48 protein-coding genes and 3 pseudogenes (1 of these 51 only partly in view) are annotated in these 46,077 nt (G+C 66.8%); 32 read left to right on the top strand and 19 right to left on the bottom strand.

The genetic code is table 11. The features are described from left to right. The 3 genes and pseudogenes from ABIA65_RS16640 to pdxT all read left to right on the top strand — a co-directional run. A pseudogene (locus tag ABIA65_RS16640) lies at positions 1-97 on the top strand (pyridoxal 5'-phosphate synthase lyase subunit PdxS); the annotation flags it as partial. 8 nt (positions 98-105) lie between these two features. Continuing rightward, a complete protein-coding gene (tesB, locus tag ABIA65_RS16635; RefSeq protein ID WP_241399364.1) occupies positions 106-951 on the top strand; it encodes an acyl-CoA thioesterase II in 846 nt (281 codons plus the stop codon). Continuing rightward, entirely contained in the window at positions 948-1,532 is a 585-nt protein-coding gene (gene pdxT / locus ABIA65_RS16630; RefSeq protein WP_241399363.1) for a pyridoxal 5'-phosphate synthase glutaminase subunit PdxT, read from the top strand. The genes tesB and pdxT overlap by 4 nt, the downstream gene beginning before the upstream one ends. Before the next feature lie 67 nt (positions 1,533-1,599). Here the strand turns inward: pdxT and ABIA65_RS16625 are convergent. Continuing rightward, positions 1,600-1,839 (bottom strand): annotated as a pseudogene (locus ABIA65_RS16625) (CocE/NonD family hydrolase); the annotation flags it as partial. A gap of 62 nt (positions 1,840-1,901) precedes the next feature. Here ABIA65_RS16625 and ABIA65_RS16620 point away from each other — a divergent pair. Further along, positions 1,902-2,498: a TetR/AcrR family transcriptional regulator gene (locus tag ABIA65_RS16620; RefSeq protein WP_354524211.1), complete on the top strand. Its 597-nt coding sequence runs from the start codon at positions 1,902-1,904 to the stop codon at positions 2,496-2,498. Positions 2,499-2,602: 104 nt separating this feature from the next. Next, positions 2,603-3,358, top strand: coding sequence for a YebC/PmpR family DNA-binding transcriptional regulator (locus tag ABIA65_RS16615; protein WP_241399361.1), 756 nt, complete (start codon positions 2,603-2,605; stop codon positions 3,356-3,358). 15 nt (positions 3,359-3,373) lie between these two features. Here the strand turns inward: ABIA65_RS16615 and ABIA65_RS16610 are convergent, their stop codons facing one another. Next, the gene (locus ABIA65_RS16610) at positions 3,374-4,231 is read right to left on the bottom strand and encodes an alpha/beta fold hydrolase (RefSeq protein ID WP_354524210.1); all 858 of its coding nucleotides are present in this window, start codon (positions 4,229-4,231) and stop codon (positions 3,374-3,376) included. Between the two features lie 62 nt (positions 4,232-4,293). On the opposite strand from ABIA65_RS16610, the gene ABIA65_RS16605 reads away from it, so the two are divergent. Then, positions 4,294-4,896: a TetR/AcrR family transcriptional regulator gene (locus tag ABIA65_RS16605; RefSeq protein ID WP_354524209.1), complete on the top strand. Its 603-nt coding sequence runs from the start codon at positions 4,294-4,296 to the stop codon at positions 4,894-4,896. Positions 4,897-4,898: 2 nt separating this feature from the next. Here ABIA65_RS16605 and ABIA65_RS16600 read toward each other — a convergent pair whose 3' ends face one another. Further along, positions 4,899-6,131: a mechanosensitive ion channel family protein gene (locus tag ABIA65_RS16600; RefSeq protein ID WP_354524208.1), complete on the bottom strand. Its 1,233-nt coding sequence runs from the start codon at positions 6,129-6,131 to the stop codon at positions 4,899-4,901. Positions 6,132-6,293: 162 nt separating this feature from the next. Here ABIA65_RS16600 and ruvC point away from each other — a divergent pair, with 162 nt between their 5' ends. The 4 genes from ruvC to ABIA65_RS16580 all read left to right on the top strand — a co-directional run bounded on the left by ruvC (position 6,294) and on the right by ABIA65_RS16580 (position 8,975). Beyond that, positions 6,294-6,872 (top strand): crossover junction endodeoxyribonuclease RuvC, encoded by a 579-nt coding sequence (gene ruvC, locus ABIA65_RS16595; RefSeq protein WP_241399357.1) that lies wholly within the window; start codon positions 6,294-6,296, stop codon positions 6,870-6,872. After that, positions 6,869-7,456 carry a Holliday junction branch migration protein RuvA gene (gene ruvA / locus ABIA65_RS16590; RefSeq protein ID WP_354524207.1) on the top strand — a complete coding sequence of 196 codons (588 nt, stop codon included), beginning with the start codon at positions 6,869-6,871 and terminating at the stop codon, positions 7,454-7,456. The genes ruvC and ruvA overlap by 4 nt, the downstream gene beginning before the upstream one ends. Beyond that, complete coding sequence (gene ruvB, locus ABIA65_RS16585) at positions 7,453-8,526, top strand: Holliday junction branch migration DNA helicase RuvB (protein ID WP_354524206.1); 1,074 nt, start codon at positions 7,453-7,455, stop codon at positions 8,524-8,526. The genes ruvA and ruvB overlap by 4 nt, the downstream gene beginning before the upstream one ends. 62 nt (positions 8,527-8,588) lie before the next feature. Continuing rightward, positions 8,589-8,975, top strand: coding sequence for a DUF1304 domain-containing protein (locus ABIA65_RS16580; RefSeq protein WP_241405700.1), 387 nt, complete (start codon positions 8,589-8,591; stop codon positions 8,973-8,975). A gap of 47 nt (positions 8,976-9,022) precedes the next feature. Here the strand turns inward: ABIA65_RS16580 and ABIA65_RS16575 are convergent. Both ABIA65_RS16575 and ABIA65_RS16570 read right to left on the bottom strand, forming a co-directional pair. Beyond that, a pseudogene (locus ABIA65_RS16575) lies at positions 9,023-9,853 on the bottom strand (GGDEF domain-containing protein); the annotation flags it as partial. A 372-nt stretch (positions 9,854-10,225) separates the two neighbouring features. Continuing rightward, complete coding sequence (locus ABIA65_RS16570) at positions 10,226-10,852, bottom strand: maleylpyruvate isomerase N-terminal domain-containing protein (RefSeq protein ID WP_354524205.1); 627 nt, start codon at positions 10,850-10,852, stop codon at positions 10,226-10,228. 95 nt (positions 10,853-10,947) lie between these two features. On the opposite strand from ABIA65_RS16570, the gene ABIA65_RS16565 reads away from it, so the two are divergent. Both ABIA65_RS16565 and ABIA65_RS16560 read left to right on the top strand, forming a co-directional pair. Beyond that, the gene (locus ABIA65_RS16565; RefSeq protein WP_354524204.1) at positions 10,948-11,622 is read left to right on the top strand and encodes a hypothetical protein; all 675 of its coding nucleotides are present in this window, start codon (positions 10,948-10,950) and stop codon (positions 11,620-11,622) included. Between the two features lie 13 nt (positions 11,623-11,635). Beyond that, the gene (locus ABIA65_RS16560; protein WP_354524203.1) at positions 11,636-11,791 is read left to right on the top strand and encodes a hypothetical protein; all 156 of its coding nucleotides are present in this window, start codon (positions 11,636-11,638) and stop codon (positions 11,789-11,791) included. 24 nt (positions 11,792-11,815) lie between these two features. On the opposite strand, the gene ABIA65_RS16555 is transcribed toward ABIA65_RS16560, so the two are convergent. Together ABIA65_RS16555 and gabT are read right to left on the bottom strand one after the other, a co-directional pair. Continuing rightward, complete coding sequence (locus ABIA65_RS16555) at positions 11,816-13,249, bottom strand: aminobutyraldehyde dehydrogenase (RefSeq protein ID WP_241399351.1); 1,434 nt, start codon at positions 13,247-13,249, stop codon at positions 11,816-11,818. A 30-nt stretch (positions 13,250-13,279) separates the two neighbouring features. Next, positions 13,280-14,629 (bottom strand): 4-aminobutyrate--2-oxoglutarate transaminase, encoded by a 1,350-nt coding sequence (gene gabT / locus ABIA65_RS16550; protein ID WP_354524202.1) that lies wholly within the window; start codon positions 14,627-14,629, stop codon positions 13,280-13,282. A 363-nt stretch (positions 14,630-14,992) separates the two neighbouring features. On the opposite strand from gabT, the gene yajC reads away from it, so the two are divergent. From yajC to ABIA65_RS16520, 6 genes are all read left to right on the top strand, one after another. Then, positions 14,993-15,361 carry a preprotein translocase subunit YajC gene (gene yajC, locus ABIA65_RS16545; protein WP_241405699.1) on the top strand — a complete coding sequence of 123 codons (369 nt, stop codon included), beginning with the start codon at positions 14,993-14,995 and terminating at the stop codon, positions 15,359-15,361. Positions 15,362-15,431: 70 nt separating this feature from the next. Beyond that, on the top strand, positions 15,432-17,285 hold the full coding sequence (gene secD, locus ABIA65_RS16540; protein ID WP_241399349.1) for a protein translocase subunit SecD: 1,854 nt from the start codon (positions 15,432-15,434) through the stop codon (positions 17,283-17,285). Between the two features lie 4 nt (positions 17,286-17,289). Next, positions 17,290-18,537 carry a protein translocase subunit SecF gene (gene secF / locus ABIA65_RS16535; RefSeq protein ID WP_354524201.1) on the top strand — a complete coding sequence of 416 codons (1,248 nt, stop codon included), beginning with the start codon at positions 17,290-17,292 and terminating at the stop codon, positions 18,535-18,537. A 6-nt stretch (positions 18,538-18,543) separates the two neighbouring features. Further along, positions 18,544-20,199 (top strand): ABC transporter substrate-binding protein, encoded by a 1,656-nt coding sequence (locus ABIA65_RS16530; RefSeq protein WP_241399348.1) that lies wholly within the window; start codon positions 18,544-18,546, stop codon positions 20,197-20,199. Further along, positions 20,196-20,738, top strand: coding sequence for an adenine phosphoribosyltransferase (locus tag ABIA65_RS16525; protein ID WP_502919577.1), 543 nt, complete (start codon positions 20,196-20,198; stop codon positions 20,736-20,738). Before ABIA65_RS16530 ends, ABIA65_RS16525 begins: the two co-directional genes overlap by 4 nt. 42 nt (positions 20,739-20,780) lie before the next feature. Further along, complete coding sequence (locus ABIA65_RS16520) at positions 20,781-23,144, top strand: RelA/SpoT family protein (RefSeq protein ID WP_241399346.1); 2,364 nt, start codon at positions 20,781-20,783, stop codon at positions 23,142-23,144. 12 nt (positions 23,145-23,156) lie between these two features. Here ABIA65_RS16520 and ABIA65_RS16515 read toward each other — a convergent pair whose 3' ends face one another. Next, on the bottom strand, positions 23,157-24,365 hold the full coding sequence (locus tag ABIA65_RS16515; protein ID WP_241405697.1) for an MFS transporter: 1,209 nt from the start codon (positions 24,363-24,365) through the stop codon (positions 23,157-23,159). A gap of 112 nt (positions 24,366-24,477) precedes the next feature. Here ABIA65_RS16515 and ABIA65_RS16510 point away from each other — a divergent pair, with 112 nt between their 5' ends. After that, on the top strand, positions 24,478-24,819 hold the full coding sequence (locus ABIA65_RS16510) for an ArsR/SmtB family transcription factor (RefSeq protein ID WP_354524236.1): 342 nt from the start codon (positions 24,478-24,480) through the stop codon (positions 24,817-24,819). A 10-nt stretch (positions 24,820-24,829) separates the two neighbouring features. Here ABIA65_RS16510 and ABIA65_RS16505 read toward each other — a convergent pair whose 3' ends face one another. Both ABIA65_RS16505 and ABIA65_RS16500 read right to left on the bottom strand, forming a co-directional pair. Continuing rightward, a complete protein-coding gene (locus tag ABIA65_RS16505; RefSeq protein WP_241399345.1) occupies positions 24,830-25,879 on the bottom strand; it encodes a peptidylprolyl isomerase in 1,050 nt (349 codons plus the stop codon). 36 nt (positions 25,880-25,915) lie between these two features. Continuing rightward, positions 25,916-26,794 (bottom strand): peptidylprolyl isomerase, encoded by an 879-nt coding sequence (locus ABIA65_RS16500; RefSeq protein WP_354524199.1) that lies wholly within the window; start codon positions 26,792-26,794, stop codon positions 25,916-25,918. Between the two features lie 174 nt (positions 26,795-26,968). Here ABIA65_RS16500 and ABIA65_RS16495 point away from each other — a divergent pair, with 174 nt between their 5' ends. The 3 genes from ABIA65_RS16495 to ABIA65_RS16485 all read left to right on the top strand — a co-directional run bounded on the left by ABIA65_RS16495 (position 26,969) and on the right by ABIA65_RS16485 (position 30,499). Beyond that, the gene (locus ABIA65_RS16495) at positions 26,969-27,631 is read left to right on the top strand and encodes an MBL fold metallo-hydrolase (RefSeq protein ID WP_241399343.1); all 663 of its coding nucleotides are present in this window, start codon (positions 26,969-26,971) and stop codon (positions 27,629-27,631) included. Further along, complete coding sequence (gene hisS, locus ABIA65_RS16490) at positions 27,632-28,906, top strand: histidine--tRNA ligase (RefSeq protein WP_241399342.1); 1,275 nt, start codon at positions 27,632-27,634, stop codon at positions 28,904-28,906. It begins immediately after the preceding gene. 180 nt (positions 28,907-29,086) lie between these two features. Next, on the top strand, positions 29,087-30,499 hold the full coding sequence (locus ABIA65_RS16485) for an HNH endonuclease signature motif containing protein (protein WP_354524198.1): 1,413 nt from the start codon (positions 29,087-29,089) through the stop codon (positions 30,497-30,499). Here ABIA65_RS16485 and ABIA65_RS16480 read toward each other — a convergent pair. Beyond that, the gene (locus ABIA65_RS16480; protein ID WP_354524197.1) at positions 30,496-31,047 is read right to left on the bottom strand and encodes a hypothetical protein; all 552 of its coding nucleotides are present in this window, start codon (positions 31,045-31,047) and stop codon (positions 30,496-30,498) included. The two genes, ABIA65_RS16485 and ABIA65_RS16480, sit on opposite strands and share 4 nt — an antisense overlap. 27 nt (positions 31,048-31,074) lie before the next feature. On the opposite strand from ABIA65_RS16480, the gene dtd reads away from it, so the two are divergent. Continuing rightward, complete coding sequence (dtd, locus tag ABIA65_RS16475; protein ID WP_354524196.1) at positions 31,075-31,506, top strand: D-aminoacyl-tRNA deacylase; 432 nt, start codon at positions 31,075-31,077, stop codon at positions 31,504-31,506. 17 nt (positions 31,507-31,523) lie between these two features. Then, on the top strand, positions 31,524-31,859 hold the full coding sequence (locus ABIA65_RS16470) for a hypothetical protein (RefSeq protein ID WP_354524195.1): 336 nt from the start codon (positions 31,524-31,526) through the stop codon (positions 31,857-31,859). 26 nt (positions 31,860-31,885) lie between these two features. Here the strand turns inward: ABIA65_RS16470 and urtE are convergent, their stop codons facing one another. The 5 genes from urtE to urtA are packed head-to-tail and all read right to left on the bottom strand — an operon-like array spanning position 31,886 to position 36,691. Further along, positions 31,886-32,578, bottom strand: a complete 693-nt coding sequence (gene urtE, locus ABIA65_RS16465; protein WP_241399338.1) for an urea ABC transporter ATP-binding subunit UrtE — start codon at positions 32,576-32,578, stop codon at positions 31,886-31,888. Beyond that, positions 32,578-33,408 (bottom strand): urea ABC transporter ATP-binding protein UrtD, encoded by an 831-nt coding sequence (urtD, locus tag ABIA65_RS16460; RefSeq protein ID WP_241399337.1) that lies wholly within the window; start codon positions 33,406-33,408, stop codon positions 32,578-32,580. Before urtD ends, urtE begins: the two co-directional genes overlap by 1 nt. Continuing rightward, on the bottom strand, positions 33,405-34,529 hold the full coding sequence (urtC, locus tag ABIA65_RS16455) for an urea ABC transporter permease subunit UrtC (RefSeq protein WP_354524194.1): 1,125 nt from the start codon (positions 34,527-34,529) through the stop codon (positions 33,405-33,407). The genes urtD and urtC overlap by 4 nt, the downstream gene beginning before the upstream one ends. Then, positions 34,526-35,410 (bottom strand): urea ABC transporter permease subunit UrtB, encoded by an 885-nt coding sequence (urtB, locus tag ABIA65_RS16450; RefSeq protein WP_241399335.1) that lies wholly within the window; start codon positions 35,408-35,410, stop codon positions 34,526-34,528. Before urtB ends, urtC begins: the two co-directional genes overlap by 4 nt. A 3-nt stretch (positions 35,411-35,413) precedes the next feature. Beyond that, positions 35,414-36,691 (bottom strand): urea ABC transporter substrate-binding protein, encoded by a 1,278-nt coding sequence (urtA, locus tag ABIA65_RS16445; RefSeq protein WP_241399334.1) that lies wholly within the window; start codon positions 36,689-36,691, stop codon positions 35,414-35,416. A gap of 278 nt (positions 36,692-36,969) precedes the next feature. Between urtA and ABIA65_RS16440 the strand changes: the two genes are divergently transcribed. The 8 genes from ABIA65_RS16440 to ABIA65_RS16405 all read left to right on the top strand — a co-directional run bounded on the left by ABIA65_RS16440 (position 36,970) and on the right by ABIA65_RS16405 (position 43,552). After that, on the top strand, positions 36,970-37,404 hold the full coding sequence (locus ABIA65_RS16440; protein ID WP_241399333.1) for an Rv2576c family protein: 435 nt from the start codon (positions 36,970-36,972) through the stop codon (positions 37,402-37,404). 76 nt (positions 37,405-37,480) lie between these two features. Further along, positions 37,481-38,161, top strand: a complete 681-nt coding sequence (locus ABIA65_RS16435) for an AzlC family ABC transporter permease (RefSeq protein WP_241399332.1) — start codon at positions 37,481-37,483, stop codon at positions 38,159-38,161. Continuing rightward, the gene (locus ABIA65_RS16430; protein WP_241399331.1) at positions 38,154-38,477 is read left to right on the top strand and encodes a branched-chain amino acid transport AzlD family protein; all 324 of its coding nucleotides are present in this window, start codon (positions 38,154-38,156) and stop codon (positions 38,475-38,477) included. Before ABIA65_RS16435 ends, ABIA65_RS16430 begins: the two co-directional genes overlap by 8 nt. A gap of 42 nt (positions 38,478-38,519) precedes the next feature. Continuing rightward, positions 38,520-39,533, top strand: a complete 1,014-nt coding sequence (locus tag ABIA65_RS16425) for an Rv2578c family radical SAM protein (protein WP_354524235.1) — start codon at positions 38,520-38,522, stop codon at positions 39,531-39,533. 48 nt (positions 39,534-39,581) lie between these two features. Continuing rightward, positions 39,582-40,340, top strand: coding sequence for an alpha/beta fold hydrolase (locus ABIA65_RS16420; RefSeq protein ID WP_354524193.1), 759 nt, complete (start codon positions 39,582-39,584; stop codon positions 40,338-40,340). Positions 40,341-40,413: 73 nt separating this feature from the next. After that, positions 40,414-41,775: a cytochrome P450 gene (locus ABIA65_RS16415; protein WP_354524192.1), complete on the top strand. Its 1,362-nt coding sequence runs from the start codon at positions 40,414-40,416 to the stop codon at positions 41,773-41,775. Further along, positions 41,772-42,683 carry an alpha/beta fold hydrolase gene (locus ABIA65_RS16410; RefSeq protein ID WP_241399327.1) on the top strand — a complete coding sequence of 304 codons (912 nt, stop codon included), beginning with the start codon at positions 41,772-41,774 and terminating at the stop codon, positions 42,681-42,683. The genes ABIA65_RS16415 and ABIA65_RS16410 overlap by 4 nt, the downstream gene beginning before the upstream one ends. Continuing rightward, positions 42,680-43,552 carry an SDR family NAD(P)-dependent oxidoreductase gene (locus ABIA65_RS16405; protein ID WP_241399326.1) on the top strand — a complete coding sequence of 291 codons (873 nt, stop codon included), beginning with the start codon at positions 42,680-42,682 and terminating at the stop codon, positions 43,550-43,552. Before ABIA65_RS16410 ends, ABIA65_RS16405 begins: the two co-directional genes overlap by 4 nt. A gap of 13 nt (positions 43,553-43,565) precedes the next feature. Here ABIA65_RS16405 and ABIA65_RS16400 read toward each other — a convergent pair whose 3' ends face one another. The 3 genes in view from ABIA65_RS16400 to ABIA65_RS16390 are tightly spaced (at most 25 nt apart) and all read right to left on the bottom strand, a layout consistent with a single transcriptional unit that may run on beyond the window. Next, positions 43,566-44,504, bottom strand: a complete 939-nt coding sequence (locus ABIA65_RS16400; RefSeq protein ID WP_241399325.1) for a TIM barrel protein — start codon at positions 44,502-44,504, stop codon at positions 43,566-43,568. Beyond that, a complete protein-coding gene (locus ABIA65_RS16395) occupies positions 44,501-45,553 on the bottom strand; it encodes an ABC transporter ATP-binding protein (RefSeq protein WP_241399324.1) in 1,053 nt (350 codons plus the stop codon). Before ABIA65_RS16395 ends, ABIA65_RS16400 begins: the two co-directional genes overlap by 4 nt. A 25-nt stretch (positions 45,554-45,578) precedes the next feature. Continuing rightward, positions 45,579-46,077, bottom strand: the 3' portion of a protein-coding gene (locus tag ABIA65_RS16390) for a carbohydrate ABC transporter permease (protein ID WP_241399323.1). 317 nt of this gene lie beyond the right edge of the window; only the last 499 of its 816 coding nucleotides appear in the window; its start codon lies off the right edge, out of view; its stop codon occupies positions 45,579-45,581.

The raw sequence follows: 46,077 nt of genomic DNA, 5'->3' as shown, positions 1-46,077 counted from the left end.
CCTGGCCAAGGTGTCGCGCGGGCTGGGTGAGGCCATGGTCGGCATCAACGTCGAGGACATCGCGCAGCCGCATCGGCTCGCCGAACGCGGCTGGTAGCCGCCACGGTGGCAATCGAGGAGATACTCGATCTCGAGCAACTCGAGGTCGACATCTATCGCGGTGGTGTCTTCAGCCCAGAGTCTGGCTTTCTGCAGCGCACCTTCGGTGGGCATGTAGCGGGCCAGTCTCTGGTGTCGGCCGTGCGCACCGTGGACCCGACGTTCCAGGTGCACTCGCTGCATGGCTACTTCCTGCGGCCCGGCGACGCCAAGGCGCCTGCGGTGTACACCGTCGAGCGGCTGCGTGACGGCGGATCGTTCTGCACCAGGCGGGTCAACGCCATCCAGCACGGTAAGACCATCTTCTCGATGTCGGCGTCGTTCCAGTCGGACCAAAGCGGTATCGAGCACCAGGACGCCATGCCGGCCGCACCGCCGCCGGACGACCTGCCCGGCTTCCGGTCGGGCGGTGCGTTCGACGACGCCGGGTTCGCACAGTTCGCCGAGTGGGACGTCCGCATCGTGCCGCGTGATCAGGTCGCACTGCTGCCGGGCAAGGCCAGCCAGCAGCAGGTGTGGTTCCGGCATAGCGATCCGCTGCCCGACGACCCGGTGCTGCACATCTGTGCGCTGGCCTACATGAGCGATCTGACGCTGCTCGGTTCGGCCCAGGTCAACCATCCCGACGAACGCAAGCACATGATGATCGCCTCGCTCGATCACGCCATGTGGTTCATGCGGCCGTTCCGTGCCGACGAGTGGCTGCTGTACGACCAGTCGTCGCCGTCGGCCTGCGGCGGCCGGGCCCTGACGCAGGGCAAGCTGTTCAACCAGTACGGCGAGATGGTCGCGGCCGTCATGCAGGAGGGGTTGACCCGATATGAGCGTGGCTTCACGCCTCCGCGCACGTGAGTAGCCCACACGTCGGTGTCCTTGCGCTGCAAGGCGATACCCGAGAGCATCTGGCCGCGCTGCGGGAGGCCGGCGCCGAGGCGTCGACCGTGCGGCGGCTGGCCGAGCTGGAGGCCGTCGACGCGCTGGTCATCCCCGGTGGCGAGTCCACGACGATGAGTCACCTGCTGCGAGAGCTGAATCTGCTCGAGCCGTTGCGCAGCCGGCTGGCGGACGGCATGCCGGCTTACGGATCGTGTGCCGGAATGATCCTGCTGGCCACCGAGATCAACGACGCGGGCGTGCCAGGCCGTGAGGCACTTCCGCTGGCAGGCATCGATATGACGGTGCGGCGCAACGCCTTCGGGCGTCAGATCGACTCATTCGAGCAGGATGTCGAGTTCGAGGGTCTGGACGATACGGTGCACGCCGTGTTCATCCGGGCGCCGTGGGTCGAGCGCGTCGGACCCGATGTGCAGGTGCTGGCCAGCGCGGCCGGACACCCGGTGGCGGTGCGTCAGGGTCGCGTGATTGCGACGGCGTTCCATCCCGAGGTCACCGGTGACCGTCGCGTGCACAAGCTGTTCGTCGCCTCCCTCTAGCGATTTCGGCGCGGTTTCGTTCGCTGAGCGCTCCAAAACGCGCCGAAATCGCGGTCAGGGGAGGGACGGCCTCGAGGAAGCCCATCGGGGCGCCGAGGTCCTGGATCTGGCGGGGGTAGGGCGAGGCGGCGATCAGGGCGGGGAAGCGGCCGCTCGCGTCTGGGCGGTGGACGTCGGCCATGAGCGAGACGCCGTCACGCACGGGAACCGCGACGTTGATGTCGTGTCGAATGCCGTGCTCCGGCGCGCTGAGATTGCGGTATTCGCGGCCGGTGGTCTGAGGCCCGTTCAGGGTGTTCCGCGACATGAGTCTCACGGTAGGTTGAAACTAGTCTCAACGCAACGTGAAACTCTGCTAGGGTTGTGCACATGCCGAAGAGGCCGCCTCCCGGTCCGCGTGACGAACGCGGTGTGCTGTCAGCGCGCATCCTCACCGCGGCGCGCGGCGAGTTTGCCCACCATGGCTGGGCTGGTACGACGATTCGGGCGATCGCGCGCGGTGCCGACGTTGACCCCGCGCTCGTCTACCACTACTTCGGCTCGAAGGAAGCGTTGCTCGACGCCGCGACCGAGCCACCGCAGCGATGGCTCGACAGCGTCGCTGCGACCTGGTCGACACCGCAAGATGAGTTGGGCGCGGCACTGGTACGGCTCATGTTGGGTGCCTGGGCCGATGAGGAGATCGGGCCCGTCCTGCGGGCGGTTCTGGTGACCGCGGCGCATGACGAGTCGACGCGCGGGAAGCTGCGTCGCATCGTCGAGGCCGGCCTGATGGGTGTCTCGCAGCTCGGTGTGGACGAACGGGACCGATTGGTTCGCAGCGGGCTGATCTCGTCGCAGATCATGGGCCTGGCGATGATGCGCTATGTGTGGGCCATCGAACCAATCGCGTCGATGAGCGACGACGATCTTGTCGCGGCGGTCGCGCCGAATCTGCAGCACTATGTCGATGGCGACCTCGGCTGAGCATTCCGACACTGCCGATCGCCGAGGTACTGCGGGTGCGGCGCGAACGCCCACGTAGACTCGACGCTCTGACTTCGCAGTAGACAAGAAGAGGTATCAACTGCATGAGCGGCCATTCCAAGTGGGCGACCACCAAGCACCAGAAGGCCGTCAAGGATGCGCGACGCGGCAAGGAATTCGCCCGACTGATCAAGAACATCGAGGTCGCGGCGCGTACCGGCGGCGGCGACCCGACGGGCAACCCCACGCTGTACGACGCCATTCAGAAGGCCAAGAAGACGTCGGTGCCCAACGACAACATCGAGCGCGCCCGCAAGCGCGGTGCCGGTGAAGAGGCCGGCGGCGCGGACTGGCAGACCATCACCTACGAGGGTTACGGCCCCAACGGCGTCGCGATCCTCATCGAGTGCCTGACCGATAACCGCAACCGCGCGGCCGGTGAGGTCCGCGTGGCGATGACTCGCAACGGCGGCAACATGGCCGACCCGGGATCGGTGGCCTACCTGTTCACCCGCAAGGGCATCGTGACGCTGCAGAAGAACGGCCTGACCGAGGACGACGTGCTCACGGCGGTCCTCGAGGCCGGCGCGGAGGACGTCAATGATCTCGGCGAGGCCTTCGAGATCATCTCCGAGCCCACCGATCTCGTGGCGGTGCGAACCGCGCTGCAGGACGCCGGTATCGACTACGACTCCGCCGAGGCCAGCTTCCAGCCCTCGGTCACCGTGCCCGTCGATCTCGAGGGTGCCCGCAAGGTGCTCAAGCTGATCGACGCGCTCGAGGACAGCGATGATGTGCAGGACGTCTTCTCCAACGTCGACATCCCCGACGACGTCGCCGCTGCGCTCGACGAGGACTGAACCCCGCGGGTCATCTCATGTTGCGAGAGGCCGCTTTTCGCGTGACGCGGTCAGGAACGCGCCGATCTCGCGGGCGGTCTGCTCGGGCTGATCGAGCATGATCAGCACCTTGGCGTCGTCGACATAGCGCAGCGTCCCGCCGGTGAGTTCCGCCAGCCGAGACGCGTGTGCCTGCGGCATCACCCGATTGTGGCTCCACAACATGAGCACGTCACCGTCGAAGTCCGCGAGCCTCTCGGTCGCGCGGATGAGGTCGTGCTTCACCATCTTCGTGCGTGAGTACTTCAGCAGGTCGCGCCGGATCCGCACGTCGGCGATGCCAGGTGCCGTCCACGCCTCCATCACGTCCTGGGGGATCGGCTTGGCCGCCATCATGCCCCACATGAAGAACCGGTTGCGCAGCCAGCCGATGCGCATCTGCTGCAACGCCAGTTTCACGGTGCCCGTGGTCCGGGTGCCCGCCCAGACGACCTTGCCGGGGAGGCCCGGCGGGAAGTTGTCGAATGCCTCCGATGGGCAGATCACCATTCGGCCGACGCGGTCGTCGCGGCCAAGGTCGGTGAGGAAGATCGGGCCACCCCAGTCCGTCACCACCAGAGTGACATCGGTGAGGTCGAGGGCATCGAGGAAGTCGGCCAGGATGTGAACCATGCCGGGCATCGTCAGGTCGGCGTCGTCGTTCATCGGCCTTCGATGACCGCCAATCGGCAGCACCGGGAGCACGTAGCGGAACCCCTCCGGCAACAGCGGCAGCGCTCGGCTCCACTGCGACTCATTCATCAGCAGTCCGTGCAGCAGAACCACCGGCGGGCCAGCCGGATCGCCCGCATCGAGATACTCAAGCGTGCCTGCCGCGACATCGACGGATCTCATCGGACCTCCATTAGAACTAGTATTCTAGAACGTATGCTCTAGTGTGGCTGCAGGAGGCGACGATGGCAAGGTCCACCAGGGAAGCGATCCTGACCGCGACGGCGGAACTGATGCGGCACCGTGGTTACGGGGCCGTCGGCATGAAGGACGTCGTTGCGGCGGCCGGCGCCCCGATCGGCTCGCTCTATCACCACTTTCCCGGTGGCAAGCTCCAGATCGCACGCGAAGCGCTGGTCGACGCGGGTGTGGCATACGGACTGCTGATCCCCACGCTCGTCGACCCGCACGACGATCTCGGTGAGGCGATCGACGCTGTCTTCGTCCAGGCCGCCGAGGACATGTCGACGACGGGCTACGCCAACATGTGTCCGGTGGCCAGCGTCGCGGCTGAGATTGCCGACACCGTCGAGGAACTGCGTACCGCCTCGGCGGGAATCTTCACGGCATGGCTCGACGGCGGCACCGAGTACTTCGTCGCCCGGGGGCTCGAACGTGACGTGGCCCGGCAGGTCACCGTCGCCGTGGTGAGCGGCCTAGAGGGCGCTTTCGTGCTGGCGCGCACCCTGCGCGACACCGAACCACTGCTGGCCGTCGGGCGCACGCTTGCCGCGCCATATCGCGGCGTCGCACTGGGTGTCCGTGTCTCGGCGCCGGTTGGCGGCTGACGTCAGCCGCGTCCGTTGGACCTGACGAGGTCGTCCTCGACGTCATCGGCGCGCTCATCGAACGCCTTGGCACGCTCGTCGGCCTCGGGGCTTCCGGAGAACAGGCTCGCGGCAACGCGTTTGGTCTCACCGTCGCCGTCGCGCCGGATGTGGGGCTCGGCCGCCGGTGTCGAGGGTTCGATGCGCTGCGTGGGGACGACGCCGCCCGTGCGCTGCACCCAATCGACCATGCCCTCGCGCACGGCGCATCGAAGGTCGAACAACGCGCCCGCGTTCGGGGCGCTGACCACGATCCGCACGCGCACCACACCGCCGATCGCGTCGGTCACCTGCAGCACGCCGCGCCGGCCGTCCCACTGGTCGCTCGAGGCAAGCAGGCGGTCGAGTTCGGCGCGCATATCGTGGAACGGGACCGAGAAGTCGACATCGAACTCGACGGTGCCCATGATCTCGGTGGCGCTGCGCGTCCAGTTCTCGAACGGTGTGGTGGTGAAGTAGGTGCACGGGAGTACCAGTCGCCGCTCATCCCACAGCCTGACGACGACGTAGGTGAGCGTGATCTCCTCGATGCGGCCCCACCAGCGGCCCTCCTCGAGTTCGACGACATCGCCCACCCGGATCGCGCCCGAGAACGCGATCTGCATGCCGGCGAACACCGCTCCGAGCGAGGTCTGCGCGGCAAGGCCTGCGACCACGGACAGCACACCGGCCGAGGCGAACAGTGTGGTGCCGATATCGGAGAACGCCGGGAACGTCATGAAGATCGCCGCAATGCCGAGCACCACCACGATGGCGGTGGCGAGACGTCGCAGCACCGTCACCTGGGTCCGCAGCCGTCGCCACTGGCGGTCGGCGTCGGTGATCTCGGCGTTGTCACCGCCGCCGTAGCGGGTGATGATCCGGCGCTCGGCGACCTCCACCAGGCTGATCAGCAGCCAGGTCATCGTCGCGATGAGGAGGATCAGCAGGCTGTGATCGACCCACCCGCGCCAGCCATCCACCTGGTCGGAGGTGCGCTGAACTGCAATCGTGGCGGCGAACACCATGAACGCGGCGCGCAGCGGTCTGCGCGTCAGTTCTGCGATATCGCGTACCAGCGCGCTGCGGCGCCCGAGGCGGGCGAGCACCCAGGTGAGAATCAGTCCCAGCAGGTAGGCGGCCACCACGGCACCGCAGACCCAGGCCAGCGTGACGGCGAGATTCGTTGCGGACTCGAGATCGGTCTCGGCGGGCATCGAGTGAGTTCAGCTCCCAGGGATCGGGGTCGGGTCCCCATCGACGGTAGCCGCGTCCGCAGCCGACGTCACATCGGCACGGTGGTGGCGTGTCCCTGCCCGGCAGCGTCGCCCCCGGCGGTTAGGCTATCGAACAGCTGTTCTAGAGATGGAGGAGATCGCGTGCGTGTGATGGGCGTCGACCCGGGCTTGACCCGTTGCGGGCTGTCCGTCATCGAGAGTGGGCGCGGGCGCCAGGTCACCGCCCTCGACGTCGACGTGGTCCGCACTCCCTCCGATCAACCGCTGCACAGGCGCCTGCTCACCATCAGTGACACCGTCGAGCACTGGATGGACACCCACCTGCCCGACGTCGTCGCGATCGAGCGAGTTTTCGCGAACCAGAACGCGCCCACTGCCATGGGCACCGCGCAGGCCGGGGGAGTGATCGCGCTCGCCGCCGCCAAGCGGGATATCGACGTGCACTTCCACACGCCGAGCGAGGTGAAGGCCGCGGTTACCGGCAACGGGAGGGCCGACAAGGATCAGGTCACCACGATGGTGACGAGAATCCTTGCGCTACAGAGCAAACCGACACCGGCCGACGCTGCCGACGCGCTGGCGCTGGCGATCTGTCACTGTTGGAGGGCCCCGATGATCGCGCGGATGGCGGCGGCCGAGGCCATGGCCGCCGAGCAGAAACGCAAGTACAAGGCCAAGCTCAAGGCCGCCCCCGCGCGGATGTCGGGGAGCGCGACGTGATCGCCTCGGTGCGTGGTGAGGTCGTTGACATCGCCCTCGATCACACGGTGATCGAGGCCGCGGGCGTCGGCTACAAGGTCATGGCGACACCGTCCACACTGGCCACGCTGCGGCGTGGAACCGAGGCCAGGCTCATCATCGCGATGATCGTGCGCGAGGACTCGATGACGCTGTACGGGTTCGCCGACGGTGACGCGCGGGACCTGTTCAGCACGCTTCTCGGCGTCTCCGGGGTGGGTCCGAAGATCGCGCTGGCGACGCTGGCGGTCTACGACGCGCAGGCCCTGCGGCAGGCCCTCGCCGACGGCGATGTCACCGCCCTGACGCGAGTTCCGGGGATAGGCAAGCGCGGCGCCGAGCGCATGGTGTTGGAGCTTCGCGACAAGATCGGCCCCGTGACGCCCGGTGGTGTCGCGCTGGCCGGGGGACGTGCCATTCGTGGTCCCGTTGTGGACGCGCTCGTCGGGCTCGGCTTCGCCGCCAAGCAGGCCGAGGAGGCCACCGACAAGGTGCTGGCCGGTGATCCCGATGCGACGACGCAGAGCGCGCTGCGTGCCGCCCTATCGATGCTGGGCAGGAAATGAGCCGGTTCGACGGTGACGACGACGGCGCGGCCGAGGATCTCGAGCGCGACGTCTCACCCGCGCTCACAGTGGGCGAGGGGGATATCGACGCGAGCCTGCGGCCCCGCTCGCTGAATGAGTTCATCGGCCAGCCGCGCGTCCGCGAGCAGCTGCAACTCGTCCTCGAGGGCGCCAAGAATCGTGGCGGCACACCGGATCACATCCTGCTGTCGGGGCCGCCGGGACTGGGCAAGACATCGCTGGCGATGATCATCGCCGCAGAGTTGGGCACCGCCCTTCGCGTGACGTCGGGTCCGGCGCTCGAGCGTGCAGGAGATCTCGCCGCGATGCTGTCCAACCTCGTCGAGCACGACGTTCTGTTCATCGACGAGATCCACCGCATCGCGCGCCCCGCCGAGGAAATGCTGTACCTCGCGATGGAGGACTTCCGTGTCGACGTCGTCGTCGGCAAGGGCCCGGGGGCGACGTCGATCCCGCTCGAGGTCGCCCCGTTCACACTCGTCGGCGCAACGACTCGCTCGGGCGCACTGACCGGTCCGCTGCGTGACCGGTTCGGGTTCACCGCCCACATGGACTTCTATGAGCCAGCCGAACTCGAACGCGTGCTGCTGCGGTCGGCGGGCATCCTCGGCATCGAACTGGGTGCCGAGGCCGGATCGGAGATCGCCCGACGGTCGCGGGGGACGCCGCGTATCGCCAACCGGCTGCTACGCCGTGTCCGTGACTACGCCGAGGTACGTGCCGACGGCGTCATCACAACCGATATCGCGAAGCTGGCGCTCGAGGTGTACGACGTCGACGATCTCGGCCTGGACCGCCTGGACCGCGCGGTGCTGGCCGCCCTGATCCGCAGCTTCGGTGGCGGCCCGGTGGGGGTGTCGACCCTCGCGGTCGCTGTCGGCGAAGAGGCCACGACCGTCGAGGAGGTGTGCGAACCTTTCCTGGTGCGCGCCGGGATGATCGCCCGCACACCGCGCGGAAGGGTCGCCACCAGCCAGGCCTGGCGGCACTTGGGACTGACACCGCCGAGCGGGGTCGGCGGGCTGGGGCAACCCGGTCTCTTCGAGTAGTCGGCCCTTTGCGCGGTCGGCCACTTGGAACACTAGGGAGTACCGGAATGGGTCTTGGGGCGATGGTTATCGCGGCGCTCGTGTTCGCATCGCTGGCGGCCGTGCTGCACGTCTACATCTTTGTGCTGGAGTCGTTCCGATGGACGGCGCCGAGCACCCGCGCGACGTTCGGCACCACAGTGGAGGAAGCCGAGACCACCAAACTCCTGGCGTTCAACCAGGGGTTCTACAACCTCTTCCTGGCGGTCGTCATCGGAGTGGGCGTGGGATTCATGATCTCCGGCGGTATCCCGGTCGGCGCCGCCTTGGTCTTCGCGGGTGCGGGGTCGATGTTGGCGGCAGCGCTGGTGCTGTTGGTGTCGGCGCCAGACAAGCTGCGTGCCGTGATCGTCCAGGGGACGTTTCCGTTGGTGGCCGTGGTGCTTCTGGCCATCGGGTTGTCCGCGTAGGCGTCCTCGAAGTACGCATCGCGGTCCTGTCCGGCGACGAAAACCTGGTCGCCCCCAGCACGTTTGGCGGTGTACATCGCCCGGTCGGCCGACTCGACGAGTCCCTGGATGAAGGCGCGGACCCCGCCCTCGGGAACGCGGCGCGGGGCGGCTGTCGCCACACCGACGCTCGCCGTGACATTCCAGGGTGTCTGCGCGATCTCGCGCCGCAGTCGCTCGGCGAGACCCGATGCGGTCTGCGGACCGCCGATCAGGCCCACGACGAATTCCTCGCCACCGATGCGGCCGATGACGGAGTCTCCGCGGCGGGTTCGGCGGAGGATGTCGGCGACGGCGATCAGGGTTTGGTCACCTGCCGCGTGGCCCGCGGTGTCATTCACCCGCTTGAAGGCATCCAGGTCGATCATCACGACGCCCAGAACCGACGAGCGGTTGTTCATCGACTCGCCGGCCAGCACCCTCATCGACCTGTAGAAACCACGGCGGTTGGGTAGCTCTGTCAGCGGATCGGTGTCGGATTTCAGCGCGTCGCTGCCGAGGAAATGTACGAGAACTTGCGCAGAGTAAGGCACAGCCAAAAGGCCGACGGCAAGGACCAGCAATTTGCTGATCGCTCCGAACGGGTCCCAGTCGGCACCGATCTGGACGGCGCATATCGTGGCAGTCCCCAATGCCAGGACCAACGTGAACGCCAGTGCCCGACTGGTGTGAAAGAACGCCGCGTATCCGGCGAGCGCGGCGAACGCAGTGCATATCTGCAAACCGGAACTCGGCGAGGATTGGGAGAGACTCGAAACTGCGACGCAGACACTCGCGGTGGCGATGAACACGATGGACTGGCGCCGGGTTGGCCACTGAGTCGTCCACAGCACCGCCATGATGGCGCACATCGCGGCAACGACTATGGACAGAATCCGGGTCGTCGCATTCTGCGGGCCCGACGGACTCCACAGCATCAAGGTGGGTACGGCGCCGAGTGCCAGCACGCAGCCAGCCACCAAGAACTGGGTGAAGCGTTGCAGATCGCGAGCCGCGAGATAACCGGACAGCCATTCATGGTGGTCGGGTTGCCGCCACCAACGGCTAATCCAGTCCACGTGATGTGCTCGCTCTTCGTTGATCGTCGACCCGACCGCTTTGGAGTGGCGGGCGATAAAACCTGACCCCCGCAATGACATGACGCAACGACACGAGGAGCCCCCTCCCGATAGTACAAAACGCCAAGTCTATTTGCTGGTCATCCTTGGAATTCAGCGGATGACGGGCAACGCGCAGCTGGGTGTTACGCGCCCCGCCAATATCTCCACCGCCGCGGTCGGATCGGGCACGGCGATCAGTACGGCACGCGTCGCCTCGACTGCCCCCGTCGACGGTCCGACACCTCCGACGGCATCCACCAGGTCGAGCAGGTGCACCGTTGCCTCCACCAGCGCGACATCGGCCACGGCGGCCAGGGTCGCGCTGCCGACCACGGGATAGGAGATCGTTGACCGACCGGGCAGCGTCACCGCCCGTGCGGCGCGGGCGCAGTCGTTGAATCTCGTGACGGCGTCCGCCGGGCGAAGAGTGACGGCCTCGGAGAGGGCCGTCTGCGCCAGATCGTCTGCAGTCGTGTGTGCGACTCCGCCGGGGGCGTTGAATGTCCGCAGCATCGAGGCGCCGTCGCCGACCGCTGCGTCGGTATTGAGGAGATGGTCGTCGATGTGGTCGAACAGGCTCAGTTCGGGGCAGGCGTGGGCAACGAGAGCGTGAACGTCCCACGGTGTGCATCGCGTGGGAGCAGACCACTGTTCGGATGTCAGATCCGAGCAACAGCGTGCCCAGCGTTCCCAGGTGTCGGCGAGGAGGTCCCGTGTCGTGTCGTCGATGGCGCGCACGGCGTCGAGGCTACCCAGCAGCCGCAACCGTCCAGATCGTCGCAGGTTAGAGGTGAGGCGCCCGAGGGTATGCCCTGTGCGACAAAGGAGACATCATGAACGACCTCGAGAGAACCAGCGTTGACGGACGCCGCCAAGGCGGGCGGCTTCGGATGCCCCGCAGCCGTGGTGCGGCGAGCGGACTACTGCTGATCCTGCTGGGACTGTGGGGTGCGGCAGTACCGTTCGTCGGCCCTTCATTCGACTTCTCCTACAGCCTCGGGCAGGAGTGGTCGGCAGGCCGGGGGTGGCTGCAGGTGTTGCCCGGCGCGGTCGCCGCGATCGGCGGTCTCCTCCTACTCGTATCGCGCAACAGGGCCACCGCGATGCTCGGCGGCTGGCTTGCGGTCGTGGCGGGTGCGTGGTTCGTCGTGGGGCGGGCGTTCGCGGGGCCGTTGAACCTGGGAGACGTGGGTACACCCGTCGCCACAACCGAGACCAAGCGCGTGTGGTTGGAGCTGACCCAGTTCTACGGTTTGGGCGCGCTGATCGTGTTTCTGGGCGGACTTGCCCTGGGCCGGTTGTCGATTCGGTCGGTGCGTGATGTCGAGTACGGGCATCGGCCTATCGCGACCGCCGACCGGACCGATGTGCGGACAGGCCGGACCGACGCGATGACCGATGCCTCGAACGAAGTCACAACGCCCGTCGCGCATGAGCCCGCCGAGCGCCGCTCGGGGTGGCGCGGTCGGCTGACTGGCCACCGCAGGCACCGTCCGACGGCGGTTTAGCCGAGGAGCCGCGATGGTCTGGACGTTGCCCGAGGAGTTCGCGACCGACGGCGGAACCATCCGCTGGGCCTGGATTGACAATGCAGGCCACCTCCTGCAGGAGGATGCGCCCGCACAGCTGCGAGCCCATCTCCTTGCCGGCTTCGCCTCTGCCAAGATCACCCGGTAGTCGGCACGCCGCTCGACGAGGCCGCTATCCCGTGTAGACCATGACGTGCTTGATCCGGGTGTAGTCCTCGAGCCCGTACATCGACAGGTCCTTGCCGTGGCCGGAGGACTTGAAACCGCCGTGGGGCATCTCGGCGACGAGCGGGATGTGGGTGTTGATCCACACGCAGCCGAAGTCCAGTGAGTTGGACATCCGGATCGCCCGTGACACGTCCTTGGTCCACACCGAGGACGCCAGGCCGTACTCGACACCGTTCGCCCACGTGAGTGCCTCGTCCTCATCGCTGAACGACTGCACGGTGATGACCGGGCCAAAGATCTCGTTCTGGATCATCCGGTCGTCCTGGTGCAGGCCGCTGACGACCGTCGGTTCGACGTAGAAACCCTTGTCGCCCTGACGATTTCCGCCAGCTGCCACGGTCGCATGCGCCGGTACGTCGGTGAAGAACGACAGGACGCGATCCAGCTGGTTGGCGTTGTTCACCGGCGGCACCCACGCGTCCTCGTCATCGGCCGCCCTGTCGAACGTCGTGGTCGCGCCTCTGGCCTGCTCGGCCAGCGCGGCGGTCAGGTCACCGACGATCGATGCGTGCGCCAGCACGCGGGTCGCCGCGGTGCAGTCCTGCCCGGCGTTGAAGTACCCGGCGGTCGCGATACCCTCGGCGGCCGCGGCGATATCGGCGTCGGCGAACACGACCACCGGGGCCTTGCCGCCGAGTTCCAGGTGTGTGCGCTTCAGGTGCCCGCCGGCACTGACCGCGACCGCTCGACCCGCCGCCACCGAACCGGTGATCGACACCATCTCCGGTGTGGGGTGCGCGACGACGGCCGCGCCCGTGACGCGGTCACCCGCCACGACGTTAAGCACGCCGGGCGGCAGGTGCCTCGATGCGAGTTCGGCCAGCATCACCGTGGTGACCGGCGTCGTGTCGCTGGGCTTGATCACGACGGTGTTGCCGGCGGCGATTGCGGGACAGAACTTCCAGATCGCCATCATCATCGGGTAGTTCCACGGGGCCACCTGGCCGACCACGCCGACCGGTTCGCGTCGGATCCACGAGGTGTGGTCCGTCATGTACTCGCCGGCCGACTTGCCCTCGAGAACCCTTGCGGCACCGGCGAAGAAGCGGATCTGGTCGACCATGGGCGGGATTTCCTCGGCCATGGTGACGTGATTGGGCTTGCCGGTGTTGCGGCCCTCGGCGGCGACGAGGTCGGCGGCGGCCGCCTCGACGTCGTCGGCGAAGGCGAGTAGCGCCTTCTGCCGGGCTGCGGGAGTGGTGCGCTTCCAGTCCTTGAACGCCGTCGCCGCGGCCTCATAGGCGTTGTCGACATCCTGTGCGTTCGACACCGGTGCGGTGCCGTACGTCTCGCCGGTGGTCGGGTCGACAAGAGGCATCGTGGCTCCGCTGACGGAGTCGACAAGGTTTCCGCCGATGAAGTTCTGCACGGTGGTCATGAGATGTGAATCCCCTTCCGGGTGAGGTGATCAGAGATCGGAGAGCAGCTGCGCCAGGATGTCGAGACCCTCGTTGAGAAGGTCGTCGCTGATGGCCAGCGGCGGGAGGAAGCGCAGGACGTTTCCGTAGGTGCCGCACGACAGCACGATGACGCCCGCCGCGTGCGCGCCCGCACACAACGCCTTGGTCAGCTCGGCGTCGGGTTCGAGGGTGCCCGGCTTGACGAGTTCGACGGCGATCATCGCGCCCCGACCGCGTACGTCGCCGATCCGGTCGTCGTCGGCCTGCAGGGCGTCGAGCCGGCCCTTCATGAGGGTTTCAATCTCCTTGGCGCGAGCGACCAGCCCGTCAGACTCGATGGTCGCGATGGTCGCCAATGCCGCGGCACACGCGATGGGATTGCCGCCGTAGGTGCCGCCGAGGCCACTGACGTGCGGAGCGTCCATGATCTCGGCGCGACCGGTGACAGCCGACAATGGCAGGCCGTCGGCGATGCCCTTCGCGGTGACGATGAGATCCGGGTCGATGCCCTCGTGTTCGCAGGCGAACATCGCGCCGGTGCGGGCGAAACCGGTCTGCACCTCATCGGCGATGAAGACGACACCGTTGGCGCGACACCACTGCAGCAGGGTGGACAGGAAGCCCTCGGCGGGAACGATGAAGCCGCCCTCGCCCTGGATCGGCTCGATGATCACGGCGGCCAGGTTGTCGGCGCCGACCTGCTTGTCGATGATGCTCAGGGCCCGGCGCGCGGCGAGTTCACCGTCGGTGGCCAGTTCCTTGCCGAACTCGGCGTCGCGGAACGGATAGGACAGTGGAGCCCGGTAGATCTCGGGCGCGAACGGGCCGAAGCCGTGCTTGTAGGGCATCGACTTCGCCGTCAGCGCCATGGTCAGGTTGGTGCGCCCGTGATACGCATGATCGAACGCCACCACGGCCTGCTTATGGGTGTACGCGCGGGCGATCTTGACCGCGTTCTCGACGGCCTCCGAGCCGGAGTTGAACAGCGCCGAACGCTTCTCGCCGGCCACTGGGGTCAGTCTGTTGAGGTGTTCGCAGACCGCGACGTACTCCTCATACGGCGTGACCATGAAGCAGGTGTGGGTGAAGTCGGCCGCCTGGGCGGAGACGGCTTCGACCACTCGGGGGGAGGCGTTGCCGATGGTGGTGACCGCGATCCCCGAGCCCAGATCGATCAATCGGTTGCCATCGACGTCCTCGACGATTCCGCCACCCGCACGCGCCGCGTACACCGGCATCGTGGTGCCCACGCCCCTGGCAACGGCGGCGCCCTTGCGTTCGATGAGGGCCGAGGACTTCGGGCCGGGGATTGCGGTGGCGAGGTGACGGCTCTGTTCCAACGTCTTTGGGGTTGTCACGTCTGATACTCCAGTTCGCAGTGCTCTTGCGAGGGGGGGATTATGGGGAACGGTCGGTGCGCGGCCAACGGAGGCGGGCGCCCCGCGACGTCCGTGTGCCAGCCTAGTCGGCCGACCGCGATGCACAACCGTAATAGTCGTCATGAGTCGTCATCGGGTGCGGATTCGGTATCAAACCGGGTCGATCACCACGCATTCGGTTGTCGCGACGCGTCGAGGGGAGCGGGACCGGCGTGTGCGATTCTCTCCAGTGGTGTCGGATTCCGCTGGGATCTGCGGTGATGGCACACTAGAAGTTCAAGCGGGCCTGTGACTGTCTGTCAGGGCGCGACACGCATGACTGACACGAAAGACAATTCTGAGATGGACCTCGTCGTCTTCCTTCCGCTGCTCATCATCCTTGGCGCATTCATGTTCTTCGCCTCGCGCCGCCAGAAGAAGGCGATGCAGGCGACGATCGACCTGCACGAGTCGCTGACCGTGGGCGACCGCGTCCACACCACGTCTGGCCTGCAGGCCACCATCACCGACGTCTCCGACGACACCGTCGATCTCGAGATCGCGCCGGGTGTTGTGACCACCTGGATGAAGCTCGCCGTGCGCGACCGTATCGAGGCCGATGATGAGTACGACGAGGACGACACCGAGACCGATGAGTACGCCGATGACGTCGCAGATGTGACCACCGGCACCGAGGCCACGGCCGATCCGAATCAGATCAAGAAAGACTGACAGCGGAGCACTCAGCCCCACCACGTACCCTTTGCGGTGCTGACGCACGACCTGAGGAGATTCAAGCAACGTGGCATCGACTTCTTCGCCGGTGCACCCGTACCGCTACCTGACGCTCTTCCTGGTCCTTCTGATCGGTGCTTTCTCGCTGGTGTTCTTCACCGGTGACAAGCAGGCCAAGCCAAAACTCGGCATCGATCTGCAGGGCGGGACCCGTGTCACGCTGACGGCACGCACACCCGACGGCTCACCGCCCACTCGTGAGGCGCTGACCCAGGCCCAACAGATCATCGGCGACCGCGTCGACGGTCTGGGCGTCTCGGGTTCCGAGGTGGTTATCGACGGCGAGAACCTGGTCATCACCGTGCCCGGTGACGACAGCAGCGAGGCGCGCAACCTCGGACAGACGGCACGGCTCTATATTCGGCCCGTCATTCACGTGATCCCGGCGCAGAGTCAGACACCTCCGCCCGCAGAGGCGCCAGCCGGCGGAGTTCCGGGTATGCCGGGAGCACCGGGCATGCCCGGCGCGCCGGGCGCCCCGGGGGTGCCGCCGTTGTTCGCACCAGCCGAACCGGAGGCACCGATCGTGCCGCCGCGACCAGGCGAACCGGTGCTGCCGGGCGCCGCTGAGGCGCCAGCACCCGCACCTGAACCAGCACCGCAACCGCGGCCCTTCCCCGAGGAGCCGGCGCCGACCCCGCCGCCGACACCAGCACCCGATGCCCCGCCGGCTGAGGCCCCGCCTGCCGGCGGCACGCCGCCTCCGGCAGCACCGCCGGCACCACCTGCGCCCGCACCGGGCTCACGGGAGGCCAAGGCGCAGCAGATCTCCGACGAGAAGGCGCTGCGTCAGAGCACCGAACAGCAGATCCAGCTGTTGGCGCTGCAGTTCCAGGCCACCCGGTGCAACGACGAGGATGTGCTGGCAGGCAACGACGATCCCAACCTGCCGCTCGTCACGTGCTCGGAGGACCACACCCAGGTCTATCTGCTGGACAAGTCGATCATCAGCGGTGAGGGCATCAAGAACGCGAGTTCCGGCCTGGACACGCAGCGCGGCGAGTACGTCGTCGACCTCGAGTTCAAGAGTGACGCCGCCAACGTGTGGGCCGACTTCACCGCAGCCAACGTCGGCACCCAGACGGCGTTCACGCTCGACTCGCAGGTGGTCAGTGCACCCGCGATCAACGAGCCCATCCCCGGTGGCAACACCCAGATCACCGGCCAGTTCACCCAGAGTTCGGCGAAAGAACTCGCCAACGTCCTCAAGTACGGCTCGCTGCCGCTGTCATTCGAGTCATCGGAGGCCGAAACCGTCTCCGCGACACTCGGTTTGACGTCGCTGCGTGCCGGTCTGCTCGCGGGTGCGATAGGCCTCGGTCTGGTGCTGTTGTACTCATTGCTCTATTACCGAGTGCTGGGCCTGCTCACAGCGTTGTCGCTCATCCTTGCGGGTGCGATGGTCTTCGCGATCCTGGTTCTGCTGGGGCGTTACATCAACTACACGCTGGACCTCGCGGGTATCGCGGGTCTGATCATCGGCATCGGCACCACCGCGGACTCGTTCGTGGTGTTCTTCGAGCGCATCAAGGACGAGATCCGAGAGGGCCGCTCCTACCGGTCGGCCGTGCCACGCGGTTGGGCACGCGCCCGCAAGACGATTCTGTCGGGCAACGCGGTCACGTTCATCGCCGCCGCGGTGCTCTACGTCCTGGCCGTCGGACAGGTGAAGGGCTTCGCGTTCACGCTCGGCCTTACCACCATCCTCGACGTCGTCGTGGTGTTCCTGGTGACCTGGCCGCTGGTGTACCTGTCGTCGAAGACGGCGCTGCTCGCCAAGCCGTCGATGAACGGCCTTGGCGCGGTTCAGCAGATCGCGCGCGAACGACGGGCCGCGGCGGCATCGACGGGAGAGCGGTAACGACATGGCCAAACACGAGCAACCCCTGGACACGGATGCCGACGTCGTCCCGACGGGCGAGGAGCTGACGGCCGCGACGTCGACAGCGCCCCAGCATGGTTTCTTCATCCGGCTCTACACCGGCACCGGCGCATTCAATGTCGTCGGCAAGCGCAATCTGTGGTACGGGATCAGCGGTGCGATCATGGCCATCGCGATCATCAGCATCGTGGTGCGTGGCTTCACCTTCGGTATCGACTTCGAGGGCGGCACCAAGGTGTCGCTGCCCGCGCAGGGCTCGCACGGACAGGTGACGACCGAACAGGTCGAGACCGTGTTCAGCAAGACGATCGGTGAGGCCCCCGAGTCAGTGGTCACCGTCGGCACCGGCGACTCCGCCACGGTGCAGATCCGTTCCGAGGCACTCACCAACGATCAGACCGAGGACCTGCGGACGGCGTTGTTCGACGCCTTCCAGCCCAAGGGCGCCGACGGACAGCCCAGCAAGCAGTCGATCAGCGACTCGGCGGTGTCGGAGACGTGGGGTGGCCAGATCACCAAGAAGGCGCTCATCGCGCTGGTGGTCTTCCTCGCGATCGTCACGGTCTACATCACGCTGCGCTACGAGCGCTACATGGCGGCTGCGGCGATGGCGTCACTGGTCTTCGACCTCGTCGTCACGGCGGGCGTGTACTCGATCGTCGGGTTCGAGGTCACCCCTGCCACGGTGATCGGGCTGCTGACCATCCTCGGTTTCTCGATCTATGACACGGTCATCGTGTTCGACAAGGTCGAGGAGAACACCCACGGCTTCGAGCACACCACCAGGCGCACGTTCGCCGAGCAGGCCAACCTGGCGATCAACCAGACCTTCATGCGGTCGATCAACACCAGTGTTATCTCGGTACTGCCGATCCTGGCGCTCATCGTCGTCGCGGTCTGGCTGCTGGGTGTGGGAACCCTGCAGGACCTCGCCCTCGTGCAGTTGGTCGGCGTCATCGTCGGTACGTACTCGTCGATCTTCTTCGCGACGCCGCTTCTGGTGACCCTGCGTGAGCGGACCGAACTGGTGCGCAACCACACTCGCAAGGTGATGAACCGGCGCAAGGGCGTGTCGGCGAAGGCTGCCGCCGGTGAGGAGACCGGATCACCGGAAGCGGTCGCCGTGACAGCGTCCGCCCCCGCGGCCATTGCACCTGACAAGCCCGCACCCGGAGCCAAGCCGATCCGCCCCACCGGTCGACCGTCGGGTAAGCGGACTCCCAGGCAGTAGGTCGCTATGACTGCCCGGTTCCGGCGACCCGCGATCCTGGCGGCAACGCTGTCGCTAGTCGCCGGACTGGCGCTGTCCGCGTGCTCGGGTAGTGCCGCAGAGGACATCGACTACGCCGTGGACGGCGCGCTGTCCACCTACAACACCAACACGGTTGTCGGAGCGGCATCGGGCGGCTCGCAGGCCTTCGCGCGGGCGCTCACCGGGTTCAACTATCACGGGCCGGACGGGCAGATCGTCGGTGATCGTGACTTCGGTTCGATCGCCGTGGTCGGGCGGTCCCCGCTGGTGCTCGACTACCAGATCAACGACAGTGCCGTGTACTCCGACGGCAAGCCGATCACCTGCGATGACATGGTGTTGGCCTGGGCCGCGCAGTCGGGCCGCTTCCCGGCCTTCGACGCCGCCAGCCGGGCCGGCTACATCGACATCGCGACCATCGACTGCGCTCCTGGCCAGAAACGGGCCCGGGTGGCGTTCGCCCAGGACCGCGCCTTCGTCGACTTCGGGCAGCTGTTCTCGGCGACGTCGATGATGCCGTCGCACGTGCTGGCCGACGAGCTTGGCCTCGGTGACGGTGGGGTGACCACCGCGCTGCAGGCCGGCGATGGGCCGACCGTCGAGCGCATCGCCGCGGCGTGGAATCAGACGTGGAACCTGGCCCCCGGTGTGGATCTGAAGAAGTTCCCGTCATCGGGCCCCTACAAGCTCGAAGAGGTGACAGAGGCGGGTGCGGTCGTCCTGGTCGCCAACGACCGCTGGTGGGGCGCGAAGCCCGTCACCGCAAGGGTCACGGTGTGGCCGCGCGGCGCCGATATCCAGGATCGGGTCAACGAGGGCTTCTACGACGTCGTGGACATCGCCGCGGGATCGTCGGGCACGCTGACGCTGCCCAACGAGTACGTGCGCACGGACACCTCGTCGGCTGGCATCGAGCAGATCATCTTCGCCGCCGCTGGCCCACTCGCCGATCCGGCTGCCCGTCGTGCGGTGGCGCTGTGCACGCCGCGTGACGTCATAGCACGCAACGCCGAGACGCCGATCGTCAACAACCGGCTCAACCCGGCGTCGGAGGACTCGCTCACCGCCTCTGAGAGCGGGCTGGACGCCGACCGATACAGCGTCGCCAACCCCGACGCCGCCCGCGACGCGATAGATGGCCGGCCGCTGGCCGTGCGAATCGGGTATCAGAGTCCCAACGCGCGCCTGGCCGCCGTCGTGGGCACGATCGCGAAGTCCTGCGCAGCGGCGGGGATCACGGTGGTCGATGCCGCCGGTGCCGACGTCGGCCCACAATCCCTGCGCGACAACCAAATCGACGCGTTGGTCGCAAGCACCGGCGGGGCGACGGGTAGTGGCTCAACCGGGTCGTCGGCAATGGACGCCTACGACCTGCACAGCGGCAACGGCAACAATCTGTCGGGCTACTCCAATGAGCAGATCGACGGCATCATCGCCGCCCTCGCGGTGACGGCGGACCCGAAGGAGACCGCCCGGTTGTTGCGCGACGGCGCTCCGGTGCTGTGGGCCGATATGCCGACGCTGCCGCTGTACCGTCAGCAGCGCATCCTGCTGACCTCATCGAAGATGTTCGCCGTCAGCAGCAATCCGACACGCTGGGGTGCCGGCTGGAACATGGACAGGTGGGTACTGGAGACGTGACGGACGACGGCGGTACCTCCGAGGTGGCGCGGGTGATCTCGGCGTTGACGCGGAATGTCGCCGACTTCCCGGAACCGGGGATCCAGTTCAAGGACCTGACGCCGGTGCTGGCCGATGCCGTCGGGCTGGCCACCGTCACCAAGGCGTTGGCCGAGATTGCCGTGGGCTCCGACCTGGTCGCGGGTATCGACGCCCGCGGCTTCCTGCTGGGAGGGGCGGTCGCGACCCTGCTGGGCACCGGGGTTCTCGCAGTCCGCAAGGGAGGCAAGTTGCCGCCGCCGGTGTTTGGGGAGAGTTACGCCCTCGAGTACGGCGAGGCGATCCTCGAGATACCAGCCAACGGCATCGATATCGCAGGCCGTCGCGTCTTCCTCATCGACGATGTGCTGGCCACCGGAGGCACGCTGGCCGCGGCTGCGCGACTGCTGGAGCGTTGCGGTGCCATCGTCCCCGCAGCGGCCGTGGTTCTCGAATTGAGCGCCCTTGGCGGACGCGAACGGGTCCAACCGCTACCGGTCACGAGCCTCACTGTGGTGTGAGGGATATCCTCGACGGAGTGAGACGGTCAGGAGGTGGTGGGAATGGCTGACGATCATGCCCTGACCCAGACTCAGCCCCTGCCCGTCGTGCCCGCGGACGCGGTGACCCCCGAGGCGCAGGCCGTCCCGGAGACGACGAAGACCACCTCGAGCGCATCGAGGCGGGTCCGGGCCAGGCTGGCGCGCCGGATGACGTCTCAGCGCAGCACCGTGAATCCGGTGCTTGAGCCGCTGGTCGCCGTGCACCGCGAGGTCTACCCCAAGGCGGACGTCTCATTACTGCAGCGCGCATTCGACGTGGCAGAGAAGCGGCACGCCGATCAGCTGCGCCGCTCCGGTGACCCCTACATCACCCATCCGTTGGCAGTGGCCAACATCCTGGCCGAACTGGGCATGGACACCACGACGCTCGTCGCGGCGCTTCTGCATGACACCGTCGAGGACACCGGGTACACCCTGGAGGCCTTGATCACCGAGTTCGGCAGCGAGGTTGGCCACCTGGTCGACGGCGTCACCAAACTCGACAAGGTGGTCCTGGGCACCGCCGCCGAGGCCGAGACCATCCGCAAGATGATCACCGCGATGGCCCGCGACCCACGGGTTCTGGTGATCAAGGTCGCCGACCGCCTGCACAATATGCGCACCATGCGCTTCCTGCCGCCGGAGAAGCAGGCACGTAAGGCTCGCGAAACGCTGGAAGTCATTGCCCCACTTGCGCATCGGCTGGGTATGGCGACCGTGAAGTGGGAGCTGGAGGATCTGTCCTTCGCGATCCTTCACCCCAAGAAGTACGAGGAGATCGTGCGCCTGGTGGCCGACCGGGCCCCGTCCCGCGACACCTATCTGGCCAAGGTGCGCGCCGAGATCAACGCCTCGCTCGCCGCGATGAAGATCAGTGCCGTCGTCGAGGGCAGGCCAAAGCACTACTGGTCGATCTATCAGAAGATGATCGTCAAGGGTCGCGACTTCGACGATATCCACGACCTGGTTGGCGTGCGGATCCTGTGCGATGAGATCCGGGACTGCTACGCGGCCGTCGGCGTCGTTCACTCGCTGTGGCAGCCGATCGCCGGGCGGTTCAAGGACTACATCGCCCAACCGCGGTACGGCGTGTACCAGTCCCTGCACACCACGGTGGTGGGGCCGGAGGGCAAGCCTCTCGAGGTGCAGATCCGCACCCGCGATATGCACAAGACCGCCGAGTACGGCATCGCGGCGCACTGGCGCTACAAGGAGGCCAAGGGTCGCAACGGCGTCCCCGCCGGCCACGCCACCGCCGAGATCGACGACATGGCGTGGATGCGGCAGCTGCTCGACTGGCAGCGGGAGGCCGCCGACCCCGGAGAGTTCCTGGAGTCGCTGCGTTACGACCTTGCGGTGCAGGAGATCTTCGTCTTCACCCCGAAGGGTGACGTCATCACCCTGCCGACCGGATCAACGCCCGTCGACTTCGCCTACGCGGTGCACACCGAGGTCGGCCACCGCTGTATCGGCGCGCGCGTGAACGGTCGACTCGTGGCTCTCGAACGCAAGCTCGAGAACGGCGAAGTGGTCGAGGTGTTCACGTCCAAGGCGCCCAACGCGGGGCCGTCGCGCGACTGGCAGACGTTCGTGGTGTCACCGCGGGCGAAGGCCAAGATTCGGCAGTGGTTCGCCAAGGAGCGCCGCGAGGAGGCACTGGAGTCCGGTAAGGACTCGATTGCCCGCGAGGTGCGACGTGGCGGACTTCCGTTGCAGCGCTTGATGAGTGCGGACTCGATGGCAGCTCTCGCTCGCGAGCTTCGCTACCTCGACGTGTCAGCCCTGTACACCGCAGTGGGGGAGGGGCACGTCTCCGCCCGGCACGTGGTGCAGCGGTTGCTCGCCCAGTTGGGTGGGGATGACGAGGCCGAGGACGAGATCGCCGAGCGGTCGACACCTGCGACCATGCCGGTCCGCCAGCGCACCAGCGACGATGTGGGGGTCTCGGTGCCCGGCGCCGCGGGCGTGCTGACCAAGCTCGCCAAGTGCTGCACCCCGGTGCCCGGAGACAACATCATGGGCTTCGTCACCCGTGGTGGTGGGGTCAGTGTGCACCGCACCGACTGCACCAATGCCGAGTCGCTGCAACAACAGTCGGAACGCATCATCGACGTCAAGTGGGCGCCGTCGCCGTCGTCAGTGTTCCTGGTGGCCATCCAGGTCGAGGCTCTCGATCGGCACAGGTTGCTCTCCGATGTCACGCGAGTGCTCGCCGACGAGAAGGTGAACATCCTGTCGGCGTCGGTGACGACGTCCAACGACCGTGTCGCGATCAGCCGCTTCACATTCGAGATGGGCGACCCCAAGCATCTGGGTCACGTGCTCAACGTGGTGCGCAACGTCGAGGGCGTCTACGACGTCTACCGCGTGACATCGGCGGCCTGAGGTCTGCACGGCTCACGCCGCTGTGCGGCCTGCGCGTCGCGTGTTGATGGCGCCGACCAGTGCTGCGGCCAGGCATGCGGCGGCAACGGCCACGGCGAACCAGGGAAACACCGAACTCAGTGGCCATTTCGTGGCTGCCCACCCGGCGATGAGTGTGGGCACTGCCATCGCCGTGTAGGCCAGGAGGTAGTACGCCGACATCGTCGCGCCGCGGCGATCGGCGGGAACCACGTTCGACAGGTGCCGCAGTGAACCCCCGAAGCCCAGGCCGAACGTCGCGCCGAGAAGAGCGGCGGCGACCAGCACCAACGGCCAACTGTGCGTCATCAGAGCGGGAATCGTGAGGAGAAGGACAATGGCCATGCCGACGTCACCGATGATGGCAGCTCGCCGGGCGGGCACACGGGCCCCGAACCATTGCGCCACCGCCGCCGCGAATGCCGTGGTTCCGACCACCGCGCCGCCGAACACCACGTTGTGGATCCCGGCCTGCTGTGCGGCCAGGGTGGGATAGAGCGATAGCAGTACCCCGAGAACCGACCACGATGCCATCACGCCCAGTCCGGAGAACCAGAAGTCCGAACGAATCTGTAGCGGGACAGCCGGTCTGACGATCCGGATTCGACCGGGTGACCGTGCGGTGTGTGGTTCGCGCAGCGCGACGACACCGACGCCGACGATGGCGCAGACCACCGCAACAGCCGCGTACGGCGTGCGCATCGGATGCGGTGCGTACTGGGCCAGCAGCGAGGAACCCACGATCGCAATCGTCAGCCCGATGTTGAAGCTCACCCCGCTGAGCTGGCCGGTGCGCACGCCGTGCTCGGGACGCAGATCCAGAAGTGCCGCGGCGCCCGCGACGACGATCGAACCCACCGCCGCGCCGTGGATCGCGCGAGCCACGATCAGCAGCAGCATGTTGTCCGCGACGAGGAAGACACCGAGGCCGACGATCATCGCCGCCAGCGCGCCCAGGAGTACCGGCTTGCGTCCGATCACGTCGGAGATCTGGCCTGCGACCAGCACCGCACCCAGGGCAGCGATGGCGTACACCGCGAAAACGATGGTGGTGGACAGGGGTGAGAGATGCCAGACCTCTTCGTACATTCGGTACAGCGGTGCAGGCAGACCGGAGACCCCAAGGGCGACACCCGACAGGACGAGCAGCAGCGAGTAGGCCCCACGCTGCGCATTGCCAGTCGATCGGTCGACCGCGACCACCGTCACTGTCCCTCCAAAGCGTATTCGGGTTTGACGAACATCGAACTTGATCGAGGGTACGCTCGGGTTTGATGAGCATCAAACCGATTTCCGGGGAGTGTGGGCCGTGACACTGCGTCACGCTGACCGTGTCAGCGCCGTCGACCAGGTCGAGGCCGTGGCCGTTGCCGGTGTGCATCAGATCCTCGCGGCCCTCGCCGATCCGGTTCGGTTGGAGATGATTCGCAGGCTGATGAACGCGGGCAGGCCGACGCAGTGCGCATTGCTCTACGACGGCATCAACAAATCGACCGCGACGCACCACTTTAAGATCCTGCGAGAAGCAGGCCTCACCGAGCGGCTGGCGATCGACGGTCAGATACACCAGCGACTTCGGGAAGACGATGTCGAGGCCGCGGTGCCAGGCCTGCTGAAGTCCGTTGTGGGGAAGGCGAACCGCGAGGTCGCCGGCTGACCGAGCCGGCTCAGTCCAGACGCACCGATTCGATGGTCACCGCATTCGACGGCGGCCCGTCGTCGGTGCCGTTCGCGACTGCCGCGGCGGCGACATCGTCCACCACCGCCAGCCCCGTCTCGTCGATGGTGCCGAACACGGTGTACGTCGGCGGGAGCGCCGAGTCCTGGTAGACCAGGAAGAACTGGCTGCCGTTGGTACCCGAGCCCGCGTTGGCCATCGCAAGCGTGCCGCGCGGGTACAGCATCGCCTGTTGCAGAGCTGGATCGCTCATCCGGTACTGGTTCGTCGGGTACTCGTTGGGGAAGCGGTAACCGGGGCCGCCCGTGCCCTTGCCGGTGGGGTCGCCGCACTGCAGAACGCCCAGCATCTCCGACGTGGTCAGGCGGTGACAGGGGGTGTCATCGAAGTATCCCTGTTGCGCGAGGCTGACGAAGCTGTTGACCGTGCACGGTGATTTGGCGTTGTCCAGCTGCAGGCCGATCGTGCCGTCACTGGTGACAATGGTGGCGTCGACCGTCGCCGGGGTGGTTGGCACCTTGCCGGTGCGGGGCGGCTTTGTCGGCTTGCTGGCCGCCTCGGTTGTGGCGGGGTACTGACAGTTCGCGCCCAGCGTCGCCGGTGGGGCGAACGATGGCAGCGGGGTCTCCGGCAGGGGTGCCGCTGCGCCCGACGGGTAGTTGATGAAGAAATCGCCCGAATCTCCTGCGACGCGAATCGCTAGCGCGGCCAGCACGACGACCACCACCATCGCGAGGGCTGCGAACGCCGTGATCAGGTAGCTGATCACCAGCCCGGCGACCGCGAGACCATGGCCTCCCTCGGGGCGGCCACCCTCGCCGCTGCGCTTGATCTGCGACAGCGAGATGTGGCCGAACAGAATGCCCAGCGGCGCAAACAGAAACGCGAAGACCATCGAGGCGATCGCCAGGCCGTTTGTCGGCTGGGGTCCTCCGTAGCCGCCGCCCGCCCCGTAGTGGGGCGGGGGCGGCGGGGGCGGGTAGTACTCGCCCGATGACGGCAGCGGCGGGTACTCCTCGGGTGCCTGCGGCACCGTCATGTCAGCGTCATGTCAGAGGTCCGCCGCAGACGTCGATCAGTCCAGCGCCACGGACTTGATCTGCACCGGCTGCGCAGGCGCGCCGTCGCCGGCACCGCCTTCGACGCCGGCCGCGGCGATCTTGTCGAGGGTCGCCAGCCCGGTCTCGTCGATCGTGCCGAAGACCGTGTAGTTCGGCGGCAGCTGCGAGTCCTGGTAGACCAGGAAGAACTGGCTGCCGTTGGTGCCTGGTCCGGCATTGGCCATCGCCAGCGTCCCGCGCGGATAGATCACGGGCTGCGAAAGCGCTGGGTTGTCGGGCTGGTACTGGTTCGTCGGGTACTCGTTGGCGAACTCGTAGCCCGGGCCGCCGGTGCCCTTACCTGTCGGGTCACCGCATTGCAGGACAGCCAGACCGCCGGTGGTCAGGCGGTGGCACGGGGTGTCGTTGAAGTAGTTCTGCTGCGCGAGGCTGGCGAAGCTGTTGACCGTGCACGGGGCCTTGGCGTTGTCCAGCTGCAGGCCAATGTTGCCCTGATCGGTGGTCATGCTGGCGCTGACCTGTGCGGGTTCTGTCGGGACCTTGCCGGTGCGCGGGGGGTTGACCTCCCTGCTCGCGGATTCGGCGGCGGGGTACTGGCAGTCGGCGCCGAGGTCAGCGGGTGCGGCGAACGGGGGCAGCGGGGCAATCCCGGGGGGTGTGTCAGTCGCCGATGACGTCGCGGGGGTTGTGGTGGACGCTGACGCACTGGTGCTGTCGGAGTCGCGATTGGTGACGATCACGGTCGCGACCACCGCCACGACCACCAGGACCGCGCCTACCGCCGAACCGACGATGGTGAAGAGACGCTTGCGCTTCTCCTGGGCAGCTCGGCGCTCCAGCTGCCGGTCGAGCTTGCGCTTTGCCGTCGCTCTCCGCTGTTCGTTGGTCGGCACCGCCGCACTCCATTCTCGAGGTGGTCGTTCTCGTGTTGGCCTAGTCGCCGGTACGGCGACAGTGCTGAGCCCGCCGTGTCGGCGACATCAGCGCATAGTCGGCACCGAGTGTGCCAGCAGATGCTGAGTGCGGGTGGCGCGACTCGCAAAAACAGGAGGTGGGAAACTGGGGATGTGTTTGTCACGGGTTTCCCGGCGGGGTGGTTGCAGTGCAACTGCTACGTGCTGGCGCCCGGCCAGGGGGCGGACGCGATCATCGTCGACCCCGGCCAGCGGGCGATGCCGCGGTTGCGCAAGATTCTCGATGACAACCGGCTGACCCCCGCGGCCGTACTGCTGACGCACGGACACATCGACCACATCTGGTCGGCGCAGAAGGTCGCGGACACCTACGGGTGCCCGGCCTTCATTCATCCCGAGGATCGGGCCATGCTGACCGACCCGATCAAGGGATTTGGTCCGCGGCTGGCGCAGTTCGCCGTCGGCTCGCTCTTCGGCGAGCCGCGTCAGGTGGTCGAACTAGACCGCGACGGCGACAAGGTCGAACTCGGCGGGATGACCGTCACCGTCGACCACACGCCGGGCCACACCAGGGGATCGGTGTGCTTCCGGGTGACCGACGGGCCCGTGGACCTGACGTTCACGGGTGACACGCTGTTCAAGGAGTCCATCGGCCGCACCGATCTCGACGGCGGCAGCGGCCGCGACCTCATCACCTCGATCGTCGAGAAACTGTTGGTGCTCGACGATGCCACCGTGGTACTACCGGGACACGGCCCGAAGACGACCATCGGCGCCGAACGCCGTTTGAACCCATTCCTCGAAGGTTTGTCCTAGATGACACAGTTTCAGGCGCCCAAGGGCGTACCCGATTACCTGCCGCCCGAGTCCGCGCAGTTCGTGGCCGTGCGTGACGGTCTGCTCGACGCCGCCCGACTCGCGGGCTACGGCTATATCGAGCTACCGATTTTCGAGGACACGGCGCTTTTCGCACGCGGTGTCGGCGAGTCCACCGACGTCGTCTCCAAGGAGATGTACACCTTCGCCGACCGTGGCGACCGGTCGGTGACTCTGCGGCCGGAGGGCACGGCCGGGGTGATGCGGGCGGTTATCGAGCACGGCGTCGACCGTGGCGCGCTGCCGGCCAAGCTCTGCTACTCGGGCCCCTTCTTCCGCTATGAACGGCCGCAGGCCGGGCGGTACCGCCAACTTCAGCAAGTGGGTGTCGAGGCCATCGGCGTTGACGATCCGGCTCTGGACGCCGAGGTTATCGCCATCGCGGACAGCGGATTTCGGTCGTTGGGGCTCGACGGTTTCCGGCTGGAGATCACCTCCCTTGGCGATGACACCTGCCGGCCGCAGTACCGGGAACTGTTGCAGGAGTTCCTGTTCACACTCGATCTGGACGAGGACACTCGCAGGCGGGCCGAGATCAACCCGCTGCGGGTGCTCGACGACAAGCGTCCTCACGTGCGGGAGATGACCGCGAACGCGCCGTTGATGCTCGACCATCTGTCAGAGGTGGCCAAGGCGCACTTCGACACCGTGCTCGCGCATCTCGACGCGCTCGGGGTCGCATACGTCATCAACCCGCGGATGGTGCGTGGGCTGGACTACTACACCAAGACCACATTCGAATTCGTGCACGACGGGCTGGGCGCGCAGTCGGGCATCGGTGGCGGCGGTCGCTACGACGGGCTGATGAAACAGCTGGGCGGACAGGATCTGTCGGGCATCGGATTCGGGCTGGGCGTCGACCGCACGGTGTTGGCGCTGAAGGCCGAGGGCAAGGTCGTCGGTGAGACGGCGCGCGTCGACGTGTTCGCGGTACCACTCGGATCCGCCGCCAAGCTCGAACTGGCCAAGCTGGCCGCACAATTGCGTGCGGCGGGTGTGCGGGTCGACCTCGCCTACGGTGACCGCGGACTCAAGGGTGCGATGCGCGCCGCCGACCGTTCGGGTGCATCGGTCGCGCTGGTGGCGGGGGACCGTGACATCGAGGCCGGCACCGTGGGCGTGAAGGACCTCACCAACGGTGAGCAGGTGGACGTCGCGACCGACGCCGCCGTCAGCGCCGTGCTGTCCCGGCTGGGAATGGTCCGCTTGATCTAGGTGCGATTCTCTTCTCACCGAGCCTCCTCTGCCCGCGAGTGCGCGTGTTTGCGGGCGACACGCCGTGCGTTTAGCCAACTTTGCGCGCGCTCGCGAAATGGGTGAATTCTCTTCTGCCCCTTTGGTTTCACTGGTCACAAAGCAGGAGAATCCGTCAGTGGCCGAACGTATGTTCGAGGCATGGATTCGGGTGCGGTCACCGCCGCTGTGGACGCGCTGCGTGCCGCGCGGGACGCGGTGGCGGCCCTGGACATCGACACGCTGACCCACCCAGAGCTGTTGGATCTGCTCGATGTGCTCGAGCACGACACCCGCCGCGCACCGGTGATCGAGCATCGAATCCTCAACCGGTTGGCCGCCGAGGCCAACCCGCTGGAGCTGGGCCACACCACCCTGGGCAAGGTGGTGGCGTTTCGGCTGCGGATCAGCGCCACCGAGGCCGCCCGGCGCCTGCACACCGCCGCCGACCTCGGCGCCCGGCGCACCTTGACCGGCCAACCCCTACCCCCAGTGCTCGAGCAGACCGCCGCCGCCCAGGAACGCGGACAGATCAACACCGAGCACATCAAGGTGATCCGGGAGTTCTTCACCAAACTCCCCGAACACGTCGACGCCCCGACCCGCCAACAGGTCGAGGCCGACGTGGTGCGCGTCGCGGCTGAACAGGCCCCCGAGGCACTGCGTCAGACCACCAACCTGCTGCTGGCGCTGCTGCACCCCGACGGGGACTTCACCGACGCTGAACACGACCGCCGCCGCGGCATCACCATCGGCAACCAGGGTGTCGACGGGTTGCGTCGGCTCACCGGGTGGATCACCCCCGAGCTGGCCGCCACCCTGGAACCCATCGTCGCCAAATGGGGCGCCCCCGGGATGTGCAACCCCGCCGATCAGAACCCGACCATCGACGGCGAACCCAACACCGAGGCCGTGGACAAGGACTCCCGCACCCCGGCCCAACGCCGCCACGACGCCCTGCTGGCGATGGGTCGCAACCTGCTGTGCTCGGGACAGCTGGGCCAGCACAACGGGCTGCCGACCACCATCATCGTCACCACCACCCTGCAGGACCTGGAATCCGGAGCCGGGCACGCCATCACCGCCGGCGGCACCCGCCTCCCCATGGCTGACCTGATCACACAGGCCGCCCACGCATTCCACTACCTGGCGGTGTTCGATAAGCACACCGGCGCAGCCCTGCACCTCGGGCGCACGAAGCGGTGCGCCTCCGGGGCGCAGCGGATCGTGCTCTACGCCAAGGACCGCGGGTGCACCCGGCCCGGCTGCATGGCCTCGGGCTACCGATGCCAAGTCCACCACGCCGTCGCGGACTGGAAGAACGGTGGCCAGACCGACATCGACGAGCTGTCCCTGGCCTGCGGACCCGACAACAACCTCATCGAATGCACCGACTGGATCACCCGAAAACGCAAAGACGGCCGCACCGAATGGATCCCACCACCACACCTGGACACCGGCCAAGCCCGCGTCAACGACTTCCACCACCCCGAACACATGCTGCGCCCACCCGAGGACGAGCCACCCGAGGACGACCCGTCCGTGGATGACGGCAGTCGATGCGGCGGTCCCTAACCCGTTGGGCCGAACACGGCCGCGGTCAGAACCGATTCCAGGTTTCCGAGACCGCCGTTGAAGGGGTTGCCGCGCTTGATGATCCGCCTACCCGCTGGTGTTACCGCCACCAGCATCTCCGAACTCGACGCGAGTTGGGTTTGGCGCTGGAACCGGACGTGGTCCAGCGGTGCGATGACAACACCATCACCGTCGGTGAACACGCGCTGGGCGCGGTCAAACACCGCAACCGGCCGATAGGTGCTCAACTGTGTCGCGCAGATGCGTCGGATCCAGCGCACAACGGCAAGCACTCCAAGTCCGACCCCGATGCCCGCCGCCAGGAACACCGCGCTGAGCCACCACGGCACGACGGTCGTGCCGGCGGCGGCGAACGCCAGGGTGACTGCGCCGAACCCGCCGAAAACCAGGGCCAGCACGGCCAAGACGAAAGCGAAGGTGGCCCACGGTCCGGTGCCACGGTCGACCACCACGACCAGCGGGCCCTGTTCGGCCACCGCGAGACCACCGACCTCGGCGAGGATCCGGGGTTCGACCGGTGCAGCCATGCCCGGAGTGTGCCACCATCTGCGACCATGCGGGTACTGGTTCAACGGGTCAGCTCGGCACGGGTGACAGTCGACGGCGAGGTGGTAGGGGAGATCGCGCCACTGGGCCAGGGTCTGCTCGCACTCGTCGGCGTCACCCATACCGACGATATCGACATCGCCGTCCGGATGGCCGAAAAGCTCTGGCGGCTCAGAATTCTCGACGATGAGCGAAGCGCCGCAGACCTCGACGCCCCGATTCTCGTGATCAGTCAGTTCACGCTGTATGCCGATACGGCGAAGGGACGGCGACCGTCCTGGAACGCCGCGGCCCCTGGGGCGGTGGCCGAGCCGCTGGTGGACTCGTTCTCCGGCGCGTTGCGGGCACTGGGCGCCCACGTGCAGACGGGCGTGTTCGGCGCGGATATGGCGGTGGAACTGGTCAACGACGGCCCGGTGACCGTGCTTCTCGAGCTGTGAGGCCATAGGCTCAACCCATGCGGATCACGGTCGGGCTGGTGGCGGGAGCCTTGGTGCTCGCCGGATGCGCATCCGGGATCTCGATCAAATCCCTGGAAGAGGTGGACATCGAGTCGTGGCGTGCCGACATCGTGGGTTGGCCGTCGGCGGCCAGCGATCCGGACATGGCCGACGTCTACCGAGCGGCCGTCGACGATTGTGATGGCACCGTCGACGACCTCGCCGTCAAGATGGTCGATCCCGCCGTCGACCCCACGCTGCTCCTCGTCGGAGTCAGCTACGTGTGCCCGGAACAGCAGCCGAAGGTGATTGAGGCCATGCGGGAGATGCAGCACGGGCAACCGGCCCCCTGAAGCCGCGGGGTTGCCCGTTCGGCGGTCTAGATGGCCATCGCGGCGCGCACGTCGGCCTCCGACGCTGAACCTCCCGTGCCGCTGGAGGTCACACGTCCGGATTCGAGGATGTAGTACCGCTGCGATGACTCCAGTGCGAATCCGATGTGCTGTTCGACCAGCAGCACCCCGAGGTTGCCGCGAGCGGTCAATGTCGTGATGGCTGACTCGATCTCGGCGACGACCGAGGGCTGGATGCCCTCGGTCGGCTCGTCGAGGATCAGGCACTTGGGTGTCGTGATGAGCGCTCGCGCGATAGCGAGTTGTTGGCGCTGACCGCCCGACAGCAGACCCGCGCGCCGGGTGAGCAGTTCCCGCAACGCAGGAAACAGATCGAGCTGCTCATCGATGAGCTGCTTGCCGTTCTTGCGGCCGTCGGCGACCACCTGCAGGTTCTCGGCCGTGGTCAGTTGACCGAAGGACTGCTGGCCCTGCGGAACGTAGGCCAACCCTCGCGCCACGCGGGCGCTCGGCCGCAGCTTGGTGATGTCCTCGCCATCGAACTTCACTCTGCCGCCGGAGCACTTCAGCAGTCCGACCGCCGCCCGCAGCAGGGTCGTCTTCCCCGCCCCGTTGTGGCCCATGACAGCGGCCACGCCATCGGAGGGCACCTCGAGGTTCACCCCATGGATGACCTCGGAACGGCCGTAACCGGTCCGGACGTCGATGAGTTCGAGCATCAGCCCTCCTCGAGCAGTTCTTCGGGCACACCCTCTGTTCCAGCGGCAGCGGTACCCAGGTACACCTCCTGGACCTTCGGGTTGGCCTGCACCTCGGCCACTGAGCCCTCCGCGATGACCTGCCCGCGAGCCAACACCGTGACCGACGTCGCGAAGGCCCGCATGAAATCCATGTCATGCTCGACCACCACGACCGTGCGTTCACCGCCGATGCGCCGCAATAGGTTTCCGGTCTCCTCGCGTTCCTCGTGGCTCATGCCCGCCACCGGCTCGTCGAGCAGTAGCACGTCGGCGTTCTGCACCAGCAGCATGCCGATCTCCAACCACTGCTTCTGCCCGTGCGCCAGCACACCCGCCGGCTTCTCGGCGAGGTCGGCGAGGCCGGTGATCTCGAGAGCCTCCTCAATGGCGGGCAGAACGCCCGACCTGCGGCGAAGCAGTGTCCACGCGGATCGTCCTGCGCCCGCGGCGATGTCGAGGTTCTGCAACACCGTCAACTGCTCGAAGACGCTGGCCGTCTGGAAGGTTCGCCCGACGCCGAGCCGGGCGATCTGATGCACCTTCTTGCCGAGTAGTTCCACGCCCGACTTGTTGACCGACCCGGAGCCGGACACCAGTCCGGTGATCGCGTCGATCACCGTCGTCTTGCCCGCACCGTTGGGTCCGATGAGGAAGCGCAGATCACCCTGGAACAGGGTCAGGTCGACGCCGCTGACGGCCTTGAAACCGTCGAAGTCGACGGTCAGGCCTCGGACTTCGAGGTACTGCGTCCCCATACCGACGTTGCCGCCGGCAGCGGGTTCGGGAGGTGCTTCGATCTGATCGGTCATGCGTTGACTCCGGCCTTCTCGGGCTCCGGTTCCGGGTCGGGATCGGGCACAGCGACCGGTTCGGGATCGTCGTCGGGTTTGTTCTTTCGGCGGCGGCGCAGGAACACGCCCAGCCCGGCGAGACCCGCGGGGAAGAACCCGACAACCACGATGAAAAGAAGCCCCTGGGCGTAGGTCCACTCGGACGGAAAGCGTTCGGACAACAGGGTTTGCGCCCACGCCACGCCGATCGCGCCGAGCACCGGACCGAGCAGCGTGGTGCGGCCGCCGATGGCGACACCGATCAGGAAGGCGATCGACGGCAGGATGCCCACCTGCGATGGCGCGATGAAACCGACGATGGGCGCGAAGAGTGCACCGGCGATGCTGGCGAACAGTGCGGCGACGACGTAGGCGACGACCTTGATGTTGGCCGGGTCATAGCCCAGGAACCGCACCCGCTCCTCGCCGTCGCGGACCGCGACGAGCAGTTCCCCGTAGCGGCTCTGCATGAGCTGACGCGCCACCGCCACCGACAGCAGCAGGACGGCTGCGGCGATGAAGTACAGCATCTGCTTGTTGACCGGGTCCTTCAGCGAGAAGCCGAAGAACGTCCGGAAGTTGGTGAGCCCGTTGCTGCCACCGATGCTGGTCTGGCCGATCAGCAGGATAGCCAGTGCTGCTGCCAGCGCCTGCGACAGGATGGCGAAGTAGGCGCCCTTGACACGGCGCTTGAACACGCCGAGGCCGAGAAGCGCCGCCAGCGCGGTGGGCACCAGCAAGACGGCCAGCAGCGTCACCAGTGGCGACTCGAACGGCTGCCAGTACGCGGGCAACTGCTTCACCCCGGCGATCTGCATGAAGTCCGGGACGGCCTGTTTGGCCAGCGCCGCATCGGAGATCTTCAGATGCATGCCCATGATGTAGCCGCCGAGCCCAAAGAACACGCCCTGGCCGAGCACCAGCATTCCGCCACGGCCCCATGCCAATCCGATGCCGACGGCGACAATGGCGAAGCACAGGAACTTCGCCAGAAGGCCGAGCCGGAAGTCCGAAAGCACCGCCGGCGCGATACCGAACAGTGCGATGGCGCCGACGGCGAAACCGACCCACGTCTGCCAGCGACCGATCAGGCTTCTCATACCAGACTCCTCGTCCGAACCGTGAAGAGTCCCTGCGGGCGGACCTGCAGGAAGAACACGATGATCACGAACAGAATCACCTTGGCCAGCGATGCCGTGGTGTTGTACTCGATGAACGAGTTCAGGAAGCCGATACCGAGCGCGGCGATGACCGTGCCCTTGATCTGGCCCAGCCCACCGACCACGACGACCAGGAACGCGTCGATCAGGTAACTCTGACCGGTGGTCGGACTCGTCGAACCGATGAGCGTCAACGCCACGCCCGCGACCCCGGCAAGTCCGGAGCCTATGAAGAATGTCGTGATGTCGGTCTTGCGTGACGAGATGCCGCTGGTCTCCGCCAGATCGCGGTTCTGCACCACGGCCCGGATTCGGCGACCCATCGGGCTGGTCTTCAAGGCGGTGGCCAGGACCACCACGGCGACCGCGGCCAGGATCAGGATGAAGATGCGAGTCTTCGGAACAACCGCTCCGAAGATCTGCACTCCACCCGAGAGCCATTCGGGGGCGACCACGTTGACGGCCGGAGCGCCGAAGACGTCACGGGCAATCTGCTGCAGGATCAAGCCGACACCGAACGTGACCAGGAGCGTGTCCAGCGGTCTGTCATACATTCGCTGAATCAGTGTGACCTCCAACAGCACACCCATGGCGCCGCCGACGAAGAAGCCGACCACCAACGAGATCAGCAGTGAGGCACCCGTATTGGAGACCACCTGCTGAACGACGTAGGCGGTGTAGCAGCCAGCCATGATGAACTCGCCGTGCGCCATGTTGATGACGCCCATCTGCCCGAAGGTCAAAGACAGGCCCAGTGCAGCCAGCAACAGGATTGAGCCGAGACTCAATCCTGTTGCCAGCTGTCCGATCAGGACATCCATGTGTTAACCGGAGAGCCCGGCGGCCCAGGGGTAGGACTTCAGGTACGGGTCCGGCTCGATGGGGCCGGGGGACTCCCAGATGGTGTAGATCAAGCCGTCGGGACGGATCTCGCCGATGCGAGCTGTCTTGGTGATGTGGTTGTTCTCGCCGTCGATGGTCACCAGACCCTCGGGCGCCTCGAACGTCACGCCACCGGCGTTGTCCTGGATTGCCTTGACATCGAACGACTTCGCCTTCTCGACAGTGTTCTTCCACAGGTAGACCGAGACGTAGGCCGCCTCCATCGGATCCGATGTGGGCTTGTCGGCGCCGTAGGCCTTTTTGTAGGCCTCGACGAACTTCTTGTTCACCGGGGTGTCGATCGTCTGGTAGTAGTTCCAGGCCGTCAGCTGTCCGGTGATGTTCTGCACGCCGATGCCGCCGACCTCTTCCTCGGCGATCGAGACCGACACCACGGGCATCGTCTCCGGGGTCATGCCCACGTTCTTGTACTCGCGGAAGAACGCGACGTTCGAGTCTCCGTTGAGCGTGTTGAACACCGCGTCGGCGTCGGCGGTGCGGACCTTGTTGACGATCGTCGAGAAGTCCGTCGAGCCCAGCGGCGTGTAGTCCTCGCCCTTGATCTCGATGCCATTGGCGCTGGCGTACGCCTTGATGATCCGGTTCGCGGTCTGGGGGAAGACGTAATCGCTACCGACCAGGTAGAGGGACTTGACGCCCTTCTCCTTGAGGTAGTCCAGCGCGGGGACGATCTGCTGGTTGGTGGTGGCACCGGTGTAGAAGATGTTCTTGCTCGACTCCAGGCCCTCGTACTGCACCGGGTAGTAGAGCAGCGAGTTATTGCTCTCGAAGACGGGCAGCATCGCCTTGCGGCTCGACGAGGTCCAGCCACCGAACACCGCGGCCACACAGTCGCTGCTGATGAGCTTCTCGGCCTTCTCGGCGAACACGGTGGGCTCGGATGCGCCGTCCTCGCCGACGATCTGAATCTGCTTGTCCATTACGCCGCCGGAGGCGTTGATCTCGTCGACCGCGAGCTTGATCGCGTCACGCACGGTGACCTCGGAAATCGCCATCGTGCCCGACAGCGAGTTGAGCGAACCGACCTTGATGGTCGAACCCGCGGTGTCCACGCACGACTCGGCGCTGGCGCCCTCGGTGTCACTGGCCTTGCTGCCACAGCCCGCCAGCAACAGGCTTGACGTGGCTATCAAACTTCCCGCGACCAGCGCCGATCTGCTCACCCTTGCGCGGGTGATGCGCCCCTCGAACAACCCCATGAACAACCTTTCGTCGAACCGGCAGGACTCCCGCACCGATGACTGTCGGTGTGCGAGCGCAGGAGTTTGCGACGCCGTGAGGCGTCGAATCGGGACGTTAGAGAGGCTTTGTTTCTGTGGAATTTCTGTACGTCACGAACAAATTAACGACGAGTTCCCGCGCTGTACCCCGGACGTTTGTGGGAGATTCCGCTGTGATTAGGGGCTTCGAGCAGGCCCGGACAACACGGATGGCCGACGAATGTAACGTTCCGGTACCGTGCGCCGATGTGAGGATCATGCGTACAGCGACAACCAAGATATTGGCGGCCTGCGGTTCGATCGTGATGATGGGCGCGGGGGCACTGGCCTTAGGCCAGGGCACAGCCAACGCCGAGCCCGCGGAGCACCAGGTCAAGTACACGCTGACATCGGTGGGTCCGGGAGACTTCAATCTCTACTACGCGTTCGCGGCGCCCCCGAGCCTGGAGGCATACCACGCCGACCCGAATGCGTTCGTGAAGAGCGAGAAGATCAACCTGGCGCCCGGAGCACCGTGGGTTTTCGAAACCACGCTGCCCGACTCGCAGTGGGCCTTCGTCTCCGCGAGCGGTGCCGCCCACGCGATGCAGGCCGACCCGAACGTGCGCTGCGAGATCACGGTCGACGGTCAGATCGTTGTGGAGCAGACCGGACCGTTCGCGACGCAGTGCCAGCTGCGCTCCTGGAACTGACACATCAGTCACGCACCCGCCCGCGGGATTGACCGCGGCGCGGGCGCGCTGACACCTCGCTCCTAGGATCGCCAGGGTGGAGCGACGGAGCCCGGTGACCGCGATCGCCGCACCCGTCGGCCTCGGGCTGTTCTCCCTGGGCCTGGCGTTCGGACTCGTCGTCGTGCACGCCGGCCTGCCCTGGTGGTGGGCGACGGTCTTCACAGCGGTGGTCTACGCCGGCTCGCTGGAGTTCCTCCTGGTTCCGCTTGCGACGGCTGCGGCGCCGTTGACCGTGGTGGCCTCGACGACCCTCATCGTTAACCTGCGCCACGTCTTCTATGCGCTGTCCTTCCCGCTCGACCGGGTCAACGGACGGCTCGCGAAGGTCTACAGCACCTACGCACTGACCGACGAGGCCTATGCGGTCACCTCCGCTGAGCCGGCGGGCTGGACCTCTCGGCGAATCCTGCTCGTGCAGGTCATATTCCAGGTTGCCTGGGTGCTCGGGGCGACCATCGGCGCCTTGGCCGGCTCGGCACTCCCGATCGAACGGGTGCAGGGTCTGGACTTCGCGCTGACCGCGTTGTTCGTGGTGCTCGCCATCGACGCCTACCGGGTCAGGCCGGAGGTGTTCCTCGCGGTGTGCGCGGCAGGCTGCGCGATCGTGGCGTGGCTCGTCACGCCCGAATGGATGCTGGTGAGCGCGTTCGCCGGGTACACCGCCATCCTGGTCGGCCGATTGACTCTGGTGAAGTGGCGACACGGCCATGGCTGACCCGGCACACATCGCCGCCATGGTGGCAGTCAGTGCCGTGATCACGTGGGCGTTGCGCGCGCTGCCGTTCGCGGCACTCGCACCGCTGCGACGCTCGGTGGTGGTGCGCTATCTGAGCCTGCACATGCCGCTCGGGGTCATGGTGATCCTCGCGTTCTACACGCTGCGGGGGATCCCGACGGCCGATGGACTGCAGCGGTGGGCCGCACTGGCGGCACTGGCGGTGACCGTCGGGGTTCACCTCTGGCGGCGAAATCTGCTGCTGTCGATAGTCGGTGGAACGCTCACCAACGTGGTGATCGCCTCACTGCTGTGACGTGACGCTTGACAATTGATCGAACGGGCGTTCGAATTAGGTGTGCGGTGGGACGGTCAGGGTGTCGGTGTCGATGACGGCGCGCTGCCGGGACTGCAGCGCCTCGGCTTCGTGCGCACGGTCCGCTCACCGCAGTTCGAGGGCATGGCCTTCCACGAGATTCTGTGCAAGTCGGCGCTGAACAAGGTGCCCGACTCGGCGAACCTGCCGTTTCGATTCACCGTCAACGCCTACCGCGGATGCAGTCACGCGTGTCGGTACTGCTTCGCCCGGCCAACCCACGAGTACCTGGACTTCGATTCCGGTGCCGACTTCGACACGCAGGTGGTCGTCAAGACCAACGTCGCCGAGGTGCTGGCTCGGGAGGTTCGGCGTCGGTCGTGGACACGCGAGACGGTGGCGCTGGGCACCAACACCGATCCCTATCAGCGGGCGGAGGGGCGGTACGCGCTGATGCCGGGAATCCTTGGTGCGCTGGCTGATTCGGGCACCGGATTCTCGATCCTCACCAAGGGCACACTGCTGCAACGTGACCTGCCGCTGATCGCCGAGGCGGCCCGTCGCGTCGACGTCAGCGTGGCGGTGTCGCTGGCCGTCGGGGATCTCGATTTGCACCGGCAGGTGGAGCCCGGGACGCCGACGCCGCGGGCGCGGCTCGGGCTGATCCGCGCCATCCGTGAAGCCGGCCTGGACCCTCATGTGATGGTCGCGCCGGTACTGCCGATGCTCACCGATTCCGCCGAGCAACTCGACGCACTGCTCGCCGACATCGCCGCCGCCGGCGCCACCGGTGTGACGATATTCGGGTTGCACCTGCGGGGGTCGACGCGGGGATGGTTCATGTCGTGGCTAGCCCGAGACCACCCGCGGCTCGTCCGGCCCTACCGCGAATTGTATGGCCGCGGAGCGTATCTCCCGCAGAGCTACCGCGACATGCTGCGGGAGCGGGCCGCGCCACTGGTGCGTCGACACGGCCTCACCGGAGACCAGCGATCCTTCCGTGCGCCACCTGCCGCTCCGGTCGTGGGGCCGGCGCTGCAACCGACCCTGTTCTGACGGGCGTAGGTTGCCTGTCGTGCAGCAGTCGCGACGATGGAGGCTTCGATGACGGTGGTTCTGGTCCATGGCGTACCCGAGACGGCGGCGGTGTGGGACCCATTCGTCTCCGAACTCGCCCAGCTGGGGGAGACCGACGTCGTCCGCCTTTCGCCACCCGGGTTCGGTGCTCCGGTGCCCGACGGGTTCGAGGCGACGATGGACGGCTACCACGCCTGGCTGGTCGGCGAACTCGAGAGGATCGGTGCACCGGTCGACCTGTTCGGCCACGACTGGGGTGGCGGGCACGTGCTCAACGTCGCGATGACGCGACCGGACCTCGTTCGCACGTGGGTGTCGGACGTGCTCGGCGTTTTCGACGCCGACTACGTCTGGCACGACATGGCGCAGCAGTGGCAGACGCCAGAGGTGGGAGAGGCCGTGGTCGCCGGATTGGCCGGCGCCGCCGTCGCGGACCGCACCGCGTTCCTCACCGCCGCCGGGATGGCCGGCGACGTGGCGGAACGGGTCGCGCCGGGTGTGGACGAGGCCATGGGCCGCTGCATCCTGACGCTGTACCGCTCGGCCGCCCAGCCCATCGTCGCCGACCGTGCGGGTGAGCATCTGCACAAGGCCGCTGCACGGCCAGGTCTGGCACTGCTGCCGACCGAGGACACCTACGTCGGCACCCTGGACCAGCGGAGACGTGCGGCGGGCAGGGCCGGAGCCGACGTCGTGGTGTTCGACGGACTCGGGCACTGGTGGATGACGCAGGATCCGGCGCGGACCGCCAAGGTGGTCGTGGACTTCTGGCGGGAGCATCGCTGACGGGGGTTGTGCCCTCCGGTACTGAGGCGTACCGTCGCAGGTCGAACTGAGTATCGACTCTGGAGGTTTCGACGTGGGCGGGGCGACCACTGATCCAGTACGGCTTCCACCGAGCACGCGTATACCGAAGCTGGTGCAGGGCATCGCGTTCCTGGCCAACCGCGACAAGGCGGTCGCGGCGGTGGCCAGGCGCTACGGATCGGAGTTCACGCTGAACCTGCCGATCTTCGGGCCCACCGTTGTCATCAGCGATCCCGCACTCGTCAAGGAACTGTTCACGATGAACAGCGACCTGATTGCCCGCGCAGGGACGCTCGGCGAGGTCTTAGGTCCCGGTTCGACGTTCAGCCTGGACGGCACCGCGCATCGCCAGCGTCGCAAATTGCTGGTCCCGGCTTTCCACGGCAAGCGCATGCACGGCTACGAGCACATCATCTCCGAAGAGGTGCAGCGCGAGATTGCCTCCTGGCCCGAGGGGCAGGAGTTCGAAACGCTGCCATCGATGATGCGGATCACGCTCAACGCAATCCTTCGCGCGGTGTTCGGTGCGGACGGCGCGGCCCTTGAGGAACTGCGAGACCTGTTGCCCACGATGGTGTTGAAGGCGTCGCGGCTCGCGGTGATGCCGCCCGCCTTCCGCCGCGACCACGGTCCATTGAGCCCGTGGGGGCGGGTGGAGAAGCTTCGTCGCCGCTACGACGCGATTGTCGCGACGCTCATCGCCGACGCGCGGCGGGATCCGTCGTTCGAGGAGCGCGGCGACGTACTGGCGCTGATGCTGCAGGCGCGGTACGAGGATGGCTCGCCGATCACCGACGACCACGTCGCCGATGAGCTGCTGACCCTGCTCGCCGCGGGTCACGAGACCACGGCCACCACTCTGGCGTGGGCAGTCGAGCGGATCCGCAGGCACCCTCGGCTGTGCAATCGTCTCGCCGATGAGGTCGACGCCGGCGGGTCGGACCTGTTGCAGGCCACCATCTTCGAGGTGCAGCGCACCCGCCCTGTGATCAACGGAACCGCCCGGATGAGCAAACAGCGGATCAGGTTGGGGGAGTGGGTGATTCCGGAGCGGCACGTCATGCTCGTCAGCATCTCGCTGGCGCACGCAGGAGAGCGCAGCTTCGCCGACGCCGAGACGTTCAACCCAGACCGATTCATCGGGAACCCGCCCGACACACACGCCTGGATTCCGTACGGCGGCGGCATCCGCAGGTGTATCGGCGCCGCATTCGCCAACATGGAGATGCTGGTGACGTTGCGGACGCTGTTGCAGGAGTTCGAGTTCGGCACCACCTACGCCGCGGGCGAGCCCCCTCATTCACGGGGTGTCGCGACGGCGCCGGGCCATGGCGGGCGTGCGGTCGTCTACCGCCGCGCGGTCTCGCCACCCGTCGCGTCGGTCGCCGCCGCGGCGGGCAGGGCCACGGCGTGACGGACGCCGAGGCCGTCGTACCCGTCGGCCGCGGTATCGCCCTGTGCCATGACGCGTTCGGCGACCCGAACCACGAGACGGTCGTGCTCATCGCCGGGCTCGGCCAGCAGAAGCACACCTGGCCGGCCGAACTCGCCGCGGGCATCGCGTCCCGCGGCTACCGGGTCATTCGCTTCGACAATCGGGACGTCGGCCGTTCGACGCATATGGACTTCCCGGCACCCAGCACGTTGGCCGTGCTGCGGGGACGCAACCACGAACGCCAGTATCACCTCGGGGACATGGCGCGAGACACCGTTGGTCTGCTGGATGCGCTCGGCCGCCGCGACGCCCACCTCGTCGGCGTCTCGATGGGCGGCATGATCGCCCAGACCGTCGCCGCCCACTACCCGGGTCGGGTCCGCACGCTGACCTCGATCATGTCGACCACCGGCGCGGCGCGCATCGGGCGGCCCGCGGCCACGACGTGGTGGCGCATGGCGACCGCGAAACCCGCCCGTACCCGTGCCGAGGCCGTCGACACGGCGGTGCGGATGTTCGGTCACATCGGTTCGCACGGATACCCGTTCGACGAGGAGTGGGTGCGCGATAAGGCAGGTACCGCCTGGGACCGCGACCCCACCACCGACGGTGTCACCCGCCAGCTCGCCGCCATCTTCGCCTCTGGCGATCGCACCGCCGAACTCCGGCAGATTAATGTCCCAACTCTGGTCATACACGGCGACCGCGACCGTATGGTGAATCCCACCGGCGGTGCGGCCACCGCACGCGCCATACCTGGCGCGCAGCTGAGGACCGTCGTCGGTATGGGCCACGATTTACCGACGGGCGCCTGGGGTCACCTTCGGGACCTGATCACCGACCACATCCGCAGTTCAGTACCCGACATCGCAGAGGAGCGACTATGAGCCAGTCACCGGCACATGTCATCAGTGGCAGAACGGTCGTCATCACCGGTGCGGGATCCGGAATCGGCCGGGCGCTGGCACAGCGGCTCTCGTCGCACGGTTGTCCCGTGGCACTCGCCGATGTCAATGAGCAAGCGCTGAAGGAGACCGAGGCGAGTCTCACCGGGCCGACACTGACCCGGGTGCTCGACGTCCGCGACGCCGCGGCGCAACTCGACTTCGCCAAGGAGGTCGGAGACTGGGCGCCTGCGCCGCTGGGCGCGGTGTTCAACAATGCCGGCGTGTCCGTGTCGTCGAGTGTGCTGGACAGTGTCGTCGAGGACGACCAGTGGTTGTGGGACATCAACTTTCACGGCGTGGTCAACGGCACCAGGGCATTCCTGCCGATCCTGGTCGCCCAGGACTCCGGCGCCATCGTCAACACCTCCAGCGTTTTCGGCCTGGTCGGCATGCCCCACCAGAGTGCCTACTGCGCAGCCAAGTTCGCCGTTCGCGGCTTCACCGACTCGCTGCGTCAGGAACTCCGTGGCACCGGCGTGCGCGCCATCAACGTGCATCCCGGCGGGATCAACACCAATATCGTGGCCAACGCCCGGTTCCGCAAGGATCCGGAGGGCCGCGGACGCACCCACCAGCAGATGGTCACCGAGTTCGCCGCGCTGACACTGACTCAGCCCGATAAGGCCGCCGAGGTGATTCACCGCGGCGTGGAGCGGGGTAAGGCGCGCATCCTGGTCGGACCCGACGCCTTCGTGTTCGACTTCCTGGGCAGGGTCGCGCCCACTCACTACTACGGCATCGTCAGTCGCTTCACATCGGCCGTGAGCAAGTCGGATCGTTCGGGCGCGGGCCAGGACTCACAGTCCTGAGCCTGATCGGCCCCTACTGCGTTTCACCTGCCATCGCCGCTCGCCAGAAGTCGACACTCTCGCGGACGTCGGCCACCACGTCGCTGTCGCGATGCTCGTGCGCATGGATGATCTCGAAGAACAGCGGAACATCGCCGTGCCAGGACTCCGCGATCGCGCCGAGCACGGCCTTCGCGTCGACGGTCCCGGCGATGTTGGCCGCGGCCGTGAACGGTCCGTGGTGATCGGCACCGCGGGGCGACTGCTGGAGCTGGACCACGGGCGTGGTGCGCCAGGTCTCGGTGACCCAGTTGACCGCGTGCCCGCTGGGAGTGCTTTCGTCGAGCGCCGCCGGATGCCCGAGGTCCAGGCATAGCCGCCACGGCACGGCGGTGTCTGCTAGAGCATCTTCGATGGCGTGAGCCTCGCTGATGGAGTGGCCGTATTCGCGTGGTACGGCCAGGTTCTCGAACTGAAGATGGTCCAGCCCGGACGCCTTTGCCGCATCGGCGAGGCGGCGCATCTGCGACATTTCGTCCGCAATGAGCGCCGCGCGCCGGGCCGGGTCGGCGGCCGCGGGCACGGACAGTGCGCCCAGGTGTCCGCCGAGTCCGCGGGCGCCGGCCTCGGCCGTCACCTCGATCATGCGCTCGTACCATCCGTAGGCTGCGGCGCGGTCGCCTGCGTCGTCGGAGAGCAGCAGCCCGGACGAGTAGGCGCCAAGGCCGGTGAACACGCTGTGGATCTCGATGCCGAACTCCTCGGCGGCCTTCTTGGCGCGCCGCGCGTAGCCGAGTGCTGCCGCGGGGTCGAAGCCGACAGGCAACAGGTCGAGGCTCAGCTGAACGACGTCCAGACCGAGGTCTTCTTTGACGATGCGGGCCCAGTCGTACGGTTCAGGCCAACGCTTGACGGCGAAACAGGTGTTGACGCCGAGAATCGGGCGGGCGGGCAGTGCAGCGGTGCTGGTCATTCGATTCGCTTTCCGGATTCGTGGTCGAAGTAGTGCGCGGAGCCAGGGCGGACGGTCAGTGCTACGGGCGCGCCGGGCTCGATGCCGCTGAGCCGGTTGACCTCGGCGACGGCCGTCAGTTCGGTGTCGCCGACGCTGACGGTGACGATCGCGCGGGGACCGAGCAGTTCCACGAGGGTCACGGTTGCGTTCGACCCGGCCTGCGGGGTCAGAAGCAGGTCGTCGGGCCGTACGCCGAGCACCACCGGCCCGCGGACCGGAGGTGTGGCGTCCAACTCGGCACCGGAGTCGGCCCGGAACACCCCGTTCTCGACAGCCCCCGTGATGAGATTCATCTTCGGGCTGCCGACGAAGGTCGCGACGAACGTGTCGACGGGTTTGGAGTACACGTCATACGGTGTGCCGGCTTGAGCGACGCCGCCTGCCCGCATCACCACGATGCGGTCGGACATCGTCATCGCCTCTTCCTGGTCGTGCGTGACGTAGAACGAGGTGATTCCCAGCCTGCGCTGGATGTGCAGCAGTTCGGTGCGTGTCTCGATGCGCAGCTTCGCGTCGAGGTTGCTCAGCGGCTCGTCGAACAGGAAGATCGCCGGTGCACGGACGATCGCGCGCGCGATCGCCACGCGTTGTTGCTGTCCGCCGCTGAGATCCTTGGGCCGCCGGCCCAGCAGCTCGCCGAGCCCCACCGACGTGGCGACCTCGGCCGCCTTGCGATGCGCGTCGGCCTTCTTCATCTTCTTGGCGCGCAACGGGAATGCGACGTTACCCAGCACGTCGAGATGGGGGTACAGCGCGTAATTCTGAAACACCATCGCGATATCGCGATCGCGGGTGTCTACGTGGGTGACGTTGCGATCGCCGATGAAGATGTCGCCCGAGCTGACGCTCTCCAGTCCCGCCAGCATGCGCAGTGACGTCGACTTGCCACAGCCGGACGGGCCGACCAGTACTGTCATCGAGCCGTCGGGCAGGTCAAGGTTCAGGTTTTCGACGACATGGGTTTGGCCATATGTCTTGCTGACGTTGCGAAAAGTGATGGTGGCCATGGATTCTCTCTGTTTGCTCAGGTTCTCAGAACTTGACGGCTCCGCCGCCCAGACCCTGGATGAGCCGGCGCTGCACGAAGAAGGCGGCAATGATCACGGGGACGACGGAGATGATGATCGCGGCGCTCATCGTGCCGAGGTCGACACCGCGAAAGGTGTTGAACGACGATATCGCGACCGGAAGTAACTGGTTCTTGTTGGGCGCCAGGATCAGTCCGTAGAACATGTCGTTCCATGACAGTGTGAACCCGAAGATGGCTGATGCGCCGAGGCCTGGAAGCACCTGCGGCACCATCACTTTCCGGAAGGCGCCGAACCGGGTCAGCCCGTCGACCAGGGCCTGCTCCTCGAGGGAGGCAGGCACCGATTCCCAGAGCCCGATCATGAACCAGGTGACGAACGGCAGCACGAAGCTGATGTGCGCCAGCATCACCGGGATCAGGGTGCCGCTCAAGCGCAGTGAGTACGCCATCGTGAGGAACGGGAACACCAGCACGGCAGGCGGGAGGACCTGGGCCGCAAGC

It is taken from the genome of Mycolicibacterium sp. 624 (assembly GCF_040548615.1).
In the GTDB taxonomy this organism is placed as follows: domain Bacteria; phylum Actinomycetota; class Actinomycetes; order Mycobacteriales; family Mycobacteriaceae; genus Mycobacterium.
Note: the sequence above shows the minus strand (reverse complement) of the source record. Positions and strands in the feature narration are given on the sequence as shown.

Coding starts and splice junctions, on each gene's coding strand:
- ABIA65_RS16420 (WP_354524193.1), top strand. CDS start 39,582: ATGACGGTGGTTCTGGTCCATGGCGTACCCGAGACGGCGGCGGTGTGG.
- ABIA65_RS16530 (WP_241399348.1), top strand. CDS start 18,544: ATGACTGCCCGGTTCCGGCGACCCGCGATCCTGGCGGCAACGCTGTCG.
- ruvB (WP_354524206.1), top strand. CDS start 7,453: ATGAGCCGGTTCGACGGTGACGACGACGGCGCGGCCGAGGATCTCGAG.
- ABIA65_RS16400 (WP_241399325.1), bottom strand. CDS start 44,504: ATGACCAGCACCGCTGCACTGCCCGCCCGCCCGATTCTCGGCGTCAAC.
- ABIA65_RS16470 (WP_354524195.1), top strand. CDS start 31,524: ATGCGGATCACGGTCGGGCTGGTGGCGGGAGCCTTGGTGCTCGCCGGA.
- ABIA65_RS16620 (WP_354524211.1), top strand. CDS start 1,902: ATGCCGAAGAGGCCGCCTCCCGGTCCGCGTGACGAACGCGGTGTGCTG.
- hisS (WP_241399342.1), top strand. CDS start 27,632: ATGACACAGTTTCAGGCGCCCAAGGGCGTACCCGATTACCTGCCGCCC.
- ABIA65_RS16615 (WP_241399361.1), top strand. CDS start 2,603: ATGAGCGGCCATTCCAAGTGGGCGACCACCAAGCACCAGAAGGCCGTC.
- ABIA65_RS16555 (WP_241399351.1), bottom strand. CDS start 13,249: ATGACCACCGTGCAGAACTTCATCGGCGGAAACCTTGTCGACTCCGTC.
- urtC (WP_354524194.1), bottom strand. CDS start 34,529: ATGAGAAGCCTGATCGGTCGCTGGCAGACGTGGGTCGGTTTCGCCGTC.
- ABIA65_RS16605 (WP_354524209.1), top strand. CDS start 4,294: ATGGCAAGGTCCACCAGGGAAGCGATCCTGACCGCGACGGCGGAACTG.
- ABIA65_RS16520 (WP_241399346.1), top strand. CDS start 20,781: ATGGCTGACGATCATGCCCTGACCCAGACTCAGCCCCTGCCCGTCGTG.
- secF (WP_354524201.1), top strand. CDS start 17,290: ATGGCCAAACACGAGCAACCCCTGGACACGGATGCCGACGTCGTCCCG.
- ABIA65_RS16485 (WP_354524198.1), top strand. CDS start 29,087: ATGGATTCGGGTGCGGTCACCGCCGCTGTGGACGCGCTGCGTGCCGCG.
- urtA (WP_241399334.1), bottom strand. CDS start 36,691: ATGGGGTTGTTCGAGGGGCGCATCACCCGCGCAAGGGTGAGCAGATCG.
- urtD (WP_241399337.1), bottom strand. CDS start 33,408: ATGACCGATCAGATCGAAGCACCTCCCGAACCCGCTGCCGGCGGCAAC.
- ABIA65_RS16560 (WP_354524203.1), top strand. CDS start 11,636: ATGGTCTGGACGTTGCCCGAGGAGTTCGCGACCGACGGCGGAACCATC.
- urtE (WP_241399338.1), bottom strand. CDS start 32,578: ATGCTCGAACTCATCGACGTCCGGACCGGTTACGGCCGTTCCGAGGTC.
- yajC (WP_241405699.1), top strand. CDS start 14,993: ATGGACCTCGTCGTCTTCCTTCCGCTGCTCATCATCCTTGGCGCATTC.
- ABIA65_RS16405 (WP_241399326.1), top strand. CDS start 42,680: ATGAGCCAGTCACCGGCACATGTCATCAGTGGCAGAACGGTCGTCATC.
- dtd (WP_354524196.1), top strand. CDS start 31,075: ATGCGGGTACTGGTTCAACGGGTCAGCTCGGCACGGGTGACAGTCGAC.
- ABIA65_RS16480 (WP_354524197.1), bottom strand. CDS start 31,047: ATGGCTGCACCGGTCGAACCCCGGATCCTCGCCGAGGTCGGTGGTCTC.
- ABIA65_RS16580 (WP_241405700.1), top strand. CDS start 8,589: ATGGTTATCGCGGCGCTCGTGTTCGCATCGCTGGCGGCCGTGCTGCAC.
- ABIA65_RS16610 (WP_354524210.1), bottom strand. CDS start 4,231: ATGAGATCCGTCGATGTCGCGGCAGGCACGCTTGAGTATCTCGATGCG.
- ABIA65_RS16440 (WP_241399333.1), top strand. CDS start 36,970: ATGCGTACAGCGACAACCAAGATATTGGCGGCCTGCGGTTCGATCGTG.
- ABIA65_RS16430 (WP_241399331.1), top strand. CDS start 38,154: ATGGCTGACCCGGCACACATCGCCGCCATGGTGGCAGTCAGTGCCGTG.
- ABIA65_RS16565 (WP_354524204.1), top strand. CDS start 10,948: ATGAACGACCTCGAGAGAACCAGCGTTGACGGACGCCGCCAAGGCGGG.
- urtB (WP_241399335.1), bottom strand. CDS start 35,410: ATGGATGTCCTGATCGGACAGCTGGCAACAGGATTGAGTCTCGGCTCA.
- ABIA65_RS16505 (WP_241399345.1), bottom strand. CDS start 25,879: ATGACGGTGCCGCAGGCACCCGAGGAGTACCCGCCGCTGCCGTCATCG.
- ABIA65_RS16395 (WP_241399324.1), bottom strand. CDS start 45,553: ATGGCCACCATCACTTTTCGCAACGTCAGCAAGACATATGGCCAAACC.
- ABIA65_RS16600 (WP_354524208.1), bottom strand. CDS start 6,131: ATGCCCGCCGAGACCGATCTCGAGTCCGCAACGAATCTCGCCGTCACG.